The sequence below is a fragment of the Cellulomonas sp. C5510 genome (assembly GCF_019797765.1).
GTDB lineage: Bacteria > Actinomycetota > Actinomycetes > Actinomycetales > Cellulomonadaceae > Cellulomonas.
In genome coordinates this window covers 1,944,636-2,001,449 of the sequence record NZ_CP081862.1, presented here as the reverse complement: position 1 = coordinate 2,001,449, position 56,814 = coordinate 1,944,636, and the positions used below count along the sequence as shown (strand labels likewise).

General features: G+C 74.7%; 52 protein-coding genes (1 of these 52 cut by a window edge). 13 read left to right on the top strand and 39 right to left on the bottom strand.

Annotation, left to right across the window (positions count from 1 at the left end; all coding sequences use genetic code 11):
* Positions 1–14: 14 nt before the first annotated feature.
* From K5O09_RS09305 to uvrC, 9 genes are all read right to left on the bottom strand, one after another.
* On the bottom strand, positions 15–371 hold the full coding sequence (locus K5O09_RS09305) for an RNA polymerase-binding protein RbpA (RefSeq protein WP_222172456.1): 357 nt from the start codon (positions 369–371) through the stop codon (positions 15–17).
* A gap of 10 nt (positions 372–381) precedes the next feature.
* Positions 382–624, bottom strand: a complete 243-nt coding sequence (gene secG / locus K5O09_RS09300) for a preprotein translocase subunit SecG (RefSeq protein ID WP_222172455.1) — start codon at positions 622–624, stop codon at positions 382–384.
* Between the two features lie 189 nt (positions 625–813).
* Positions 814–1,602, bottom strand: a complete 789-nt coding sequence (gene tpiA / locus K5O09_RS09295) for a triose-phosphate isomerase (protein ID WP_222172454.1) — start codon at positions 1,600–1,602, stop codon at positions 814–816.
* 3 nt (positions 1,603–1,605) lie between these two features.
* On the bottom strand, positions 1,606–2,793 hold the full coding sequence (gene pgk / locus K5O09_RS09290; protein ID WP_222172453.1) for a phosphoglycerate kinase: 1,188 nt from the start codon (positions 2,791–2,793) through the stop codon (positions 1,606–1,608).
* 147 nt (positions 2,794–2,940) lie between these two features.
* Positions 2,941–3,945 carry a type I glyceraldehyde-3-phosphate dehydrogenase gene (gene gap / locus K5O09_RS09285; protein WP_222172452.1) on the bottom strand — a complete coding sequence of 335 codons (1,005 nt, stop codon included), beginning with the start codon at positions 3,943–3,945 and terminating at the stop codon, positions 2,941–2,943.
* A 247-nt stretch (positions 3,946–4,192) separates the two neighbouring features.
* Positions 4,193–5,173 (bottom strand): DNA-binding protein WhiA, encoded by a 981-nt coding sequence (gene whiA / locus K5O09_RS09280; RefSeq protein ID WP_222172451.1) that lies wholly within the window; start codon positions 5,171–5,173, stop codon positions 4,193–4,195.
* A gap of 58 nt (positions 5,174–5,231) precedes the next feature.
* Positions 5,232–6,230 carry a uridine diphosphate-N-acetylglucosamine-binding protein YvcK gene (yvcK, locus tag K5O09_RS09275; protein ID WP_222172450.1) on the bottom strand — a complete coding sequence of 333 codons (999 nt, stop codon included), beginning with the start codon at positions 6,228–6,230 and terminating at the stop codon, positions 5,232–5,234.
* A gap of 4 nt (positions 6,231–6,234) precedes the next feature.
* Positions 6,235–7,182, bottom strand: coding sequence for an RNase adapter RapZ (gene rapZ / locus K5O09_RS09270; RefSeq protein WP_222172449.1), 948 nt, complete (start codon positions 7,180–7,182; stop codon positions 6,235–6,237).
* The gene (gene uvrC, locus K5O09_RS09265; RefSeq protein WP_222172448.1) at positions 7,179–9,335 is read right to left on the bottom strand and encodes an excinuclease ABC subunit UvrC; all 2,157 of its coding nucleotides are present in this window, start codon (positions 9,333–9,335) and stop codon (positions 7,179–7,181) included. Before uvrC ends, rapZ begins: the two co-directional genes overlap by 4 nt.
* A gap of 65 nt (positions 9,336–9,400) precedes the next feature.
* Between uvrC and K5O09_RS09260 the strand changes: the two genes are divergently transcribed.
* On the top strand, positions 9,401–9,931 hold the full coding sequence (locus K5O09_RS09260; protein WP_222172447.1) for an OsmC family protein: 531 nt from the start codon (positions 9,401–9,403) through the stop codon (positions 9,929–9,931).
* Here K5O09_RS09260 and uvrA read toward each other — a convergent pair.
* The gene (uvrA, locus tag K5O09_RS09255) at positions 9,921–12,791 is read right to left on the bottom strand and encodes an excinuclease ABC subunit UvrA (protein ID WP_222172446.1); all 2,871 of its coding nucleotides are present in this window, start codon (positions 12,789–12,791) and stop codon (positions 9,921–9,923) included. The genes K5O09_RS09260 and uvrA overlap by 11 nt on opposite strands.
* Before the next feature lie 90 nt (positions 12,792–12,881).
* On the opposite strand from uvrA, the gene K5O09_RS09250 reads away from it, so the two are divergent.
* The 3 genes from K5O09_RS09250 (at position 12,882) to K5O09_RS09240 (ending at position 16,969) form a co-directional block, all read left to right on the top strand.
* A complete protein-coding gene (locus K5O09_RS09250) occupies positions 12,882–14,825 on the top strand; it encodes a glycoside hydrolase family 15 protein (RefSeq protein ID WP_255596266.1) in 1,944 nt (647 codons plus the stop codon).
* Positions 14,822–15,544 (top strand): MBL fold metallo-hydrolase, encoded by a 723-nt coding sequence (locus K5O09_RS09245; RefSeq protein WP_255596265.1) that lies wholly within the window; start codon positions 14,822–14,824, stop codon positions 15,542–15,544. Before K5O09_RS09250 ends, K5O09_RS09245 begins: the two co-directional genes overlap by 4 nt.
* Positions 15,545–15,655: 111 nt before the next feature.
* The gene (locus tag K5O09_RS09240) at positions 15,656–16,969 is read left to right on the top strand and encodes a DUF4190 domain-containing protein (protein ID WP_222172444.1); all 1,314 of its coding nucleotides are present in this window, start codon (positions 15,656–15,658) and stop codon (positions 16,967–16,969) included.
* Positions 16,970–17,033: 64 nt separating this feature from the next.
* Here K5O09_RS09240 and K5O09_RS09235 read toward each other — a convergent pair whose 3' ends face one another.
* Positions 17,034–18,191 carry an acyl-CoA dehydrogenase family protein gene (locus K5O09_RS09235; RefSeq protein ID WP_222172443.1) on the bottom strand — a complete coding sequence of 386 codons (1,158 nt, stop codon included), beginning with the start codon at positions 18,189–18,191 and terminating at the stop codon, positions 17,034–17,036.
* A gap of 139 nt (positions 18,192–18,330) precedes the next feature.
* Here K5O09_RS09235 and K5O09_RS09230 point away from each other — a divergent pair, with 139 nt between their 5' ends.
* Positions 18,331–18,627, top strand: a complete 297-nt coding sequence (locus K5O09_RS09230; RefSeq protein ID WP_222172442.1) for a YciI family protein — start codon at positions 18,331–18,333, stop codon at positions 18,625–18,627.
* A 69-nt stretch (positions 18,628–18,696) separates the two neighbouring features.
* Here K5O09_RS09230 and K5O09_RS09225 read toward each other — a convergent pair whose 3' ends face one another.
* The 16 genes from K5O09_RS09225 to K5O09_RS09150 form a co-directional block, all read right to left on the bottom strand.
* Entirely contained in the window at positions 18,697–19,701 is a 1,005-nt protein-coding gene (locus K5O09_RS09225; RefSeq protein ID WP_222172441.1) for a TerC/Alx family metal homeostasis membrane protein, read from the bottom strand.
* Positions 19,702–19,705: 4 nt separating this feature from the next.
* The gene (locus K5O09_RS09220) at positions 19,706–20,746 is read right to left on the bottom strand and encodes a TerC family protein (protein WP_222172440.1); all 1,041 of its coding nucleotides are present in this window, start codon (positions 20,744–20,746) and stop codon (positions 19,706–19,708) included.
* Positions 20,747–20,940: 194 nt separating this feature from the next.
* Positions 20,941–21,390 carry a VOC family protein gene (locus tag K5O09_RS09215; RefSeq protein ID WP_222172439.1) on the bottom strand — a complete coding sequence of 150 codons (450 nt, stop codon included), beginning with the start codon at positions 21,388–21,390 and terminating at the stop codon, positions 20,941–20,943.
* A 37-nt stretch (positions 21,391–21,427) separates the two neighbouring features.
* Entirely contained in the window at positions 21,428–23,533 is a 2,106-nt protein-coding gene (gene uvrB / locus K5O09_RS09210) for an excinuclease ABC subunit UvrB (RefSeq protein WP_222172438.1), read from the bottom strand.
* A gap of 216 nt (positions 23,534–23,749) precedes the next feature.
* Positions 23,750–24,406 (bottom strand): pyroglutamyl-peptidase I, encoded by a 657-nt coding sequence (gene pcp / locus K5O09_RS09205; protein WP_222172437.1) that lies wholly within the window; start codon positions 24,404–24,406, stop codon positions 23,750–23,752.
* The gene (gene coaE, locus K5O09_RS09200; RefSeq protein ID WP_222172436.1) at positions 24,403–25,032 is read right to left on the bottom strand and encodes a dephospho-CoA kinase; all 630 of its coding nucleotides are present in this window, start codon (positions 25,030–25,032) and stop codon (positions 24,403–24,405) included. Before coaE ends, pcp begins: the two co-directional genes overlap by 4 nt.
* 45 nt (positions 25,033–25,077) lie before the next feature.
* Positions 25,078–25,848 (bottom strand): imidazole glycerol phosphate synthase subunit HisF, encoded by a 771-nt coding sequence (gene hisF / locus K5O09_RS09195; protein ID WP_222172435.1) that lies wholly within the window; start codon positions 25,846–25,848, stop codon positions 25,078–25,080.
* A gap of 3 nt (positions 25,849–25,851) precedes the next feature.
* On the bottom strand, positions 25,852–26,745 hold the full coding sequence (locus K5O09_RS09190; RefSeq protein ID WP_222172434.1) for an FKBP-type peptidyl-prolyl cis-trans isomerase: 894 nt from the start codon (positions 26,743–26,745) through the stop codon (positions 25,852–25,854).
* 70 nt (positions 26,746–26,815) lie between these two features.
* The gene (gene pafA, locus K5O09_RS09185; RefSeq protein WP_222172433.1) at positions 26,816–28,177 is read right to left on the bottom strand and encodes a Pup--protein ligase; all 1,362 of its coding nucleotides are present in this window, start codon (positions 28,175–28,177) and stop codon (positions 26,816–26,818) included.
* Positions 28,178–28,192: 15 nt separating this feature from the next.
* A complete protein-coding gene (prcA, locus tag K5O09_RS09180) occupies positions 28,193–28,909 on the bottom strand; it encodes a proteasome subunit alpha (protein ID WP_222172432.1) in 717 nt (238 codons plus the stop codon).
* Positions 28,906–29,757 carry a proteasome subunit beta gene (gene prcB, locus K5O09_RS09175; RefSeq protein ID WP_255596264.1) on the bottom strand — a complete coding sequence of 284 codons (852 nt, stop codon included), beginning with the start codon at positions 29,755–29,757 and terminating at the stop codon, positions 28,906–28,908. The genes prcA and prcB overlap by 4 nt, the downstream gene beginning before the upstream one ends.
* A gap of 3 nt (positions 29,758–29,760) precedes the next feature.
* The gene (locus K5O09_RS09170) at positions 29,761–29,964 is read right to left on the bottom strand and encodes a ubiquitin-like protein Pup (protein WP_222172431.1); all 204 of its coding nucleotides are present in this window, start codon (positions 29,962–29,964) and stop codon (positions 29,761–29,763) included.
* Between the two features lie 134 nt (positions 29,965–30,098).
* A complete protein-coding gene (gene dop / locus K5O09_RS09165; RefSeq protein ID WP_304518611.1) occupies positions 30,099–31,703 on the bottom strand; it encodes a depupylase/deamidase Dop in 1,605 nt (534 codons plus the stop codon).
* Between the two features lie 59 nt (positions 31,704–31,762).
* Positions 31,763–33,631: a carbohydrate-binding domain-containing protein gene (locus K5O09_RS09160; RefSeq protein WP_222172430.1), complete on the bottom strand. Its 1,869-nt coding sequence runs from the start codon at positions 33,629–33,631 to the stop codon at positions 31,763–31,765.
* Positions 33,632–33,702: 71 nt separating this feature from the next.
* Positions 33,703–34,521, bottom strand: a complete 819-nt coding sequence (locus K5O09_RS09155) for a VTC domain-containing protein (RefSeq protein ID WP_222172429.1) — start codon at positions 34,519–34,521, stop codon at positions 33,703–33,705.
* Complete coding sequence (locus K5O09_RS09150) at positions 34,518–35,189, bottom strand: DUF4956 domain-containing protein (RefSeq protein ID WP_222172428.1); 672 nt, start codon at positions 35,187–35,189, stop codon at positions 34,518–34,520. Before K5O09_RS09150 ends, K5O09_RS09155 begins: the two co-directional genes overlap by 4 nt.
* A 172-nt stretch (positions 35,190–35,361) precedes the next feature.
* On the opposite strand from K5O09_RS09150, the gene K5O09_RS09145 reads away from it, so the two are divergent.
* The 4 genes from K5O09_RS09145 (at position 35,362) to K5O09_RS09130 (ending at position 38,481) form a co-directional block, all read left to right on the top strand.
* A complete protein-coding gene (locus tag K5O09_RS09145) occupies positions 35,362–35,877 on the top strand; it encodes a histidine kinase (RefSeq protein WP_222172427.1) in 516 nt (171 codons plus the stop codon).
* Positions 35,878–35,987: 110 nt separating this feature from the next.
* A complete protein-coding gene (locus K5O09_RS09140; RefSeq protein WP_222172426.1) occupies positions 35,988–36,830 on the top strand; it encodes a DUF4097 family beta strand repeat-containing protein in 843 nt (280 codons plus the stop codon).
* Positions 36,831–36,883: 53 nt separating this feature from the next.
* On the top strand, positions 36,884–37,639 hold the full coding sequence (locus K5O09_RS09135; protein WP_222172425.1) for an ABC transporter ATP-binding protein: 756 nt from the start codon (positions 36,884–36,886) through the stop codon (positions 37,637–37,639).
* Complete coding sequence (locus K5O09_RS09130) at positions 37,636–38,481, top strand: ABC transporter permease (RefSeq protein WP_222172424.1); 846 nt, start codon at positions 37,636–37,638, stop codon at positions 38,479–38,481. The genes K5O09_RS09135 and K5O09_RS09130 overlap by 4 nt, the downstream gene beginning before the upstream one ends.
* A 63-nt stretch (positions 38,482–38,544) precedes the next feature.
* Here the strand turns inward: K5O09_RS09130 and arc are convergent, their stop codons facing one another.
* From arc to K5O09_RS09115, 3 genes are all read right to left on the bottom strand, one after another.
* Positions 38,545–40,173 (bottom strand): proteasome ATPase, encoded by a 1,629-nt coding sequence (gene arc / locus K5O09_RS09125; protein ID WP_222172423.1) that lies wholly within the window; start codon positions 40,171–40,173, stop codon positions 38,545–38,547.
* 144 nt (positions 40,174–40,317) lie between these two features.
* Positions 40,318–41,382: a tRNA (adenine-N1)-methyltransferase gene (locus K5O09_RS09120; protein WP_222172422.1), complete on the bottom strand. Its 1,065-nt coding sequence runs from the start codon at positions 41,380–41,382 to the stop codon at positions 40,318–40,320.
* Between the two features lie 11 nt (positions 41,383–41,393).
* The gene (locus tag K5O09_RS09115) at positions 41,394–42,509 is read right to left on the bottom strand and encodes a site-2 protease family protein (RefSeq protein ID WP_255596263.1); all 1,116 of its coding nucleotides are present in this window, start codon (positions 42,507–42,509) and stop codon (positions 41,394–41,396) included.
* 150 nt (positions 42,510–42,659) lie between these two features.
* Between K5O09_RS09115 and K5O09_RS09110 the strand changes: the two genes are divergently transcribed.
* Entirely contained in the window at positions 42,660–43,541 is an 882-nt protein-coding gene (locus K5O09_RS09110) for a RecB family exonuclease (protein ID WP_370635575.1), read from the top strand.
* Between the two features lie 25 nt (positions 43,542–43,566).
* On the opposite strand, the gene K5O09_RS09105 is transcribed toward K5O09_RS09110, so the two are convergent.
* The gene (locus K5O09_RS09105) at positions 43,567–44,244 is read right to left on the bottom strand and encodes an HAD family phosphatase (protein ID WP_255596262.1); all 678 of its coding nucleotides are present in this window, start codon (positions 44,242–44,244) and stop codon (positions 43,567–43,569) included.
* A gap of 185 nt (positions 44,245–44,429) precedes the next feature.
* On the opposite strand from K5O09_RS09105, the gene K5O09_RS09100 reads away from it, so the two are divergent.
* Positions 44,430–45,530 (top strand): hypothetical protein, encoded by a 1,101-nt coding sequence (locus K5O09_RS09100; protein ID WP_222172421.1) that lies wholly within the window; start codon positions 44,430–44,432, stop codon positions 45,528–45,530.
* Between the two features lie 51 nt (positions 45,531–45,581).
* Complete coding sequence (locus K5O09_RS09095) at positions 45,582–45,812, top strand: hypothetical protein (RefSeq protein ID WP_222172420.1); 231 nt, start codon at positions 45,582–45,584, stop codon at positions 45,810–45,812.
* A gap of 147 nt (positions 45,813–45,959) precedes the next feature.
* Here K5O09_RS09095 and K5O09_RS09090 read toward each other — a convergent pair whose 3' ends face one another.
* The 6 genes from K5O09_RS09090 to K5O09_RS09065 all read right to left on the bottom strand — a co-directional run bounded on the left by K5O09_RS09090 (position 45,960) and on the right by K5O09_RS09065 (position 53,614).
* Entirely contained in the window at positions 45,960–47,429 is a 1,470-nt protein-coding gene (locus tag K5O09_RS09090) for an RNB domain-containing ribonuclease (protein WP_222172419.1), read from the bottom strand.
* A 134-nt stretch (positions 47,430–47,563) separates the two neighbouring features.
* Positions 47,564–48,568, bottom strand: a complete 1,005-nt coding sequence (locus tag K5O09_RS09085) for a sugar phosphate isomerase/epimerase (RefSeq protein WP_222172418.1) — start codon at positions 48,566–48,568, stop codon at positions 47,564–47,566.
* A gap of 62 nt (positions 48,569–48,630) precedes the next feature.
* Positions 48,631–49,773, bottom strand: coding sequence for a Gfo/Idh/MocA family protein (locus tag K5O09_RS09080; RefSeq protein ID WP_222172686.1), 1,143 nt, complete (start codon positions 49,771–49,773; stop codon positions 48,631–48,633).
* 103 nt (positions 49,774–49,876) lie between these two features.
* The gene (locus K5O09_RS09075) at positions 49,877–50,941 is read right to left on the bottom strand and encodes a substrate-binding domain-containing protein (protein WP_222172417.1); all 1,065 of its coding nucleotides are present in this window, start codon (positions 50,939–50,941) and stop codon (positions 49,877–49,879) included.
* Between the two features lie 91 nt (positions 50,942–51,032).
* Entirely contained in the window at positions 51,033–52,085 is a 1,053-nt protein-coding gene (locus K5O09_RS09070) for an ABC transporter permease (RefSeq protein ID WP_222172416.1), read from the bottom strand.
* Positions 52,082–53,614, bottom strand: a complete 1,533-nt coding sequence (locus K5O09_RS09065) for a sugar ABC transporter ATP-binding protein (protein ID WP_222172415.1) — start codon at positions 53,612–53,614, stop codon at positions 52,082–52,084. Before K5O09_RS09065 ends, K5O09_RS09070 begins: the two co-directional genes overlap by 4 nt.
* Positions 53,615–53,730: 116 nt before the next feature.
* Here K5O09_RS09065 and K5O09_RS09060 point away from each other — a divergent pair, with 116 nt between their 5' ends.
* A complete protein-coding gene (locus tag K5O09_RS09060; RefSeq protein ID WP_222172414.1) occupies positions 53,731–54,924 on the top strand; it encodes an ROK family transcriptional regulator in 1,194 nt (397 codons plus the stop codon).
* 18 nt (positions 54,925–54,942) lie between these two features.
* Here the strand turns inward: K5O09_RS09060 and K5O09_RS09055 are convergent, their stop codons facing one another.
* The gene (locus K5O09_RS09055; protein ID WP_370635563.1) at positions 54,943–55,854 is read right to left on the bottom strand and encodes a 3-methyladenine DNA glycosylase; all 912 of its coding nucleotides are present in this window, start codon (positions 55,852–55,854) and stop codon (positions 54,943–54,945) included.
* Positions 55,851–56,814: the 3' portion of a DMT family transporter gene (locus K5O09_RS09050; protein ID WP_222172413.1), read on the bottom strand. The gene runs 11 nt beyond the window's last position; the window shows 964 of its 975 coding nt (coding positions 12–975); the start codon falls outside the window, past its right edge — the gene reads right to left on this strand; it ends in the stop codon at positions 55,851–55,853. The genes K5O09_RS09055 and K5O09_RS09050 overlap by 4 nt, the downstream gene beginning before the upstream one ends.

The following is a 56,814-nucleotide window of genomic DNA, read 5'->3' as shown; positions in this document are numbered from 1 at the left end:
CGGTGCCGGCTGCCTCAGCGCAGCCGACCGCCGCGCCGTGCGCGCAGCGCCGCGAGGGCCTCGTCGAGGATCGCCTCGCCGTCCTCGGCGGACCGGCGCTCCTTCACGTACGCGAGGTGCGTCTTGTACGGCTCGTTCCGCACGGGCGACGGCGGGTTCGCCTGGTCCTGCCCGGCGGGGAACCCGCAGCGCGGGCAGTCCCAGGTCTCGGGGGCCTCCTCGGCGGCCTCCTCCGCGAACGACGGCCGCGTCTCGTGGCCGTTCGCGCACCAGTAGGAGATCCAGATCCGAGGCGCGGCGTCGCCGCGCTCGGCCTCGCCCATCGGGCCCGCACCGACGCGGGACCCGCGGATCGCGCTTCCGCTCGCCATGTCCGCCCCCTCAGCTCACGCGCTCGACGAGGCCGAGCAGCACGATGGCGACCGCCCAGACCAGGCTCACGCCCACGGTGATGCGGTTCAGGTTGCGCTCCGCGACGCCCGAGCTGCCGGCGCTGGAGGTGATGCCGCCGCCGAACATGTCCGACAGGCCACCGCCCTTGCCCTTGTGCAGCAGGACGAGCGGGACGAGCAGCAGGCTCGTGACCACCAGGAGGACCTGGAGGGCGATGGTGAGGGCTGTCACGACGGTGTCTGACTTCCTTGCTCGGGATGCCGGGCCGCGGGACGGCCTGGTCGGGTGTGGACCGCGGTCCAGGGTAGGCGACGCGCCGCCGGGGAATCCAGCGACGCGGTGCCGGGCCGGGGGCGTGTCCCCCGGTCGGTGGCGGGACGGCAGGGGCGGCAGCCCCGTCCGCCCCGCCACCAGGGTGGCTCAGGCGCCGGCGTGCGCCCGGAACCGGGCGATCTTCGCGAACTCCTCGGCGTCCAGCGAGGCGCCGCCCACGAGGGCGCCGTCCACGTCCGGCTTGCCGATGATCTGCGCCGCGTTGCCCGACTTCACCGAGCCGCCGTACAGCACGCGCACGGCGTCGGCGACCTCGGCGGAGTACAGCTCGGCGAGCTTGCCGCGGATGGCCTCGCAGACCTCCTGCGCGTCCTCCGGGGTGGCGACCTCGCCGGTGCCGATGGCCCACACCGGCTCGTAGGCGATGACGACCGTCTTCGCCTGCTCCTCGGTGACGCCGGCGAGCGAGCCCTCGAGCTGCGCCAGCGTGTAGGGCACGTGCTCGCCGGCCTTGCGGACGTCGAGGCCCTCGCCCACGCAGACGATCGGGACGAGGCCCGCGCCGAACGCGGCGACGGCCTTCGCGGCCACCGTGGCGTCGGACTCCGCGTGGTACTCGCGGCGCTCCGAGTGGCCGACGGCCACGTAGGTCACGCCGAGCTTCGCGAGCTGCGCGGCGGAGACCTCACCGGTGTACGCGCCGGACGCGTGCTGCGACACGTCCTGCGCGCCGTAGCGGATGCCGAGCTTGTCGGCGTCGACCAGCGTCTGCACGGAGCGGATGTTGGTGAACGACGGCAGGACCGCGACCTCCACGTCGGAGAAGTCGTGCTTCGCGTCCTTGAGGGTCCACGCGAGCTTCTGCACCAGGTGCACGGCCTCGTGGTGGTCGAGGTTGAGCTTCCAGTTGCCCGCGATCAGGGGGGTGCGTGCCATGGGTCAGTCCTCCAGGACCGCGATGCCGGGGAGGGTCTTGCCCTCCAGGAGCTCCAGCGACGCACCGCCGCCGGTCGAGATGTGGCCGAAGCCCGCCTCGTCGAAGCCGAGCAGGCGGACCGCCGCGGCCGAGTCGCCGCCGCCGACGATGGAGAAGCCGTCGGTGTCGACCAGCGCCTGCGCGACGGCCTTGGTGCCGCCGGCGTAGGCCGCGCGCTCGAACACGCCCATGGGGCCGTTCCAGGCGATGGTCTTGGCGCCGAGGATCGCGTCGCGGAACAGCTCGCCGGACTTCGGGCCGATGTCCAGGCCCATCTTGTCGGCCGGGATCGCGTCGACGGCGACGACCTCGAAGTCGTCCGAGCCGAACTCCGGGGCGACGAGGGTGTCGACGGGCAGGACGATCTCGACGCCGGCCTCCTGGGCCTGGGCGAGGTAGCCCTTGACGGTCTCGACCTGGTCCTCCTCGAGCAGCGAGGAGCCGACCTCGTGACCCTGGGCCTTGAGGAAGGTGAACATCATGCCGCCGCCGATGAGGAGCTTGTCGGCCTTGGTGATGAGGTTGCCGATGACACCGAGCTTGTCGGAGACCTTCGCGCCGCCGAGGACGACGACGTAGGGGCGCTCCGGGTCCTCGACGGCCTTCCGCAGGGCCTCGACCTCGGTGAGGACGAGCGTCCCGGCGGCGTGCGGCAGACGCAGCGCGACGTCGTAGACCGACGCCTGCTTGCGGTGCACGACGCCGAAGCCGTCGGACACGAACGCGTCGGCGAGCTGGGCCAGCTCGTCGGCGAGCTCGCCGCGGACGGCGTCGTCCTTCGAGGTCTCGCGCGCGTCGAACCGGATGTTCTCGAGCAGGGCGATCTGCCCGTCCTCGAGCGCCGCGACGGTGGCCTTGGCCGACTCGCCCACGACGTCCTCGGCGAGCGCGACGGGCCGGCCGAGCAGCTCGCCCAGGCGGGCCGCGACGGGCGCCAGCGAGTACTTCGGGTCCGGCTCGCCCTTCGGGCGGCCGAGGTGCGCGGTCACGACGACCCGGGCGCCCGCGTCGAGCAGGGTCCTCAGGGTCGGGAGCGCGGCGCGGATGCGGCCGTCGTCGGTGATGGTCGTGCCGTCGAGCGGCACGTTGAAGTCGGAGCGGACGAGCACGCGCTTGCCGCGCAGGTCGCCGAGGTCCTCGATGGTCTTCATGCTCTCCTACCTTGCTGGGGGGCCACCGCCGCGCGGCGACCGAGGGGGGCCGACAGGGTCCGGTCACAGCAGCGTCCGCGTACGCCGGGGCCGTGGGACCCGGGCGTACGCGGACGCATGACCGTTGCTACCGGTGCGTGACCGACGTCAGAGACGCGCGCCGACGTACTCGGTGAGCTTGACGAGCGACGAGCTGTAGCCCCACTCGTTGTCGTACCAGGCGATGATCTTGACCTGGTCACCGATCACCTTGGTGAGCTTCGCGTCGAAGATGCTCTGGTGGGGGTTGGTGACGATGTCCGAGGAGACGATCTCGTCCTCGGTGTACTCCAGCGTCCCCTTGAGCGGGCCCTCGGCGGCGGCCTTGACCGCGGCGTTGACCTCCTCGACAGTGACCTCGCGCGAGGCGGTGAAGGTCAGGTCGGTGGCGGAGCCGGTGATGGTCGGCACGCGGAGCGCGAAGCCGTCCAGCTTGCCCTTGAGCTCCGGCAGCACGAGCGCGACGGCCTTGGCGGCGCCGGTCGTGGTCGGGACGATGTTCTGCGCGGCGGCGCGGGCGCGACGCAGGTCGCGGTGCGGGCCGTCCTGCAGGTTCTGGTCGCCCGTGTAGGCGTGGATCGTGGTCATGAGGCCACGCTCGATGCCGATCGCGTCGTTGAGCGCCTTCGCCACCGGGGCGAGGCAGTTCGTGGTGCAGGACGCGTTCGAGATGATGTGCTGCGTCGCCGGGTCGTAGTCGGTGTGGTTCACGCCGACGACGAAGGTGCCGTCCTCGTTCTTCGCCGGGGCGGAGATGATGACCTTCTTGGCACCGGCCTCGATGTGCGCCTTGGCCTTGGTGGCGTCCGTGAAGAAGCCGGTCGACTCGATGACGATGTCGGCGCCCAGCTCGGCCCACGGGAGGTTCGCCGGCTCGCGCTCCGCGAGGGCGCGGATCTTCTTGCCGTCGACGATGAGGTTCTCGTCGTCGAAGTCGACGCTCTGCGGGAAGCGGCCCAGCACGGTGTCGTACTTGAGCAGGTGAGCCAGCGTCTTGTTGTCCGTCAGGTCGTTGACGCCGACGATCTCGATGTCGGCGCCCGACGCCACGATGGCACGGTAGAAGTTGCGCCCGATGCGGCCGAAGCCGTTGATGCCGACCTTGATGGTCACTTGCCCTCCTCGGCACGCGCCGGCAAGCGCCGGCACACACTGTTGCGGTGATGGACTGCGCACGCCGGTGTGCGCCGCCCGGAAACCCCGTGGTCACACGATCTTGACCCGCGCGAGGTCTCCGGATGGGTAAGAGCCTATACCCGCGCGCGCACGGGCGCAGGGACCTAGGTCTGCCGGTGCCGCAGCGCGCGCGTGGTTGCCGCGGGTCCCGTCCGCGGGTCCCGCGTGCCCCGGACGCCGGGCGTCAGAGATCGAGCAGGTCGGGGCTCAGGCCCGACTCGGTGTCCGGGATCCCGAGGTCCGACGCCCGCTTGTCGGCCGTGGCCAGGAGGCGGCGGATCCGGCCCGCGACGGCGTCCTTGGTCAGCACCGGGTCCGCGAGCTTGCCGAGCTCCTCCAGCGACGCCTCCTTGTGCGCCAGCCGCAGCTCGCCGGCCTCACGCAGGTGCTCCGGGACGTCGGGCCCGAGGATCTCGAAGGCCCGCTCGACGCGGGCCCCGGCGGCCACCGCCGCCCGCGCGGAGCGCCGCAGGTTCGCGTCGTCGAAGTTGGCGAGCCGGTTCGCGGTGCCCCGTACCTCGCGGCGGACCCGGCGCTCCTCCCAGACCAGCAGCGTGTCGTGCGCCCCGAGCCGGGCCAGCATCGCGGCGATCGCGTCGCCGTCCCGGATGACCACCCGGTCGATGCCCCGGACCTCCCGCGCCTTGGCCGGGATCTGCAGCCGGCGGGCCGCGCCGACGAGAGCGAGCGCCGCCTCCGGCCCGGGGCAGGTGACCTCGAGGGCGGAGGACCGGCCGGGCTCCGTGAGCGAGCCGTGCGCCAGGAACGCGCCACGCCACGCCGCCTCCGCCTCCTGCGCCCCCGCGGCGACGATCTGCGGCGGCAGGCCCCGGACGGGACGGCCGCGGTTGTCGAGCAGGCCGGTCTGGCGTGCGAGCGACTCGCCGTCCTTGACGACGCGCACCACGTAGCGGTTGCCGCGACGCAGGCCGCCGCCCTGGACGACGATCACGTCGGACGTGTGGCCGTAGACCTCCGCGATGGCCGTGCGCAGACGGCGGGCGGCCGCACCGGTGTCCAGCTCCGCCTCGATGACGATGCGCCCCGAGATGATGTGCAGCCCGCCCGCGAACCGCAGCGTCGCCGACACCTCCGCCTTCCGGCAGGACGTCTTGTCGACCTGGAGCCGCGCAAGCTCGTCCTTCACCTGTGCCGTCAGAGCCATGCGGGTCATCCTGCCATCCCGGGCGCGCCGGGACGCCCGGACGGGCAGGTGCCCTCGCTCACGCCCCGGTCGCGGGAGGCGGCGTGCGGCGGCTCCCCGCGCCGACGTCGCCCAGGAACCCCTCGACCACGTCGCTGATCGCCGCAGCGAGGCGCAGCGGGTCGTGGCGGGGCGTGCCGTCCCCGCGCCGCACCTGCCGCATCAGCAGGCGCCCGCCGGCCGCCCGGGTGCGCTCCTCCAGCTCGTCGACGTCGTCCACCGAGCCCGGGTCCGCGATGACGGCGTCCACCCGCAGGTCCGGCGCGTGCTGCCGCAGCGCGTCCAGGTGCTCGCACGGCCCCATGCCCGCGGTCTCGGCGTCCGGGCTGAGGTTCAGCACGAGGATGCGCCGCGCGGACGTGCGGTGCAGCGCCGCCGCGAGGTCGGGCACGAGCAGGTGCGGGATCACCGACGTGTACCAGGACCCGGGTCCGAGGACGACCCAGTCGGCCTCGTCGACGGCCGCCACCGCCTCCGGCAGCGCCGGGGGCTCCTCCGGCAGCAGCCGCACGTGCGTGATGCGGTCCCGCGCGGACGCGACGTGGCTCTGGCCGCGCACCACGCCCACGGACCCGTCCGGCCGCTCGACGTCGGCCTCGATCTCCAACGGGACAGCCGCCATCGGCAGCACCCGGCCGCGCGCGCCGAGCAGCCGCCCCACCCAGTCCAGCCCGTCCACCGTGTCGCCCAGCAGCTCCCACAGCGCGACGATCAGCAGGTTCCCGACCGCGTGCCGGTCCAGGTCGCCGCTGGACGTGAACCGGTGCTGCAGGACGTCACGCCACGTGCGGCCCCAGTCGGAGTCGTCGCACAGCGCCGACAGGGCCATGCGCAGGTCCCCGGGCGGGAGCACGCCGAGCTCCTCGCGCAGCCGGCCCGACGAGCCGCCGTCGTCGGCCACCGTGACCACGGCCGTGAGCCGGTCGGTGACGCGTCGCAGCGCCGACAGGGTCGCGGACAGGCCGTGGCCCCCGCCGAGCGCGACGAAGGCGGGCTGCCCGTCGCGGACGGGGCTCACCGGCTCACTCCTTGCCGAGGTCGCGCGCGGCGACGGTCACCCGCTGCCCGCGCGCGCGCAGCCGCTCCGCGATGGCCTCGCTGATCGCGACCGAGCGGTGCTTGCCGCCGGTGCAGCCGACAGCGACGGTGACGTACCGCTTCTCCTCCGCCAGGTAGCCCGCGAGGACGGGCTCGAGCGCGTCGACGTAGCGGTCCACGAACTCCCGCGCACCGGGCAGGCCCAGCACGTAGTCCCGGACGGGGGCGTCCCGGCCGGACAGGTGCCGCAACTCGGTGATCCAGTACGGGTTCGCGAGGAACCGCACGTCCACCACGTGGTCGGCGTCGAGCGGGATGCCGTACTTGAAGCCGAACGAGACCACGTTGATGCGCAGCACGTCGTCCTGCTCCCCGGACGTCACCGCGGACCGCACGATCCGGCCGAGCTCGTGGACGTTCGTCTCGGACGAGTCGATCAGCACGTCGGCCCGCTCGCGGATGTCCGACAGCAGCGTGCGCTCGGCGGCGATGCCGTCCAGGATGCGCCCGTCGCCCTGCAGCGGGTGCGGCCGGCGGACCTGCTCGTAGCGCCGGACCAGCACCTCGTCGGACGCGTCGAGGAACAGGATGCGGTAGTCCACGCCGGACTCCCGCAGCTGCGCGAGCACGGCCAGCAGGTCGGCGAAGAACTCGCGCCCCCGCACGTCGACGACCGCCGCGAGGCGCAGGTCCGCGCTCGGCGGCCCGCCGTGCGTGAGCATCCCCACGAGGTGCGTGAGCATCTGCGCGGGCAGGTTGTCGACGACGTACCAGCCCATGTCCTCGAGGACCGCGCCGGCGCGGGTGCGTCCGGCGCCGGACATGCCCGTGATGATGAGCAGGTGGGGCTGCCGGACGCGCGGCGCCTCCGCCGCTGCCTCGATGGCCGGGATGCCGCTGGGGACCGTGATCGGCGAGGTCTCGTCGCTCATGACCCCAGCATGCCAGCCGAGCCGCTCCCGGCCGCGGGGGCGGGCACGTGCGGCGCGGCGCCGGCGCCGGTCGCGGCACCGGACGCGCCCGCGGTGCCGTCGTCGGACGCGGTGCCGTCGTCGGACGCGGCGCCGGTCCCGGGCGCGGCGGCGGTCCCGGGCGCTCCGCCCCCGAGCGCGGCGACCACCGCGGCGGCCGTGCGCGCGCCCATCCCCGGCACGGACGCGATCTCCTCGGCGCTCGCGGCCCGCAGCCGCTTGAGGGACCCGAAGTGCTTGAGCAGCGCCGCCGAGCGGGCAGGCCCGAGCCCCGGCACGTCGTCGAGCGCCGACGTGGTCATGCCCTTGCTGCGCTTCTTGCGGTGGGCGTTGATGGCGAACCGGTGGGCCTCGTCGCGGACCCGCTGCAGCAGGTACAGCCCCTCGGAGGACCGCTGCAGGATGACCGGGTACTCCTCCCCCGGCAGCCACACCTCCTCGAGCCGCTTCGCCAACCCGCAGAGCGCCACGTCGTCGATGCCGAGCTCCTCGAGGGCCGCAGCCGCTGCGGCGACCTGCGGCGGGCCGCCGTCGACCACGACGAGGTTCGGCGGGTACGCGAAGCGCTGCGGCCGGCCCGTGGTCGCGTCGACCGGCCCCGAGCGGACGGGGCCGGCGTCCGTGTCGGCCAGCGCCTCCGCGACCTGGTCCTCCCCCAGCCCGAGCTCGAGGTCCCCGGCCTGCTCGCGCTCCGCCAGGTAGCGCCGGAACCGCCGGGTGATGACCTCGTGCATCGCCGCGGTGTCGTCGCGGGCCCCGTCGCCCTCCGGCCCGCGGATGCTGAACTGGCGGTACTCCGGCTTGCGCGCGAGGCCGTCCTCGAACACGACCATCGACGCCACCTGGTAGGTGCCCTGGTTGTGCGAGACGTCGTAGCACTCGATGCGCAGCGGCGCGGACTCCAGGCCCAGCGCCTCCTGGATCTCCCGCAGCGCCTGGCTCCGGGTGGTGAGGTCGCCCGCGCGGCGGGTGCGGTGCAGGGCGAGGGCGTGCTCGGCGTTCTTCCGGACGGTGCCCGCGAGCTCGTGCTTCTCCCCGCGCTGCGGCACCCGCACGTGCACTCGTGACCCGCGCAGGCCGGACAGCCAGGCCTGCACCTGGTCGGGGTCCGGCGGCAGCACCGGGACGAGCACCTCGCGCGGGACGGCGCCCGCGGTCGCGCCCGCCTCGCCGCCCGGCGCGTCGCCGTACACCTGCTGGAGCAGGTGCTCGACGAGCTCGGCCTCGGTGACGTCCTCGACCTTCTCGACCACCCAGCCGCGCTGACCGCGGATCCGCCCGTCCCGCACGTGGAACACCTGCACCGCGGCCTCGAGCTCGTCGCCGGCGAGCGCGAAGATGTCCGCGTCGGTGCCGTCCGACAGCACGACGGCGTTCTTCTCGGTCGCCCGCTCGAGCGCCGCGATGTCGTCGCGCAGGCGCGCCGCGCGCTCGAAGTCGAGGTCCGCCGCGGCCTCCTTCATCCGCGCCGTGAGCCGCCGCGTGAACCGCGCGGTGTCGCCCGCCATGAAGTCGGCGAACTCCTCCGCCAGCACGTGGTGGTCCTCCTGCGAGATCCGTCCCACGCACGGCGCCGAGCACTTCTCGATGTACCCCAGCAGGCACGGGCGGCCCTGCTGGTGCGCGCGCTTGAACACGCCCGCCGAGCAGGTCCGCACCGGGAACACGCGCAGCAGCAGGTCGACCGTCTCCCGGATGGCCCACGCGTGCGCGTACGGGCCGAAGTAGCGCGTGCCGGGGCGCTTGGCGCCGCGCATCACCTGCACACGCGGGAACTGGTCCGCGAGCGTGACCGCCAGGTACGGGTACGACTTGTCGTCGCGGTACTTGACGTTGAAGCGCGGGTCGAACTCCTTGATCCAGGAGTACTCCAGCGCGAGCGCCTCCACCTCCGTGCCGACGACGGTCCACTGCACCGACGCCGCCGTCGTCACCATCTGCTGCGTGCGGGGGTGCAGCCCGGCGACGTCCTGGAAGTAGCTGTTCAGCCGCTGCCGCAGGCTCTTGGCCTTGCCGACGTAGATGACCCGGCCGTGCTCGTCGCGGAACCGGTAGACGCCCGGCGAGTCCGGGATCTCGCCCGGGGCGGGGCGGTAGGTCGCGGGATCAGCCATATGCAGCAGCCTAGTTCGGCCCACCGACAGCACTGCTCCCGGGACGGGGGCGCCTACGCTGAGGCATGGGCCTGCTGCACACGTACGCCGCTGACGTCGTCTGGACCGGGGCCGGATCGACCGGCACCACGGGGTACGCCGCCTACGCGCGCGACCACGAGGTGCGGGTCGACGGCAAGGCGCCGATCCTCGCGTCCGCCGACCCCGCGTTCCGCGGCGACCCCGCCCGCCACAACCCCGAGGAGCTGCTGGTCGCCGCGCTCGCGCAGTGCCACATGCTGTGGTTCCTGCACCTGGCGGCGTCGGCCGGCGTCGTGGTGGTCGGCTACACGGACCGCGCCGGCGGGACGATGCGCGTCGAGGCTGCCGGTCACGGCCAGTTCACCGAGGTGGTGCTGCGGCCGCAGGTGACGATCCGGCCCGGGGGCGCCGTGCCCGCGGACGAGGACCCGTCCGGGCTGGACGCGCAGCTCGCGGACCTGCACCGACGGGCGCACGAGCACTGCTTCGTCGCGCGGTCGGTGAGCTTCCCGGTGCGCACCGACCCGGCGCCGGTGGTCCTGGAGTCCACCGGCACCGGTGACGTCACGCGCTGACGGCCTCGTGGGCGGGCTCGAGCACCTCCGCCAGGAACCGGCCGGTGTGGCTGGCCGGCACCGTCGCCACGTGCTCCGGGGTGCCCTCGGCGACGACGGTGCCGCCGCCGGACCCGCCCTCGGGGCCCATGTCGATGATCCAGTCGGCGTTCTTGATGACGTCGAGGTTGTGCTCGATGACGATCACCGAGTTGCCCTTGTCGACCAGGCCCTGCAGCACGCCGAGCAGCTTGCGGATGTCCTCGAAGTGCAGGCCCGTCGTCGGCTCGTCGAGGACGTACGCCGTGCGGCCCGTGGACCGGCGCTGGAGCTCGGTCGCGAGCTTCACGCGCTGCGCCTCGCCGCCCGACAGGGTGGGCGCCGGCTGTCCGAGGCGGACGTACCCGAGCCCGACGTCGACCAGGGTGCTCAGGTGGCGGCTGATCGCCGGCACCGCGGCGAAGAACTCCGCGGCCTCCTCGATCGGCATGTCGAGGACGTCCGCGACCGTCTTGCCCTTGAAGTGCACCTCGAGCGTCTCGCGGTTGTACCGGGCGCCGTGGCAGACCTCGCAGGGCACGTACACGTCCGGCAGGAAGTTCATCTCGATCTTCAGGGTGCCGTCGCCGGAGCACGCCTCGCAGCGGCCGCCCTTGACGTTGAACGAGAACCGCCCGGCCGTGTAGCCGCGGACCTTCGCCTCGGTGGTCTCCGCGAAGAGCTTGCGGATCCGGTCCCAGACGCCGGTGTAGGTCGCAGGGTTCGAGCGCGGCGTGCGGCCGATCGGGCCCTGGTCGACGTGCACGACCTTGTCGAGGTGCTCGAGCCCGGACACGCGCTTGTGGCGCCCGGCCACCCGACGCGCGCCGTTCAGCTCGTTCGCCATGACCGTGTAGAGGATCGAGTTGACCAGCGTCGACTTGCCGGAGCCGGACACGCCGGTCACCGCCGTGAGCGTCCCGAGCGGGAAGGTCACGTCGACGTTCTGCAGGTTGTGCTCCCGCGCGCCGTGGACCGTCACCTGGCGCTTCCTGTCCACCTTGCGGCGGGTGGAGGGCATCGGGATCGAGCGACGGCCGGACAGGTACGCGCCGGTCACCGACTCCCGCGAGGCGAGCAGGCCCTTCAGGTCTCCCGAGTGCACGACGCGGCCGCCGTGCTCCCCCGCGCCGGGGCCGACGTCGACGATCCAGTCCGCGGTGCGGATGGTGTCCTCGTCGTGCTCGACCACGATGAGGGTGTTGCCCAGGTCGCGCAGCCGGGTCAGCGTGTCGATGAGGCGGCGGTTGTCGCGCTGGTGCAGGCCGATCGAGGGCTCGTCCAGGACGTACAGCACGCCGACCAGGCCGGAGCCGATCTGGGTCGCCAGCCGGATGCGCTGCGCCTCGCCGCCGGACAGCGTGGCGGCCGCGCGCATGAGGGACAGGTAGTCGAGCCCGACGTCGAGCAGGAAGCCGAGCCGCGCCTGGATCTCCTTGAGCACCTGCTCCGCGATCTGCCGCTCGCGCACGCCGAGCTCGAGCGCGTCCAGGAACTCCTTCGCCTCCCGGATCGGCAGGGCGCAGACGTCCGCGATCGACTTGCCGCCGACCAGCACCGCCAGCACCTCGGGCTTGAGGCGCGCGCCCTCGCAGACGGGGCACGGGACCTCGCGCATGAAGGCCTCGTACTTCTCCTTGCTCCACTCGGACTCGGTCTCCTGGTGCCGCCGCTCGAGGAACGTCACGACGCCCTCGAAGCCGGTGGAGTACTGCCGCTCGCGCCCCCAGCGGTTGCGGTACTTCACGTGCACCTGGTGGTTCTCCCCGTACAGCACGGCCTTGCGGGCGCGCTCCGGCAGGGCACGCCACGGCTGGTCCATCGAGAAGCCGAGGTCGTCCGCCAGCGCGGACAGCACCCGCTCGAAGTACTCCGAGGAGATCTGGGCCCACGGGGCCACCGCGCCGTCGCGCAGCGAAAGGTCCTCGTCCGGGACGACGAGCTCCGGGTCGACCTCCAGGCGCGAGCCGATGCCGGTGCACTCCGGGCACGCGCCGTACGGGGCGTTGAACGAGAACGTCCTCGGCTCGATCTCTTCCAGCGTGAGCTGGTGGTCGTTGGGGCAGGCCCGGTTCTCGGAGAACCGCCGCTCGCGCTCCGGGTCGTCCGGGTCCAGGTCCACCATCTCCGCGACCAGGAGCCCGCCGGCCAGGCCCAGCGCCGTCTCGACCGAGTCGGTGAGCCGACGCTGCACGCCCTCGCGGGCGACGAGACGGTCGACGACGACCTCGATGTCGTGCTTGAGCTTCTTCTCGAGCGTCGGCGGGGACGCGAGCTGCACGACCTCGCCGTCGACGCGCGCCCGTGCGAAGCCCTTGGCCTGGAGCTCCTTGAACAGGTCCGCGTACTCGCCCTTGCGGCCGCGGACCACCGGCGCCAGGATCTGGTACCGCGTGCCCTCGGGCAGCTCGAGCAGCCGGTCGACGATCTGCTGCGGCGTCTGGGCGGTCACGCGCTCCCCGCACACCGGGCAGTGCTGGGTCCCGGCGCGCGCGAACAGCAGGCGCAGGTAGTCGTACACCTCCGTGATGGTGCCGACCGTGGACCGCGGGTTGCGGTTGGTCGACTTCTGGTCGATCGACACCGCGGGCGACAGCCCCTCGATGAAGTCGACGTCGGGCTTGTCCATCTGGCCCAGGAACTGCCGGGCGTACGCCGAGAGCGACTCCACGTACCGCCGCTGGCCCTCTGCGAAGATCGTGTCGAACGCCAGCGACGACTTGCCCGACCCCGACAGCCCGGTGAAGACGATGAGCCTGTCGCGCGGGAGGTCCAGGTCGACGTTGCGCAGGTTGTGCTCGCGGGCCCCCTGGACCACCAGTCGATCGTTCACGCGCGCCATGCTACGGCGGACCTCCGACAACCGCACATGTGTTCGAACGGTGCGCGCGACGTGCTCGCGCGACGCCGCAGGTCGCCGCATGATGGGCCGGTGCCCACGCAGCCCCCCGCCGTGACCGACGCCACGCCCGACCCGGCACCCCGTACGCCTCCCGAGCTCCGGCGGACGGCGGCCCGCCAGGAGCCCCGCGACCCGGCCACCCCGCTCGCGGACTACGCCGTGCTGGGCGACGGCCGCACGGCGGCGCTGGTGTCCCGCCACGGCTCGGTCGACTGGTGGTGCGCGCCGCGGTTCGACTCCCCCGCCGCCTTCGCCGCGCTGCTCGGCGGTCCGGAGCACGGGCGCTGGCTGCTCACGGCACCGGACGCGACGTCGGTGCGCCGCCGCTACCTCGGCGACTCGTTCGTCCTGGAGACGACCTTCGAGACGCCGACCGGCACGGCGGTCCTGCTCGACGCGATGCCGCTGGGCGACGGCCGCTGCGACCTGGTGCGCCACCTGAGCGTCACGCGGGGCACCGTACGGGTGCGCCACGAGTGGCTGGTCCGGTACGGGTACGGGGCGATCACGCCGTGGGTGCACCGCGTGACGGACCCCGACGGGCGCGAGGCCGTCCAGGCGGTCGCCGGCCCGGACAGCCTCCTGCTGCGTGGCGACCGGCTGCCGCGGGCGCGACGCACGGCAGGCGGGCACCGCGCCCACGTGGACGAGGTGGAGCTGTCCGAGGGGGCGAGCCTCGAGGTGTCGCTCACGTGGGCGCCGTCGTGGCTGCCGGTGCCGCGCGCGCCGCGCCTCGAGCACCGCGTCGAGGCCACCCGCCACCGGTGGGGTGCGTGGGCCCGCGCCGCCCGGTACGAGGGGCGCTACCGGCCCGCTGTCGTCCGCTCCCTGCTCGTGCTGCGCCTGCTGACCGACTCCCAGACCGGGGGCATCGTGGCCGCCGCGACGACGTCCCTGCCGGAGGACCCGGGCGGCGAACGCAACTGGGACTACCGGTACTGCTGGCTGCGCGACGCGGCGATGACGCTGGAGGCCCTGCTCGAGCACGGGTACCGCTCCGAGGCCCAGGCGTGGCGGCAGTGGCTGCTGCGGGCCGTCGCCGGCGACCCCGAGGACGTGCAGATCATGTACGGGGTGGACGGCTCGCGGGAGCTGCCGGAGCGGACGCTCGACCACCTGCCGGGCTACGAGGGGTCACGTCCGGTGCGCGTGGGCAACGCGGCCGTCGGTCAGGTGCAGAACGACGTGCTCGGGGAGGTGATGTGCGCGCTGCACCTCGCACGGGCCGCGGGGGTCGAGGAGAGCGCCGACTCGTGGTCGCTCCAGGTCCGCCTGGTCGACCACCTGTGCGGCGCGTGGCGTCAGCCCGACTCCGGGATCTGGGAGGTGCGCGGCGCACCGCGGCACTTCACGCACTCCAAGGTCATGGCGTGGGCGGCGCTCGACCGCGCGGTCCGTGCCGTCGAGGAGCACGGGCTCCCGGGGCCGGTGGAGCGCTGGCGGCGCGAGCGGGACGCGGTGCACGCCGACGTGCTGGCCCACGGGTGGCACGCCGGCCGCGGCACGTTCGTGCAGCACTACGGCGCCGAGCACACCGACGCGTCCCTGCTCCAGCTGGCCCAGGTCGGGTTCCTGCCGCCCGGCGACCCCCGTGTGCGGGCCACGGTCGCCGCCGTCCGCGACGAGCTGGAGGTCGCGCCCGGGCTCCTGCACCGCTACCGGACGGACCGCACGGACGACGGCCTGCGCGGCGGGGAGCACCCGTTCCTCGCCTGCTCCGGCTGGCTCGCCGACGCCCTCGCCCGGCAGGGGGACGTGCAGGGCGCGACCGCGGTGCTCGACGTCCTCACCTCGCTGCCCGGGGAGCTCGGGCTGCTCGCCGAGGAGTTCGACCCCGGGTCAGGCCGGATGATGGGCAACCTCCCCCAGGCGCTCTCGCACCTCGCGCTGGTCCGTGCCGCGCACAGCCTCGACGAGGCGCTCCTCCGCGGCGCGTCGGCGCAGCCGGCGGCCGGGACGGCGGACCGTCCGTGACCGGGGCGGAGTCGCCCGGCTACACGGGCGACGTCGTGACCGGCGGACCGGCGGACGTGCGGGTGCTCGACGAGGTCGTGCTGCGGAAGGTGTCCGTCGGGCCGATGGACAACGCGGCGTACACCCTGGTCTGCCGCAGGACGGGCGCACAGCTGCTCGTGGACGCGGCCGCGGAGCCCGACCAGCTGCTCGCACTCGTGGGCGACGGCTCACCGCCGGGACGGCTCGACCTCGTGGTGACCACGCACCGCCACGCCGACCACCTCGGGGCGCTCGCCGCCGTCCTGGCCGCGACCGGCGCCCCGCACGCCGCCGGGGCGGACGACGCCGCCGCTGTCGCCGCCGGGGCGGGCACCACGCTCCCTCGGGCGCTGCGGCACGGCGAGGTCCTCGCGGTCGGTGCCGTCGCGCTGGAGGTGGTGGCCCTGCGCGGGCACACGCCCGGCGGGGTGGCCCTGGCCTACCGGGAGCCGGAGCTGGTGCGCGCGGACGGCGCCGTGCCGGGGCGCGTGCACCTCCTCACCGGTGACTCGCTCTTCCCGGGCGGCCCCGGGCGCACGACGGACCCGACGGCGTTCGCGGCGCTCATGACGGACCTCGAGCAGCGGGTGTTCGGCCGCTTCGGCGACGACACGTGGGTGTACCCGGGCCACGGGCGCGACACCACGCTCGGCGCCGAGCGTCCTCACCTGGCGGCCTGGCGCGCACGCGGCTGGTGAACGCGCGACGGCCGGTTCCCGGCCGGACTCGCCAACCCCCTGCCGGGAGCGGTGACCACGGTGCACAATCGGTACGAACCCGGCGTCCCGGCCGCGTCGTGGTCTGCCATAGTGACCGACGGCATCGTCAGCAGCACCGGAGGGACACCCATGTCGAACGACGGCACCGCCACGCCCGGCCAGGAGGGCCCCGAGCCGTCCCCGTGGTCCGCACCGGGGGCGGGTGACGAGCGCCCCGCGGCGCCGGCCCCCTCCGGCTACGAGGCGCAGGCCGCCACCGGCCCGGCACCCTCCGGCTACGAGGCCCCGGCGGCGTCCTGGCCCTCCGCACCCGGCACGCCGGGCGCCGGGGGCGCCGGTGCGGCCGACCAGCCGGCAGCCCACGCCGCGGGCGGGTACGGGCAGCCCGGCTACCCGTCGGCCGGCCACCCGCAGGCCGGGTACCCGCAGCCCGGCGGGCCCGGGGGCGAGCAGCCCCCCGGAGCCCCGCAGCCCGGGTACGGCCCGCCGGCGTCCGGCCAGCCCGGGCACGACGACTACCCGCAGCCGACCGGTCCCTCGCAGCCCGCAGGCGGGTTCCCGGCCGGCGGGGCGGGCGGCTACCCGCCCCCCGGTGGCGGCTACCCGCAGGCCCCGTACGGCGGCGGGCAGTACCCCGCCCCGCAGGCCCGCGGCACGGACGGCGTCTCCATCGCGGCGCTCGTCACCGGCGTGCTCATGATGGGCGTCGTGCCGATCGTCCTCGGCATCCTCGGCCTGAACCGCGCCAAGAAGAACGGCACGCAGGGCCGCGGGCTCGCCATCGCCGGCATCGTCCTGGGCGCGCTCGAGATCCTCGGCGCCATCGCGATCGCGATCATCGTGCTCGTGGCGGTCCGCTCCTACGACGCCCGCATGGAGGAGCTGCGCACCGACTGCGCGGCGGGCGACATGGCGGCGTGCGACGACCTGTACGACGAGTCGAACCTCGGGTCGGACGAGGAGGACTTCGGCTGGACGTGCGGCGGCCGGACGCAGGGCGGCGGCGGCTGCACGGACCTCGGCGCGTTCACGTACGGCGACGACGAGGACCTCGACGCCCTGTGGGACGCCTGCGACGGCGGCGACATGGCCGCGTGCGACGAGCTGTACTTCTCGTCCGGCTCGGGCACCGACTACCAGGAGTTCGGGGACACGTGCGGCGGGGAGACCTCCGGCGGCGACCTGTGCGACACCACGGGTGGCACGGTCGACGGCGCCCTGTCGTACGGCGACGACCCGGACCTCGACGCCCTGTGGGACGCGTGCGAGGCCGGCGACGCCGGGGCGTGCGGCGACCTCTACTGGTCCTCGCCGAGCGGGTCGGAGTACGAGGACTTCGGCGGCACCTGCGGCAACCGCTCCGACTCCTACGCGATCTGCGAGGACCTGATGGCGACCTCCTGACGACGGGACGGCCGTGACCGAGGGCCCGGGGCGTCACGCCCCGGGCCCTCGTCCGTCCGGCACCTCAGCGCTCGACCGGCCCCAGCCACGCGGTGGCCACGGTCGCGTGCGCCGACTCGTCGTCGGAGGGGTGGAACATGCCGGCGAGGACGTCGCGGTAGAGCCGCCCGAGCTCGTCACCGCTGACGTACGTGCCCCCGCCGGAGACCCGCACCGCCCGGTCCACGACCTCGCGGGCCGTCTCCGTGGCCCGGACCTTGAGACCGACGACCTTGGCGAACCACAGCGAGCCGTGGTCCACCCGCTCGTCGACGTCCCGGGCGAGCGCCCACACCTGCGGCTCGATGCCGTCCTGCGCGATGGCCGCGTCGGCGACGCGCCACCGGACGTCCGGGTCCTGCGCGTAGCTGCGGCCGTCGTGCTTCATCGACGTCCGGCGGTGCGCGGCCGCGACGGCGAGCTCCAGCGCCCGCCGCCCGATGCCCGTGTACACGGCGGCCAGCAGGATCTCGAACACCGCGAAGAGCGCGAACACGTACGGGTCCGCGCTCGGCCCCGGCGGGAGCGAGCGGACGACCCGGCCGGGAGCCGCGTACGCGCCGGCGAGCACGGTGGTGCAGGACTGCGTGGCCCGCATCCCCAGGGTGTCCCAGTCGTCCCGGGTCTCGACACCGCCGTCCTCGCGCGCCACGACCGCGTGCACCAGCCGCGGGCCCTCGGGGTGGGCCTCGTCCAGCCCGAACGTGGCGAGCCGGGTCCACACCGGTGCCAGGGACGTGAAGATCTTCGTCCCGGTGAACCGGTAGCCGCCGTCGGGCTGGCGCTCCGCGCGGGTCCGCGAGCCGAACATCACCAGGTCGTTGCCCGCCTCCGAGTTCCCGAACGCGAACACCTCCCCCGCCGCGGCCTCGCGCAGCACGAACGCGAGCGAGTCGTCGCCGCGGTCGGCGAGCACCTTCGCCATGCCGGTGACCACCAGGTGCATGTTCACCGCGAGGGCCGTCGCGGGCGCTGCCGCCGCGAGACGGGTCTGCTCCCGGGCCACCTCCTCGAGGGTCAGGCCGGCGCCGCCGAGCCGCTCGGGGACGAACGCCGCGAGGTACCCGGCCGCACGGAGCTCGGCGAGGTCCTCGTGCGGGAACGTGTTGTCGCGGTCGTGGACCGGGGCGCGCCCGGCCACCCCGGCGAGCAGCGCGTCGGTCAGCAGGCTGCGCGCGACCATCACGCACCACCCGCTCGCCGGCCGGGGACGTTCAGGACGGGGAGGCACCACGTGCGGCTCATGGCCCCACTGTGGCACGGCCGCGCCGCGGCGTGGACGCCGCGCCCCCGGCCGCGGGGCGCTCGGGCAGGATGACCCCATGACCGTCTTCGCCGTCCGGTACACCTACGACTCGCGCACCGACGTCCAGGACGAGGTGCGTCCGCGGCACCGCGGCTACCTCCAGCAGGTCGCGGACCGCGGGGAGCTGCTCGGCTCCGGCCCGTTCACGGACGGTGAGCCGGGGGCGCTGCTCGTGCTCCGCGTCGCCGACCGCGCCGCGCTGGACGCCGTGCTCGCCGACGACCCGTTCGCGGCGGCCGGCGTGATCGCCGACGTGGAGGTCCGGGTGTGGAACCCGGTCATCGGGCCGTGGGCGGCCGGCCTGGCGGGCTGAGCACCTCCCGGGGCACGGGCCGTCGACCCGTGGTCGGTCCGGGGCTCCCGCCCCGGGCGGACCGCCGGGTCAGTCGGCCCGGACGGCCTCGCGCCGCTCGTCCCGCCGGGAGGCCGCGATGCTCGTCACGGCCGTGACCCCGAGCGTCACCACGATGACCGCCAGCGACACCCACGTCGGCAGCTCGGGTGCCCACGGCACCGGTTCGCCGCCGTTGACGAACGGCAGTGCGTTCTCGTGCAGCGCCTGGAGCACCAGCTTCACGCCGATGAACCCGAGCAGCACCCCCAGGCCGATGTTGAGGTACCGCAGCCGCGTGAGCAGCCCGCCGAGCAGGAAGTAGAGCTGGCGCAGCCCCATGAGGGCGAACACGTTCGCCATGAGCACCAGGTACGGCTCCTGGGTGAGGCCGAACACCGCGGGGATCGAGTCGAAGGCGAACAGCAGGTCGGTCGCGCCGATCGCCACGAGCACCAGCAGCATCGGCGTGACGTGCCGGCGCCCGTCGACCTTGGCGGTGAGCCGCACGCCGTGGTACTCGCTGCTCGTCGGGAGGACGCGCTGCACGAACCGCACGAGCGCCGGCGGCCGGTAGTCGTCCGCCTCCTCCTCGTCGCCGACGCCCTCCCGGGCGACCTTGACGGCCGTCCACACGAGGAACGCGCCGAACAGGTAGAACACCCACGAGAACGACGCGATGGCCGCCGCCCCGATGCCGATGAAGATCCCCCGGAACACCAGGGCGAGGATGATGCCGATGAGCAGCGCGGTCTGCTGGTACTGCCGCGGCACGGCGAACCGGGACATGATCAGCAGGAACACGAACAGGTTGTCGACCGACAGCGAGTACTCGGTGAGCCACCCGGCGACGAACTCCCCGGCGGGGTCGGCGCCCCACACCGCCCACACGAGGACGGCGAACGCCACCGCCAGCCCCACGTACACCCCGAGGTAGCGCAGGCACTCCGCGGTGGACGGGATGTGCGGCCGCCGGCCCACCACCGCGACGTCCACGATCAGGACGGCGGCGGCGAGGCCGAGCGACACGCACCAGACGAGCGGTGAGACGTCCAACGGGTCAGTGCTCCTTGCTGGCGGGCTCCTGCGCGGCGGTCACGGCGGCCGGCGCGGCGTCGCGGTCGCGCCGGGTCTTGGCGAGGCTCGCGATCGTGGCGACGGTGAGCGTACCGAGGATCACGAGCAGCGAGAGCCACGTGGGGATCTCCGGGGCCCACTCGATGTGCTCGCCGCCGTTGATGAAGGCCAGCTCGTTGACGTGCATCGCGTGCAGCACCAGCTTGACGCCGATGAACGCGAGGATGAACGCGAGACCCTTGTTGAGGTAGACGAGCCGCTCCAGCAGACCGCCGATGAGGAAGTACAGCTGCCGCAGGCCGAGCAGCGCGAACGCGTTGGCCGTGAACACGATGTACGGCTCCTGCGTGAGGCCGTAGATCGCGGGGATCGAGTCCAGGGCGAACAGCACGTCGGTGGCACCGATCGCGACCATGACGAGCAGCATCGGGGTGATGAGGCGCTTGCCGTCGATGCGGGTGGTCAGCCGGTCGCCGTGGTACTCCTCCGTGGTCGGCAGGACCCGCTTGAGGAGCGAGACCGCGAGGCCGTCCTTGCGCTCGCCGGCGTGGGAGAGCTCGTCGTCGTCGTGCTTCTCCCGGGCGAGCTTGATGCCGGTGTAGACCAGGAACGCGCCGAACAGGTAGAAGACCCAGGACCACTGCTCGATCGCGGCGGCGCCCACGAGGATGAACACGGTGCGCAGGACGAGCGCGATCGCGACGCCGACCAGCAGCACCTTCTGCTGGAACTCCCGGGGCACCGCGAACTTCGTCATGATGATGAGGAAGACGAAGAGGTTGTCCACCGAGAGGCTCTTCTCGGTCACGTAGCCCGCGAAGTACTCGGTGCCGTGGTCCCAGCCCCACACGATCCCGAGCCCGATGCCGAACAGGATCGCCAGCACGATGTAGACCGTCGACCACGTCGCGGCCTCACGGAACGACGGCGCGTGCGGCGTGCGGACGTGCGCGAAGAAGTCGAACACGAGCATCCCGACGATCGCGACACCCGTCGCGAGCCAGACCCACAGGTCCACGGACATGAATCACCCTCCGGTACAGACGACTGAGTACCGGAGGTCTCTCCCACCCGGTGCTGACCGGGCCGACGGCCCCGGGCCGGCTACGGAGGCGACCGTGATGACGGGGGCGTCGTGTCGGGATACTCCCCTCCACTGCGTGCGCCAGCATAGGTCATCAGTCCCACACGCACAGCACGGGACCGGGGTGCGGCGCGTCACGCCACGCAGAACTCGTTCCCCTCGGGGTCCGCCATGACGACCCAGGCGCCCTCGCGCGGGTCGTCGACCTCGCGCAGCACGGTCCCGCCGGCGACCACCAGCGCCTCCGCGTGCTGCCGCGCCGCGGCGAGCGCGGCCGCCTGGTCCTGCCGGTCGACGCCCTGCGCGTCGGACCAGCGGACGTCCAGGTGCACGCGGTTCTTGACGACCTTGTCCTCCGGCACCTTCTGGAAGAACACCCGCGGGCCGGCCCCGGTGGGATCGACGTTCGCGTAGGCGGGGTCCCGGTCGTCGTCCGGGCCGATCCCCCACGCGTCCATCGCCTCGTCCCAGCTCGCGAACGGCGGCGGGGGCGGCTCCTCGACGTAGTCGAGCGCGGTCATCCAGAACCGGCCGAGCGCGCGGGGGTGACGGCAGTCGATCACGACCTGGAGCTGCAGGGACATGGTGGCCTCCGTGGTCGAGCGGGCGGGGCGGACGAGCTCAGGCCGTCGCGGCGTGCATCTGGCGGAGCTCCTTCTTGAGCCCCGAGATCTCGTCCCGGAGCCGGGCGGCGAGCTCGAACTGCAGCTCCCCCGCAGCGGCGTGCATCTGGTCCGACAGCTCCTGGATGAGGTCCGCCAGCTCGCCCGCCGCGGCACCCACGAGCTTCGTCCGCTCGGTGGCCGGCTGCGCCTTGGAACCGAGCCCGGGGACGGGTGCCTTGCCGCGGCTGGACTGCCGGCCGTTGCCGCCGAGCAGCTCGGCGGTGTCGGCGTCCTCGCGCGCGAGCAGGTCGGTGATGTCCCCGATCCGCTTGCGCAGCGGCTGGGGGTCGATGCCGTGCGCGGTGTTGTACGCGATCTGCTTCTCGCGCCGGCGCTCGGTCTCCTCGATGGCGAGCGCCATGCCGGGGGTGATCTTGTCGGCGTACATGTGCACCTGGCCCGACACGTTGCGCGCCGCACGGCCGATGGTCTGGATCAGCGACTTGCCGGAGCGCAGGAACCCCTCCTTGTCGGCGTCGAGGATCGCGACGAGCGACACCTCGGGCAGGTCCAGGCCCTCGCGCAGCAGGTTGATGCCGACCAGCACGTCGTACTCGCCCATCCGCAGCTCGCGGAGCAGCTCGACGCGCCGCAGCGTGTCCACCTCGGAGTGCAGGTACCGCACGCGGACGCCCTTCTCCAGGAAGTAGTCCGTGAGGTCCTCGGCCATCTTCTTGGTGAGGGTCGTGACCAGCACCCGCTCGTCCTTCTCCACGCGCTGGCGGATCTCCTCGAGCAGGTCGTCGATCTGGCCCTTCGTCGGCTTGACGACGACCTCGGGGTCGACCAGCCCGGTCGGCCGGATGATCTGCTCGACCACGCCGTCGGACTGCGCGAGCTCGTAGTCACCGGGTGTCGCGGACAGGTACACGGTCTGGCCGATGCGGTCGACGAACTCCTCCCAGCGCAGCGGGCGGTTGTCCATCGCGCTCGGCAGCCGGAACCCGAAGTCGACGAGGTTCCGCTTGCGCGACATGTCGCCCTCGTACATCGCGCCGATCTGCGGGACGGTCACGTGGGACTCGTCGATGACGAGGAGGAAGTCCTCGGGGAAGTAGTCCAGGAGGGTGTTCGGCGCGGTGCCGGCGGCGCGGCCGTCGATGTGGCGCGAGTAGTTCTCGATGCCGGAGCACGACCCGATCTGGCGCATCATCTCGATGTCGTAGGTCGTGCGCATGCGCAGGCGCTGCGCCTCGAGCAGCTTGTTCTGGCGCTCGAGCTCGGCGAGCCGCTGCTCGAGCTCCAGCTCGATGCCGCTGATCGCCCGCTCCATGCGCTCGGGCCCGGCGACGTAGTGCGTCGCGGGGAAGACGTGGACCTGCCGCTCCTCGCGCACCACGTCACCGGTCAGCGGGTGGAGCGTCTGGATGGCCTCGATCTCGTCTCCGAAGAACTCGATGCGGATCGCGAGCTCCTCGTACACCGGGATGATCTCGACGGTGTCGCCCCGCACCCGGAACGTCCCGCGGGTGAAGGCCATGTCGTTGCGCGCGTACTGCATCGAGACGAACTGGCGCAGCAGCTGGTCCCGGTCCACCTGGTCCCCGACGTCGAGGGTGACCATGCGGTCGACGTACTCCTGCGGCGTGCCGAGGCCGTAGATGCACGACACCGACGCGACCACCACCACGTCGCGCCGCGTCAGCAGCGAGGACGTCGCGGAGTGCCGCAGCCGCTCGACCTCGTCGTTGATGGACGAGTCCTTCTCGATGTAGGTGTCCGTCTGCGCGATGTACGCCTCGGGCTGGTAGTAGTCGTAGTACGAGACGAAGTACTCGACCGCGTTGTTCGGCAGCAGCTCGCGGAACTCGTTGGCGAGCTGGGCGGCGAGCGTCTTGTTCGGCGCCATGACGAGCGTCGGCCGCTGGAGGCGCTCGATCAGCCAGGCCGTCGTCGCGGACTTGCCGGTACCGGTGGCGCCGAGCAGCGTGACGTCCTTCTCCCCCGCCCGGATGCGGCGCGCGAGCTCGTCGATCGCCGCCGGCTGGTCACCGGACGGGCGGAACTCGGACACCACCTCGAACGGGGCGACGGTGCGCTGCAGGTCGGTCACGGGACGCATGCGTCCACCGTACGTCCGGGGTCTGACACACGCGCCGGCCGGGGACCGGGGTTCGCCCAGGGCGTGGTCCGGGCCTCGGCGGCCGGCGAGCCCGCCACGGCGTCTCCCCGCGCCGGACCGAGCCCGACCCCGCGCGGACCCGACGGCACCCCGCCCGGCCCAGCCGCACCCCGCGCGGCACCGCCGCACCCCGCGCGACGGCGCCCAGCGCGCGCGTCAGGCCAGCGTGCCCGCCGCCAGCGGTGCGTCCCGTGTCGTCCGGAGCGCGGCCCGCACCACGGCCGCGAGGCCGGCCGCGGCCCCGTCCACGTCGAGCGACGCGCTCCCGGCGGGCACCTGCTCGGGCAGCCGCGGCACGTGCACGAAGCCGCCGCGCGCACCCGGCACGCGGCCGGCGGCCAGCTGGTCGGCCAGGGCGTACGCGACGGTGTTGCAGACGTACGTCCCCGCGGTGTTGGAGACCTCGCCCGGCACGCCCGCCTCGAGCACGGCCGCCAGGCAGGCCTTCACCGGCAGGGAGGACAGGTGCGCGACCGCCCCGCCCGCCACGACCGGCACGTCCACCGGCTGCTCCCCGTCCTCGTCCGGGATCCGCGCGTCCTGCACGTTCACCGCGACGCGCTCCAGGCCGACCGCCGACCGCCCGCCGGCCTCCCCGCCGCAGACGACCAGCGCCGGCCGGACCTCCGCGAGCAGCTCGGCGAGCCGGCGCGGGGCACGGGTGAACGACACGGGGAGCAGAGCGGTGACCAGCGCGGCGCCCTCGGCGGCCTCGTCCCAGGCGCCCGCGACGGCGCGCACCGCCGCCCACGACGCGTTGACCGGCTGCCCGTCGAACGGCTCGAACCCCGTGAGCAGCACCGTCGCGCTCACGGGCCGTCGACCTCGCGCTCGTCCCGACGCTCCGCGGCCAGCCGGTCCCACAGCGCGTCGACCTGGGCTTCCAGGTCCTCGGGCGCGCCCGACCCGTCGAGGACGACGTCCGCGACGGCCTGCCGCTCGGCGTCCGTCGCCTGGGCGGCGATCCGGCTCTCCGCCTCGGCGCGTCCCATGCCGCGGGTGCGCACCAGCCGCTCCGCACGCAGCAGCGCGGGGGCGTGCACGAGGACGACCAGGTGGAAGGAGCCCGCGTACCCGGACTCGACGAGCAGCGGGACGTCGTGCACGACGACGGCCCCGGCGTCAGCCGCGGCGGCCGCGGCCTCCCGCTCCGCCGCGAGCCGGTGCACCACCGGGTGCACGACGGCGTTGAGGCGCTCCCGCGCGTCGGGGTCGGCGAACACGACGGCCGCCAGGGCCGGCCGGTCGAGCGTGCCGTCCGGGGCGAGGACGCCGTCCCCGAACGCCTCGACGACCTCGGCGAGTCCGGGCGTGCCCGGAGCCACCGCCTCCCGGGCCAGAAGGTCGTAGTCGAGCACGACCGCCCCGCGCTGCACGAACCGCGCCGCGGCGACGGACTTGCCCGCCGCGATCCCTCCGGTCAGACCGATGCGCTGCATGACCCCATCGTGCCGTGCCCGCGGGCCGCGCCGCACCCGCGGCGGTCAGCGGACCTCGAAGCCCCGCTCCCGCAGGTGGGCCTTGACCACGCCGACCGTGAGCGTGCCGAAGTGGAAGACGCTGGCCGCGAGGACGGCGTCCGCGCCCGCCGCCGCGGCCTCCGCGAAGTGCTCGACCGTCCCCGCGCCACCGCTGGCGATGAGCGGAACCCGCACCTCGCGCCGGACGTCCCGCAGCATCTCCAGGTCGAAACCCGCGGTCGTGCCGTCGGCGTCCATGGAGTTGAGCAGGATCTCCCCGGCCCCCAGCTCAGCGGCACGGGCGGCCCACGCCACGGCGTCGATGCCGGTCCCGCGGCGGCCGCCGTGGGTCGTGACCTCGTACCCCGAGTCGGTGCGGACGTCACCGGTCACGCGCCGCGCGTCGACCGAGAGCGTGAGCACCTGGCTGCCGAACCGGTCGGCGATCTCCGCGATCAGCTCGGGACGCGCGATCGCCGCGGTGTTGACGCCCACCTTGTCGGCACCGGCCCGCAGCAGCCGGTCGACGTCCTCCGCGGACCGCACGCCGCCGCCGACGGTCAGCGGCACGAACACCTGCTCCGCGGTGCGGCGCACCACGTCGTACGTCGTCTCGCGGGCCGACGACGAGGCCGACACGTCGAGGAACGTCACCTCGTCGGCACCCTCGCGGTCGTACCGGCGGGCGAGCTCGACGGGGTCACCCGCGTCCCGCAGGTTCTCGAAGTTGACGCCCTTGACCACCCGGCCGGCGTCGACGTCCAGGCACGGCACCACCCGCAGCGCGACGGACACGGCTCACTCCCCTCCGGTCGCGTCGTCGCCGGCGTCGTCGGACGCGGGGGCGCGGGTCGCGAGCAGGTCGATGACGAAGACGATGGTCTGCCCTGCGAGCTCCTCGCTCTGCGTCGCGCGCAAGGCGTACGACGGCGGCACGACCAGCATCACCTGGCTGCCGACGGTCTGCTCGACCAGCGCCTCCGACCAGGCGGGGACGTCGTCGAGCGAGAACGTCGAGGGGCTGCCCGTCGTCCACGTCGAGTCGAACGGCTCGCCGGTCGCCCAGACGAACCCCGTGAACTGCACGGTCACGACGTCGCCCTGGGACACCTGGGGGCCGGTCCCGCGCAGCAGCGGCTGCACCACCAGGTCGGCGGTCGGCTCCGTGCCGGTCGGGGTGATCGACGGGGCGCCGTCGTCGTCGAGCGACACGGCCGGCACGCCCTCGCGTGGTTCGACCGGTTCCCCGTCGGCCCGCACCGGCAGGACGTCGAGCACGGTCACGGTCGGGTAGGACGAGGCGCCGATGTCCGACGCCGGGCTGATCTGCAGCAGCCGCGCGCCCACCCGCTGGCCGGAGAGCGTGGCGTAGAGGTCCTTGCCGAGGTCCTCCTCGGTGAGCAGACGCGGGGTGGGGCTGGAGCTGTACGACTCCTTGACCAGCGTGGCGTCGGACGCGTCCTCCAGCCAGAAGTCGAGCAGCACCGGGCGGCCGTCCTCCAGCGCGGGCCCGGTGCCCTCCCAGACCACCTCGTGCAGGGGCTCCGCCACCCGCAGCGGCGTCCGGTAGGTGACGGTCGGCGCCTGCCCGGCGTCACCGGAGACGACCACCTCCGGCGGTTCGGGCTCCTGCGAGGCGCACCCCACGAGCAGCAGAGCCGCAGCGGCGCACGCGGCCACGAGACGTCGCACGTCGTTCCTTCCCAGCGTCCTGCACGATCCGCGGCCCACTGTACGGGGCCGCGGACCGCCTCCCGGACGGTCACATCGACTCGATGAGCCTCTCGACCCGGTCGTCGACGCTGCGGAACGGGTCCTTGCACAGGACGGTGCGCTGGGCCTGGTCGTTGAGCTTCAGGTGCACCCAGTCGACCGTGTAGTCCCGCCGGGCCTCCTGCGCCGCCTGCACGAACTCGCCGCGCAGCCTCGCGCGTGTCGTCTGCGGCGGGACCGACGTCGCCTCGAACACCTCGACGTCGGTGGTGACGCGCTCGACCAGTCCACGCTGCGCGAGGAGGTTGTACAGGCCCTCCGTGCGGGAGATGTCGTGGTACGCGAGGTCCAGCCGCGCGACACGCACGTCGGACAGGTCCAGCCCGTGCCGGGCCCGGTACCGCTCGATGAGCCGGTACTTGATGACCCAGTCCAGCTCCCGGTCCACCAGCGACAGGTCCCCGGTGCGCAGCGCCCGCAGCCCGCGCTCCCACAGGTCGAGCACCTGCTTCACCTCGGGCGTCGGGTCGGACTCGGACGTCACCCAGTCCTGCACCCGGCCCAGGTACTCCTCCTGCAGGTCCACGGCGGTGACCGTCCGGCCGTTCGCGAGCGTCACGGGGTGCATGCCGGTGACGTCGTGGCTGATCTCCCGGATCGCGCGGATCGGGTTCTCCAGCGTGAGGTCCCGCATCGGCAGGCCGGCCTCGACCAGGCGCAGCACCAGGTCGGTCGACCCGACCTTGAGCATGGTGGTGGTCTCGGACATCGAGGAGTCCCCGACGATGACGTGCAGCCGGCGGTAGTGCTCGGCGTCGGCGTGCGGCTCGTCTCGCGTGTTGATGATCGGCCGGGACCGCGTCGTGGCCGACGACACGGACTCCCAGATGTGGTCCGCCCGCTGCGACAGGCAGAACACCGCGCCGCGCGGGGTCGCGAGGACCTTGCCCGCACCCGTGAGCACCTGCCGGGTGATGAGGAACGGCACGAGCACGTCGGAGAGCCGGGAGAAGTCCCCCTGCCGGCGCACCAGGTAGTTCTCGTGGCACCCGTAGGAGTTGCCCGCGGAGTCGGTGTTGTTCTTGAACAGGTGGATCCGGCCCGACAGGCCCTCGTGCTCCAGCCGCTGCTGGGCGTCGGCGACCAGGCCCTCGAGGATGCGCTCCCCCGCCCGGTCGTGCGTGACGAGCTGGCGCCAGTCGTCGCACTCCGCCGTGGCGTACTCGGGATGCGAGCCGACGTCGAGGTACAGCCGCGAGCCGTTGCGCAGGAACACGTTCGACGACCGGCCCCACGCCACGACCTTGCGGAACAGGTACCGCGCGACCTCGTCGGCGGACAGGCCACGCCCGTCGCCGGCGGCGCACGTCACGCCGTACTCGGTCTCCAGGCCGAAGATCCGTCGGTCCACGATCGCCTCCCGGCCTCAAGACCCGCCGGCGGACGCCAGCAGGTCCTCCAGCACGACGCCGGACAGGCGCCGGAACGCCCGCCGCGGCCGGGTGCGGTCGAGGACCGCGACCTCGAGCTGCGCGGCGGGGATGACGCGGCGGTCGTCCTCGTCGGACCCGTCGGCCGGGGTCCCGAGCACCCGCACCGCGAGGCCGAGCACGTCGGCGAGCGGCATGCCGGGCGCCCACGCGCCGGCCACCTCGTCCCGCAGCCGCTCGGCCTGGCCGCCCATGACCACGAACCCGCGCTCGTCGGCCACCGACCCGTCGTACGACAGCCGGTAGATCTGGTCCACGGCGGCGTCGCCGCCCACCTCCGCGACGACGAGCTCGACCTCGAGCGGCTTGGACTCGGTGGTGAAGACCGTGCCGAGCGTCTGGGCGTACGCGTTCGCGAGGCCGCGGGCGTTGACGTCCCGGCGGTCGTAGGAGTAGCCGCGCAGGTCGGCGTACCGCACGCCGGCCACGCGCAGGTTCTCGAACTCGTTGTACTTGCCGACGGCGGCGAACGCGATGCGGTCGTAGATCTCGGAGACCTTGTGCAGGGCCCGCGAGGGGTTCTCGGTCGCGAACGCGATGCCGTCCTCGTAGGCGAGGACCACGACGGACCGGCCGCGGGCGATGCCCTTGCGCGCGTAGTCCGCCCGGTCCTTCATCAGCTGCTCGGGAGAGACGTAGAACGGCATGCTCATGCGGGGTCACCCTCCTGCCGGGCCCGGGCGTGCTGCTCGGCGCGGTCGGCCAGCACCCGCGCCACCACCTCGCCGAGCGCGTCCTGCGGCACCCGCAGGTACCCCGCCGCGGTCACCGTGGCGACGACCGGCCAGATGCGGCGCGCCTGGTCCGGCCCTCCCGTCGCGGAGTCGTCGTCGGCGGCGTCCACCAGGGCCTCCACCGCCACGCGGACCGCCGCGTCGGCGTCGAGCCCCGGCTGCCAGAGCTTCTTGAGCGACCCGCGCGCGAACACCGAGCCCGAGCCCACGCTGTGGTGCTGGTGCTCCTCGTAGCGGCCGCCCGTGACGTCGTACGAGAAGATCCGCCCGCTGCCGCGGTCCAGGTCGAACCCGGCGAACAGCGGCACCACGGCCAGCCCCTGCATCGCGAGCCCGAGGTTGCCCCGGATCATCGTCGCGAGCCGGTTCGCCTTGCCGTCGAGCGAGAGCAGCGTGCCCTCGATCTTCTCGTAGTGCTCGAGCTCCAGCTGGAACAGCCGGACCAGCTCGACGGCCAGCCCGGCGGTGCCGGCGATCCCCACGGCGGAGTAGTCGTCGGCCGGGAAGACCTTCTCGATGTCCCGCGAGGCGATCTGCGAGCCCATCGTGGCGCGCCGGTCGCCCGCCATGACCACCCCGCCGTCGAACGTCAGCGCGACGATCGTGGTGGCGTGCGGGGCGGGCACCTCACCGGCCGGCAGCGCCGAGCGACGGCCGGGCAGCAGGTCCGGGGCGTGCTGGGACAGGAAGTCGACGAAGGAGGACGACCCGGGCGTCGTGAAGGCGCCGGGCAGCCGCCCCGCGGGGCTCAGCGGGTCGGTCGGCACGCGTCACTGCCCGCCCTTCTGCACGAACCCGCGCACGAACTGCTCGGCGTTGGTCTCCAGGACGTCGTCGATCTCCTCGAGGAGCGCGTCGACCTCCGCGTCGCGCTGCTGCGCCGCTGCGGTCGCCTGCTCGACGTCCGGGCCGTCGACCGGCTCGTCGTCCTCGCGGCGGTCCCGAGCGCGTTCCTGACCTGATCGGTCGGCCATCGTCCACCTCCGGCGGTAGTCCGGACGGGGCCCGGCGAGCTGGACCGGGCACCGCAGTGGCACCACCCTAGGCCCTGGTCGGCGCGGGTTCGCGTGCGCCGCCGGGCGCCGGGCCGCGCCGGGTGCCGCGCGCGTCAGGAACCGAGCGCCTCCAGCAGGCTGGCGACGTCCGGCGACCCCTCGAGCAGGCCCTCGACGTGCGCCCGGGTGCCGCGCAGCGGGTCGCGCATGGGGACGCGCCGGAGAGTCGGCGCCCCCGGGACGTCGAACACCACCGAGTCCCAGGACGCCGCCGAGACGTGGGCACCGAACCGGGCGATCGTCTCGCCGCGGAAGTACGCGCGCGTGTCCTCCGGGGGGTGCGACACGGCCGACGCCACCGCCTCGTCCGTCACGAGGCGCTCGACCGCGCCCGCCCCGACGAGCCGCTGGTACAGCCCGCGCTCGGGGCGCACGTCGGACCACTGCAGGTCGACGGCGGCCAGACGGGGGTGGTCCCAGTCCAGGTGGTCACGGCGCCGCAGCCCCTCGAGCAGGCGCATCTTGGCGAGCCACTCCACCTCCCGGGCGCACGACGCCGGGTCGGAGCCGAGCCGGTCCAGCAGCGAGCCCCAGCGGGCGACGACGTCCGCGGTCTGCGCGTCGACCTCCGCGGCGCCGCGCCCGAGAGCGGTGCGGACCGCCGTGAGGTACTCGCGCTGCACCTCGAGCGCGGTCAGCCGCCGTCCGTCCGCCAGAGGCAGGCGAGCGGTCAGCGTGAGGTCGTGGCTGACGGTGTGCACGGCTCGCACCGGGTCGGCGAGCGCCAGGCGGTCCAGCGCGGCGGCCAGGTCGGCGGCGGCGCCGGACGCGATGCGCTCGACCAGCCACAGCACCAGCGACGTCGTGCCGAGCTTCAGGTACGTCGGCACCTCGAGCAGGTTCGCGTCCCCGATGATGACGTGCAGCCGGCGCCAGCGGTCCGGGTCGGCGTGCGGCTCGTCTCGCGTGTTGACGATCGGCCGGCGCAGCGTGGTCTCCAGGCCGACCTCCGCCTCGATGTAGTCGGCCCGCTGGGAGAGCTGGAAGCCGGCCTCCTCACCGCGCTGCCCCAGCCCGACGCGGCCGGCGCCGGTGAAGACCTGGCGGGTCACCAGGAACGGCATGACGCGCGCCGCGAGGTCGGCGAACGGCACCGCGCGGTCGACGAGGAAGTTCTCGTGGGTGCCGTAGGTCGCGCCCTTGCCGTCGACGTTGTTCTTGTACAGCGCCACCTCGGGCAGCGCCGCGGTGGACGCCAGGGCGCGCACCGAGGCCAGCATGACGAGCTCGCCCGCCCGGTCCCACCGCACGGCGTCGAGCGGGTTGGTGACCTCCGGCGACGAGTACTCGGGGTGCGCGTGGTCGACGTAGAGACGGGCACCGTTGGTGAGGATGACGTTCGCCGCACCGGGGTCCTCGTACTCCTCCACCAGCGAGCGGGCGACCTCCTGCGGGCCGTCGCCCGACGGTGCGGGCCGGGCAGGGTCGTCCGTCAGCAGCGACGGGTGCGCCGCCGCGCGCTGCAGGTGGAAGCCGCGTGCGTCCTGCAGCGGGTCCTCGTCGTCGTAGTCCCACCGGGCCTTCGTGCGGCCGGCCCCGCGGGCGGCGGCGTGCACCGCGACGACGTGGCTGGACAGCAGCATCGGGTTGGCGGTGGGGCGGCCGGGCTGCAGCACGCCGTACTCGGTCTCGATCCCCATCACGCGGCGCACGGTCACGCCGGCCAGCCTACGGGCCCGGAGCCGTCGGCCCCGGGCCCGCGGGCCGGCCGGTCCCCTCAGGCGTCCGCGCCGCCGCCGGGCATCCCGCCGCCGGGCATCTCGTCGCCGCGGGTGCCGCCGTCGCCGCCGGGCCCGCCGCCCATCGCCCCACCGCCCCTGCCGGCGGTGTGCTCGCCGGCCGTGACGGTCAGCAGCTCCGTGGCGCCCGAGGCGTCGCCCTGCGCGCCGGACCCCGCGACCACGTCGCCCGAGGCCTGCGCGCCGGAGACGACCGTGTACGTCTCCCCGGCGGTGATCTCCTCGGACGAGACCACCAGGGAGCTGATGACCTTGGCGGGGGTGAAGGTCGCGACGACCGTGCCGTCCGCGTCGACGACCGCCAGCGTGGTGCCGGCCGGCTGCGCGGTGTCGAACGTCGCGGAGACCCAGCCCTGGCCGTCCGCGTCGGGGGCCTCGGCCATGGCCGACGAGCCGGCCGCCACGAGCGTGCCGCCCGTCACCGCGAGCGTGCCGTTGGAGTCCAGCGCGCCGTTGCCGTCGTCCGTGGGGCCGTTCACGACCACGACGCCGCCCGACATCGTCAGCGAGCCGTTCGAGTCGAGCCCGTCACCGCCCGCGTCGACGGCGAGCGTGCCGCCGGTGATGGTGAGGGTCGCGGCGCCCGCGGCCTCGCCCTGCGGACCGCCCGCGGCTCCCCCACCGCCCTCAGCGGTGCTGCTGCCGGCGTCCGAGGCGTTGAGCCCGTCGTCCGAGGCCGTGACGGCCAGGTCCCCGCCCGCGACCGTGATCGCCTCGGCCTCCAGGCCCTCGGACGCCGTGACGACCTCGACCGTGCCGCCGCTGACGTCGAGCGCCAGGTCGGCGTGCACGCCGTCGTCGCCGGCGGACAGGGTCAGGTCGCCGTCGGTGACCGACACGATGCCGTCGGAGTGGAGCCCGTCGTCGGAGGCGTCGACGGTGACCGCGCCTCCACCGACCACGACCGACACCGCGCCCTTGACGCCCTTGGTGGAGGTGTCGTCGGAGGCGGACCGCCCGCTGCCGCCGCCGGCGGTGACGTCCAGGGACCCCCCGGTGACCACCACGTCGGTCGCCGCGTCGAGCCCGTCCCCGCCCGCGGTGACGGTCACGTCGCCGCCCGACACCACGACGAAGCCCTCGGTCGCGTCCTCGTCCTCGTCGGACGTCAGGCCGTCGCCGCCGGACGTGACGTCCAGGGCGCCGCCCTCGACCACGAGGTAGTGCTTGCCCCTGACGCCGTCGTCGACCGCCGTGACGGTCACGTCGCCGGACTCCACCACCAGACCGTCCTTCGAGGCGATGCCGTCGTTCGCGTTCCCGGTGACCTCGAGCGCGCCGGTGCCGGTGATCGTCAGGTCGGCGACGGAGAACAGCGCCGCGTCCGGGGCGTCCTCCGACGCGGTGTCGGCGTGCACGGCGGCGTCGGTGAGCGTGCTCGTCGAGCCGTCCGCCAGCTCTACGACCACCGCGTCGGCGGCGGTGACGGCGATCGCCGCGCCCGTGGACGACGTGATGTCGACGCCGTCGAGCACCAGGGTGACGTCGGCGTCGTCCGCCGCGACCACCACCTGCCCGTCCGTGAGCGTGCCGGTGAGGGTGTAGGTGCCGCCGGCGGTGATCGTCACGGTCGAGCCCGACACCGTCACGGCGTCCGAGTCGGTCGTGGCGGAGTCCCCGTCCAGGGTGACGGTCCCCGCGCCCGGTCCCGGGTCCGCGGCCTCGTGGACGTCGGAGTCCGCCGCGAGCACCTCGTCGGCGGTGGCCCCTGCGGCGACGTCGACGGTGGTGGTGGCGGTGTCGGCCGAGGTGGTGGTCGTGCCCGCGAGCGCGTCGGCGGAGCAGCCCGCGAGCAGCAGGCTCAGCAGGGCGGCCGGGACGGCGACGGCGGGGAGTGCGCGGTGCATGGGTGCCTCCGGAGATCGGGGTCGGTGGTGCGTGGGTTCGGGGTTCGTCGGGGGGCGCGGCGCGCGCCGCGTCAGGCGCGCAGGGCGTGGCGCACGGTGCGCCGCCAGGGTCGGTCGGCGAGCGAGGGGTCGAGGACCACCAGCCCGGTCGCGTACTTGGAGATGCGGGCGGGCCGGTGCCCGAGCGACCACAGCACGCGGTCCGCTGCGGACGCGCCGCCGACGCTCTTGGTCTCGACCACGGCGTGCCCGGGGACGCCGGCGCTGCGGGTGTCCCCGTCGGCCCCGTCCGCCGGGTCGGCCCCGCCGGCGGGGCCGGTCGCGAGCCACTGCAGATCGGTGTCGACGGTCGTCCGGGCGCCGTCCGGCAGCAGCAGCGTGCGGCGCCGGTAGCGGGTGGTGAGGGTCGGGGCCAGGTCGAGGTCGTCCACGGGCAGGCCGCGGGCCCGCAGGGTGCCGAGCACGAACTCCAGGGAGTCCCCGACGTCCGCGCGGGCCGCCAGGTCGTGCTCGCGACGCTCCTTGACGGTGGTGCTGCGGGGACCGCGCGTCTTGACCTCGAGCCAGCAGCCGCCCGTGTCGCAGTAGGTCCGGGTGCGCACCTTGTAGCGCCGCCGGCGGCGGCCGGCCGCCAGGCGGAACGCCTCCAGGTCGGGGGTGTCGAAGTAGACGGACTCGTAGCCGAACGCGTCCCGGTCGTCCAGCACCAGCCGGCGCGTACCGGCCGGCAGGGCCGCCGCGAGGTCGGGCAGGGCGTCCAGCGCCAGGACGTACTTGCGGTCCACCCGCGTCTGGAGCGCCGCGACGTCCTGGAGCTCGTCCAGGCCGACGCGTGGCAGCGCGGCCAGCGCCTCGGCCCACCGCGGAGCGGCGACGGCCGGGGCGCTCACTGCCGTACCTCCTGCAGCACGGCACGGTCGGCACGGTCGGCACGGTCGGCGTGCGCAACGGCGGCGTCCGGGCGCGGGTGCCGTGCGACCTCCCGCCCGACGGCCTCCGCCGCGGGACGCGACCGGGGCGCCTCGACGTAGCGGACGTCGACGACGGTCACGTCGTCCACCAGGTCGAGCCGCTGCACGGTCACGCTGTGCACCCGGCCCCCGAGCACCTGCTCGAGGTGCGCCACGAGCGCCGCCCGGCCCGGGAACGCCCCGTCGACCACGACGACCTGCTGGCGGTGGCCCCGCAGGAGTCGCGGGTGGTCGCCGACGGCCAGGGCCAGGACCACCAGGGCCATCAGCGCCGGCGCCAGCCAGCCGAGCGAGGACCCCAGGCCGCCGATCAGGCCGAGGGCGAGCGCCGCGAAGTAGTACGCGACCTCCCGCTGGTCGATCTCGGAGGACCGCAGACGGATGATCGAGAGGACGCCGAACAGCCCGAGCCCCAGCCCGGCACCGACCGCCGACGTCGACAGCGCGCCCGCGACGGCGAGCACCCCGACGTTGACGCCGAGGAATGCGGCGACGAGGTCGCGACGGCGGTGGCGCGGGAAGTACACGACGAACGTCAGGACGCCGATGGCGACGAGGTCGGCGGCGAACAGGGCTGCGGCGGGCATGGGCACCTCACGGATCGGGGACGGGCACCCGGGGAACCGGGTCGCTCCATGACGCCGCGCCCACCTGTGGCACCTCTGTGGCGCCGCGCTGCGCAGGGTGTGCACCATGCCGACACCACTGACGACACCATCGACACTTGCATGACACCATTCATGGTGTCATGCTGACGTCATGCACCTCGACCCGTACGTCCAGGACCTCCGGGGCCGTCTCGCCACCGCCGCCGGGACCGCCGGCGACGACGCGCGCCGGCTCGCCGAGCAGCTGACCGCACCGCTCGACGCCGCGGTGCGGCTGGTGCTGCTCGACGCGCTGTCGACCGCCGCCGGGGAGATCTCCGCCGAGCTGGCGCCCGGGTCGGTGGACGTGCGGCTGCGCGGCGGCGACCCGGAGTTCGTCGTGGACGCTCCCGCCGCGCCGGCACCGGCCGCGCCTGCACCCGCGACAGCCCCCGCCGCCCCGGCTCCGGCCGAGGGCGACGAGGGCACCACCACCCGCACCACGCTGCGCCTGCCCGACCACCTCAAGGCGCAGGTCGAGGTCGCCGCCGCCCGCGACGGCCTCTCCGTCAACTCCTGGCTCGTGCGGGCGGTCGCCGCCGCTCTCGAGCCGCAGCCCGACCGACCCTCCCTGCGACCCCGGTCCGACCCGGCAGGCAGCACCCGCCTGACCGGCTGGGTGCGCTGACCCGCGGACCCCCGCCGCCCACCCGCTCCCTCGCCTCACCGCGAGGCCGGCCCCACCGGGCCCGGCCGTCGCGCTCGTCGTCCTCCCCGCACACCGTCCCTGGAGCCGTCATGCCCACGTTCCCCGCACCCGCCCCGGTCGTCCTCGCCGTCGACGTCCCGGTCGCCGCCCTGCACGTCGTCGCCGGCGAGCGCGACGACGTCGTCGTGACCGTCCTGCCCGCCGACCCGTCGTCCTCCGGCAGCCGCCGCGCGGCCGCGGAGGTGCGCGTCCAGCACGACGACGGCACCGTCACGGTCGACTGGCCCGGCGCCTGGAAGCAGTACCTGCTGCCGTTCAGCGCGGGCACCGCGTCCGTCACGGTCGAGCTCCCCGAGGGCTCCGACGTGCGCGGCAAGGCCGGCAGCGTCCTGACCGAGGGCCGCCTCGGCGCCGTGGAGCTGGTGCTCAGCGCCGGCGACGCGCGCGTCGACGAGGCGCACCGGGTCGACCTGCGCGCCGCCGCCGGGACCGTCGTCGTGCGCCGGGTGACCGGCCCGGTCGCCGTCCGCGCGAGCGCCGGCTCGGTCCGCCTGGCCGACGTCGCCGGCGAGGGCACCGTGCGGGCGAGCAACGGCACCACCACCGTCGACGCCGTGACCGGCACGCTGCAGGTCGTCGGCGCCCACGGCGACATCGCGGTCGGCCGCGTCACCGGCACGCTCACCGCCCGCTCCGCCCACGCCGGCATCCGCGTCGAGCGCGTGGAGTCCGGCACCGTCGACCTGAGCACGTCGTACGGCTCGATCGAGGTCGGGGTTCCCCACGGGACGGCCGCCTGGCTCGACGTCGCGTCCCAGCACGGCGCCGTCCGCAACCAGCTGACCCCCGCAGCCGGCCCCGTCGAGGACGAGGCCACCGCCGAGGTCCACGCGTCCACCGGCTACGGCGACGTCGTCGTCCGCCGCCCGTGACGGGCGCTGCCCGCCGCCGCTCACCGCACCACCCGACCCGGAAGGAGACCGCCGTGCACACCGACCTCGCCGTGGACGTCCGCGGCCTGCGCAAGTCCTACGGCGACCACGTCGTCCTGGACGGCGTGGACCTGGCCGTCACTGCCGGCACCGTGACCGCCCTGCTCGGGCCCAACGGCGCCGGCAAGACCACCACCGTCGGCGTCCTTGCGACGCTGCTCGCGCCGGACGCCGGCACCGTCCGCGTCGCCGGCCACGACGTCGTCGCCGAGCCGCAGGCCGTCCGGGCCGCCATCGGCGTGACGGGGCAGGTCTCCGCCGTCGACGACCTGCTGACCGGTACCGAGAACCTGCGGCTGATGACGGCCCTGCACCACCTCGGGCGCCGGGAGGGCCGGGAGCGCGCCGAGACGCTGCTCGCCCGGTTCGGGCTGACGGACGCGGCCCGCAAGCCCGTGTCCACCTGGTCGGGCGGCATGCGCCGCAAGCTCGACCTGGCGATGACCCTCGTCGGCGAGCCCGCCGTGGTGTTCCTCGACGAGCCGACCACCGGCCTCGACCCACGCAGCCGGAGGGCGCTCTGGGACGAGGTCCGTGCCCTCGTCGCGGGCGGCACGACGATCCTGCTGACGACGCAGTACCTCGAGGAGGCCGACCTGCTCGCCGACCGTGTCGCCGTCCTCGACGGTGGGCGCGTCGTCGCCGAGGGCACGCCGGGCGAGCTCAAGTCCGCCCACGACGCCGGCTCGCTCGACGACGTGTTCCTGCGGCTGACCGAGCCGTCCGCCGCGACGGAGGTGGCGTCATGACCGCCGCGACCGCCGCGCCCCGAGCGCCCCGCCCGTCCGCCGCTCCCACCACCCGGCCCGTGGCCGACACCGTGACGATGCTGCGCCGCAACCTGCTCCGCGCGGTGCGCTACCCGGGCCTGACGGGGTTCACCGTCGCCATCCCCGTCGCCCTGCTCCTGCTGTTCGTCTACGTCTTCGGCGGGGCGTTCGGCGCGGGCGTCGTCCCGGGCGCGGCACCGGGAGCCGACGGGCGGGCGGCGTACCTCGGCTACATCACCCCGGCGATCCTGCTGTTCGCCGTCGTCGGGGCCGCCCAGAGCGTCGCCATCACCTCCGCCATGGACGCGACCAGCGGCATCATGGCGCGCTTCAAGACGATGGTGGTGTCCCCCGGCGCGGTGCTCGGCGGGCCGGTGCTCGGCACCGTCGTCCAGGGCCTGCTCGCCGTCGCGCTCGTGCTCGGCATCGCGGTCGCGATCGGCTACCGCCCGCACGCCGGGCCGCTCGGCTGGGTCGCGCTGGGCGGCCTGGTGACCGTGGCGACCGCAGCCTTCACGTGGCTGTGCGTGGCGCTCGGCCTGTCCGCCCGCTCGGTCGAGACCGCGTCCAACACGCCCTTGCTGCTGACGGTGCTCCCGTTCTTCGGCAGCGGGTTCGTCCCGGTCGACACCATGCCGGCGGCCGTCCGCTGGTTCGCGGAGTACCAGCCGTTCACCCCCGTCATCGAGACCACCCGCGGCCTGCTCACCGGCGCTGCGCTCGACACCCCCACGACGCTGCTGGCCCTCGGCTGGTGCGTCGTCGTCGGCGGGGCCGGGTACGCCTGGTCGCGCGCGCTGTACCGGCGCGAACGGGCCTGACGCGCGGGACGGCGCCGGTCGAGGACCCCTCGACCGGCGCCGTCCGGCGTCCCGCGCGAGCCGCTACAGGTACTGCCCCGTGCTCGTCACGTTCTCGATGCGGCGCGACGCCTCCTCGCCCTTCTTGTCCTGGACGATCGTGCGGATGAACACGATGCGCTCCCCCTTCTTGCCGGAGATGCGCGCCCAGTCGTCGGGGTTGGTGGTGTTCGGCAGGTCCTCGTTCTCCTTGAACTCGTCCACGCACGCCGTCAGCAGGTGCTCGACGCGCAGGCCGCGCTGACCGGTGGCGAGCAGGTCCTTGATCGCGGACTTCTTGGCGCGGTCCACGACGTTCTGGATCATCGCGCCGGAGTTGAAGTCCTTGAAGTACAGGATCTCCTTGTCGCCGCTGGCGTAGGTGACCTCGAGGAACCGGTTCTCCTCGTTCTCGGAGTACATGCGCTCGACGGCCCGCGAGATCATCGCCTCGACGGCGTCCGTGGCGGAGCCGTGGTGCTCGCGCAGGTCGTCCGCGTGGATCGGCAGGTCGGGGGTCAGGTACTTCGCGAAGATCTCCCGGGCGCCCTCGGCGTCGGGACGCTCGATCTTGATCTTCACGTCGAGCCGGCCGGGCCGCAGGATCGCGGGGTCGATCATGTCCTCACGGTTGGAGGCGCCGATCACGATGACGTTCTCCAGGCGCTCCACGCCGTCGATCTCCGCGAGGAGCTGCGGCACGATCGTGGTCTCCACGTCGCTGGAGACGCCGGTGCCGCGGGTGCGGAACAGCGACTCCATCTCGTCGAAGAACACGACGACCGGGTGCCCCTGCGACGCCTTCTCGCGCGCCCGGGAGAAGATCAGCCGGATGTGCCGCTCGGTCTCGCCGACGTACTTGTTGAGCAGCTCGGGGCCCTTGACGTTGAGGAAGTACGACTTGGGCTCCGTGACCTCCTCACCGCGCGCCACCGCCGCCGTCGCCGCCAGCGAGTGCGCGACCGCCTTGGCGATGAGCGTCTTGCCGCACCCGGGCGGCCCGTACAGCAGCACGCCCTTCGGCGGCTTGAGCCCGTGCTCGCGGAACAGCTCCGGGTGCAGGAACGGCAGCTCGACGGCGTCGCGGATCTGCTCGATCTGCGGTCCGAGGCCCCCGATGTCGGCGTAGTCGATGTCCGGGACCTCCTCGAGCACGAGGTCCTCGACCTCCGCCCGCGGCACCCGCTCGAACACGAACCCGCTGCGCGCCTCGACGGTCAGCGCGTCGCCGACCCGCACCGTGCCGTCCATGACCTGGCCCGCGAGCCGGACGACCCGCTCCTCGTCGCCCCGCCCGACGACCAGGGCGCGGTCCCTGCCGAGCAGTTCCTTGACGGTCACGAGCTCGCCGACCTGCTCGTAGCCGCCGGCCTCGACGACCGTGAGCGCCTCGTTGAGCATGACCTCCTGGCCCGGCCGCAGCGAGCGGACGTCCAGCGCCGGGCTGACGCCGACGTGCATCTTGCGGCCCGCGGACACGACGTCGACCGCGCCGTCCCCGCGGGCGGCCAGGAACGTCGCGAACGTCCCCGGGGGCTTCGCGAGGTCGTCGATCTGGCGCTTGAGCTCGATGATCTGGTCGCGCGCGGCGACGAGCGCGTCGGACAGCCGCTCGTTCTTCGCGGCCAGCAGGGCGAGCTCGCGCTGCAGGTCGCGCGCTGTCGGTTCGGTCATCGCGGTGCCTCCGATCCGTGTCGACCCCACGGCGCTGTGCGGCATTCGTGGACCGACCCTAACCACCCGTGTCAATCGCTGGGCGGACGCCTCGCCGGGGCCGGCCGGGGCCGGCCGGTCGCACCGGTCGCGCCCGGATGCGGGTCAGTCCGCCCCGGGAGCCTGCCCCACGTCACGGCGGACCCGGCGCACCTTCTTGTCGGACACCGCACGCTCGCCCAGCGCCTCCGGCGTCCACTCCGCGTCGGGGACGTCCTGGAAGGACCGGCTGCTCACGACGTCGCCGACCTCGTCGACCAGGGCGGCCTCGCCGGGCTGCGACCCCTTGGCGGGGCGGCGCTTGCGCAGCGGCGGCTCGACGCCGTCCGCGAGCCGGCGCGTGGTCAGCAGGAACCCGGTGTGGCCGATCATCCGGTGCTGCGGCCGCACGGCCAGGCCCTCGAGGTGCCAGCCCCGCACCATCGACTCCCACGCCTGCGGCTCGGTGTACCGGCCGTCCGCCCGCACGTCCTCCGCGAGGCGCGAGAGCTGCGTGGCCGTCGCGACGTAGGCGATGAGCACGCCGCCGGGCGCCAGGGCGGTGGCGACGGCGTCGAGGTTCTCCCAGGGGGCCAGCATGTCGAGCACGACGCGGTCGACCTCGCCCGGCCCCTCCGCCGTCGGGAGCACGTCGACCAGGTCACCGACGGACAGCCGCCACGCCGGGTGGGGGCCGCCGAAGAACGCCTCGACGTTGCCGCGCGCGATGGCCGCGAAGTCCTCGCGCCGCTCGATGGAGTGCAGCCGCCCGCCGTCGCCGACAGCCCGCAGCAGCGACATGGTCAGGGCGCCCGACCCGACGCCCGCCTCCACCACCCGGGCGCCCGGGTAGATGTCCGCCATCTGCACGATCTGCCCGGCGTCCTTCGGGTAGACGACGGCCGCACCGCGCGGCATCGACAGCACGTAGTCGGACAGCAGCGGCCGCAGCGCCAGGTACTCGACGCCGCCGCTGCTGGTCACGACGGTGCCCTCCGGCGCGCCGATGAGCTCCTCGTGGCGGAAGTAGCCCTTGTGGGTGTGGAACGTCGCGCCCGGCGCGAGCGTGATGGTGTGCAGCCGCCCGCGCGGGTCGGTGAGCTGGACGCGCTCCCCCACCCGGAGCAGGCCGCGGCGCTGGTCGGCGCCCGTCGGCTGGGGAGCGGTCGCGGGGGCGGTGTCGTCGGTCACGGGGGTCGAGTCTAGGAGCGCAGCGCGGCCGCGACGTCCGTGCTGCGCAGCAGGGCCACCACGCGTCCCTCGCTGACGGCCACCATCACGGGCGCGAACCGCGACACCGCGGCGACGGCCTGCACCAGCGCCGGACCGTGCAGCCCGGCGTCGACGACGGCGCCGGCAGGCAGCGTCACCGCCACCGCGGTCAACGGCACCCCCGCCCGCTCGGCGGCGGGGACCGCGTTCGCGGCCTCGGGGTCGACGTAGGCGGCCGGCCGGCCGTCCGGTGCCAGCAGCACCACCGCGCGGGCGCCCGTGCGCCCTCGCTCCGCGTCGGCCTCCGCCAGCACCGCCGTCGCCGGCAGCGCGACGGCGGGCACCCCGACCGAGCCGACGTGCAGCGCGTCGACCGCCCGGCCCCGCCGCGCGCCGCGGATCGCCTCGGAGGCACCCGACCACAGGAACGCGCCGATGAGCGCCCCCCACGCCACGGACCAGAGGTCCGGGGTCGCGCCCCGCGTCAGCGGGAGCGCCACCACCACCACCGCGAAGCCGACGGCGACGACGCGACCCGACCAGCCGGCGACCAGCGCGCCCCGGCGGCGGTCGCCGCCCGCGCCCCAGACGGCGGCCTCCAGGACCATGCCGCCGTCGAGCGGCAGTCCGGGCACGAGGTTGAACAGACCGACGAAGGCGTTGGAGTACGCGGCCGCGTAGAGCACGAGCGCGGCGAGGCCCCGCGGGTCCGCGAGCCCGCCGGCGAGCCAGAACAGCCCCGCGAGCAGCAGGTTCGCGAGCGGACCGACCACCGCGACGAGCGCCTGCGTGCCCGGGGTGATCCGGCCGCCGAAGGCGGTGTGGCCGCCGATCAGCGTCAGGGCGTACTCGCGCACCTGGAGCCCGCGGGCGCGTGCCGTGAGGCCGTGGGCGAGCTCGTGCACCAGCACCGACAGCAGCAGGAGCAGGCCGACCACGAGCGCGACCACATAGGTCGACCCCGTGCCGAGCCCGGGCGCCCGCACCCGCACCGACGGGGCGAACACCAGCGCGATCACCGCCACGACCAGCAGGCTGCTCGGGCTCAGGACCACCGGAGAACCGGCGACCCGCCCGACGACCCAGCCCCGCGTTCTGTCTGCCACGGGCGACAGGCTACGTGGCCGCGCCGCGCCGGCGCGGCGGCCGGCGCGCGCCGGGGTGCGCGGCGGGACCGCGGTCCGGCGCGGACGGGTGTGTCGGTGGTCGGCCGTAGTCTCGTCGACGTGACGACCGACCCGCAGCTGCTCGCGCCCGTGTCCGTCGACGGCTCCGACGCCGGCGACGTCGAGGCCGCGCCCGAGCCCCGTGTGCCGGGGTTGTCACCGTCGCGGGCCAACGACTTCCAGCAGTGCCCGCTGCTGTTCCGGTTCCGGGTCGTGGACAAGCGGCCCGAGCCGCCGAGCGCGGCCGCGGCCCGGGGCACGCTGGTGCACGCCGTCCTGGAGCGGCTGTACGACCTGCCGCTCGGCGAGCGCACACCCGCGGCGGCGCACGCCCTGGTCCCGGAGGCGTGGGACCGGCTGGTCGAGCGTTCCCCGGAGGTCGTCACGCTGTTCGCGGACGAGCAGGAGCGGGAGTCGTGGCTCGGCAGCGCGCGTCTGCTGCTCGACACGTACTTCACGCTCGAGGACCCGAACCGGTTGCAGCCCGGCGACCGCGAGCTCGCCGTGACGACGCTGCTGGAGGACGGCCCCCGGCTCCGCGGCATCGTCGACCGGCTGGACGTCGCCGCCGACGGCGCGCTGCGGGTCGTCGACTACAAGACGGGCAAGTCGCCGAACCCGGGCTTCGAGGGCTCCGCGCTGTTCCAGATGCGGTTCTACGCCTACGTCCTCTGGCGTGAGCGGGGCGTGCTGCCGTCGCTCCTGCAGCTCGTCTACCTCGGCGACGGGCAGATCCTGCGGCACGCGCCCTCCGAGGCGGAGATGCGCACGCTCGAGCAGCGGCTGCGCGCCCTCTGGGCGCAGATCGAGGAGGCAGCGCGTACCGGCGAGTGGCGGCCCCGCACGTCCCGGCTGTGCGACTGGTGCACCCACCAGGCCGTGTGCCCGGCCTTCGGCGGCACCCCGCCGGAGATCCCGGAGGGCGCCGTCGAACGCGCCATCGGCATCACCCCCGTCGCGCGCGCCTCCTGAGCGCGGGCTCCGCGGGGCCGTCCGGTCAGCGCAGCAGGTCGAGCACGCTGCCCTGCGCGATCCGCACCAGGTCCGCCACGGCCACGTCCGCCAGCGACGACGTCGTGCTGAGTCCCGGCAGGTCCGGCAGCTCCCGGAGCACCTCGACAGCCAGTACCCGGGCGCCGGACGCGACGCCCGACGTGATGCCCGCCGGGGAGTCCTCCACGACGACGCAGTCCGTGACCGCCAGGCCCAGCCGCTCGGCGGCCAGCAGGTACGGCTCCGGGTCCGGCTTCGGCCGCTGCACCTCGTCGCCGGCCACGACCGCCGCGAACACGCCCGCCACCTGCGCGAACGGCTCGGCGAGCTCGCGGTAGGACGACGTCACGAGCGCCTGCGGCACACCGGCCTCGGCGAGCGCGGCCAGCAGCTCACGGGCCCCGGGCTGCCACGGAGTGCTCTCCGCGACCGCAGCGGCGACCCGCTTGTTGAGGAAGTCCACGATCTCGTCGACCGGCAGGCCCACGCCGCGGCCCTGGAGGATCTCCGCGGAGACCTTCATGGGGTTGCCGACCAGGGTGAGCCCGTCCTCGTGCGTCCACGTGCCGCCCCACGACTGCACGAGCTCGGTCTCGGCGGCCATCCACAGCGGCTCGGTGTTCACGAGCGTGCCGTCCATGTCCCAGAGGACGGCGGCCGGGAGGTCGGTGTGGCGGGTCACGAGGTGCTCCTGTCGTCGAGGTGCCGGGCGGCAGTCCCCCGAGGCTAACCGGCCCGGGAGGCCGGGCGGTGAACGGCGGTCGTCCGGGGGGGGCGGCCGGCCCGTCACGGCGCCGGCCCGCGGGGCGGCCCCGGCGCGTGCCGTCCCGGTCGCGCCGGCCACCGCGGTGGGCCATGGTGAGGGTGATGCCTCCTGCCCCGGGCCCCGTCGGTGGTGCGCTGCGCCGGGCGCGCCACGGCCTCCTCGCGGCACTCGCCGGCCGGCCCTGGATCGGGCACGCACTGCGGACCACCGCAGCGGCCGTACTCGCGTGGCTCGCGGCCCGACTCGCCCCGGGCTCGTGGAGCGAGTACCCGTACTACGCACCGCTCGGTGCGGTGGTCGCGACGTCGCTGACAGTGCGTGCGTCGACACGCCGTGCGGGGCAGGCCGCCCTCGCGATCGCGCTGGGGGCCGCGATCGCGAGGGTCGTCGACCTGACGCCGCTGCCCGGCCTGCCCGCGCTCGCCGTGGTGGTGCTGGCCGGGGTGCTCGTGGCGCACTGGCGGCTGCTCGGCGACATGGGGTCGTGGGTGCCGACCTCTGCGCTGTTCGTCCTGGTCATCGGCGGTTCGGACCCGCTGGACTACGTGTCGGCGTACGTGGGCCTCACCCTCCTCGGGGCCTCGATCGGGGTGGGCGTCAACGCGCTGCTCCCGCCGCTGCCGCTCACCCCGGGCGAGCGTGCCCTCGCCGCCCTGGCGGAGGCAGCTGCCTCGCACCTGGACGAGCTGGCGGAGGCCGTCACCGCGGACGACCGGCCGCTGCCCGACCCCGCCGCGTTGTGGGCGGCCCGCGCCCGCGCGGACGCCGCCGTGCGGGAGACGCGCGAGGCGGCGCGCGCCAACTGGACCGCCGCACGCTACCGGCAGTGGCGCGAGCGTCAGGCGGCTGCCGCGGCGCGGATCGACACGGCGGCGGGGATCGCCGTCGACGTGGGGCGGGCGGTGCACGTCGCCCGGGCGGTGCAGTCCTCCCGCGGCGACCCGGTGACGTCGGGGGTGCACGTCCCGGTCGCCGCGACGCTCGACGCCGACGCCCGGCAGCACGTCGCCGACGCGCTCCGTGCCGCTGCCGCGCTCGTCCGCGAGCTCCCCGGCGAGGGTCCGGCTCCGGAGACGACGCAGTGCTTCGCTGATGCGCTCGACGTCCTGCGGGCGAGCCTGGCGACCGGACGCACCGCGGACACGCCCACGCGCGCGGCGGACGCGGTCGTCGTCGCGCTCGCACCGCTGCTGACCGGGTGACGCCGGCGGGGACCCGCCACCGCCCGCGTGCTGGCGCGCTACGGTCGGGCGATGGGTTCGATGACCGCGTTCGTGCTGCTCGTGTACGTGCTGGTGCCGGCCGTGCTCGCCTTCATCCTGTACCTGGTGGTTCGGCGCGCCGTCCGCGACGGGTTCCTCGACGCCCGCGAGGTGGACCGCCGGGAGGCGGCGCTCCGCCAGGCGGCCACGTCCGCCCCGCCCGCGCCCACCACCGCGCCGGTCCCCTCCGGCGGGGCGCGGCCCCCGTCCGACCCGGCCTGACCACCTCCGCCGCGTGCGGATCCGCACGCGCCTGACGCGCCGGGCGCGCCCGCACGAACGGATCCGAACGAGCTGGCACGGGCCGGGCGCACGACCCGGCGCCCCGGTGTCGTGGCCCGCGCCCCGCGTCCGCCGCCCGCCCGGCCGTCAGCCCCCGCCGTCGAGCGTGAACCGGACCGTGCGCCGCTCGACCGACGCCTCGGACAGCCGCACCCGCACGTCCGTGCCCAGCGGCAGCGACTCCCCCTCGACGCGCCCCCGCGCCGGCGGCTCCCGCAGCTGCACGACGCCCGAGGTCCCGTCGTCGCGCACGTCGACGACCACCCCGCCGAACTCCTCACCGACCCGGCCGCTCAGCAGGGCCGCCTCGACGAGGTCCACGCAGCCGCGGTCGTACGCGGCAGCCCGCCGGTCGCCGCCCGCCATGACGTCCGGCAGCGACGGCAGCGCCTCGCGCACCCACGCCGGCAGGTCGGCCCCCGCGCACAGCGCGACGCACGTCTCTCCCACGAACCGGTCGACCAGCCGGCGCAGCGGTGCCGTGGCGTGGGCGTACGGCGCGGCGATCGCGGCGTGCTGCGGCTGCTCGGGTGCCTCGCCGTCGAACGCCACGTACGCCGCGCCGCGCAGCAGGGTGGTCGCCTCGGTGAGCAGCGCCGCCTGCGCCGGCACCGAGGCGTCGAGCCCGCGCACGACCTCGGCGTGCCCGGCGCCGTCGGGCCACGGGACCCCGAGGGCGCGCGCCGTCCGCCGCAGCCGCTCGACGTCCCGGGGGTCGGCGGGCGGCAGGGTGCGGAGCACGCCGGTGCCGCCGTCGAGCATGAGCCGGGCGGCCGCCATGCCGGTCAGGAGCGACACCTGGGCGTTCCAGTCCTCGACGGGCAGGGTCGCCCGGCTGGTCAGCGTCCACCGGTCCGCCCCGTCGACCGCGACCTCCTGGTCCGGCGTCGGCAGCGTCAGCCCCCCGCGGGCGACCTCGGCCGCGACCCGCAGCCGCCCGACCTCCCGGAGCAGCTCCGGCGTGCCGTCCGCCGTGCCGGCGTCGAGGGCGCGCTGCACGCCGGCGTAGTCGAGCTGCGCCCTGCTGCGGACGACCGCGCGGTGCACCCGGACACGCGTGGGCTCGGCGTCGGCGTCCAGGTCGAGGTCCCACAGCAGCGCGGGGGCGTCCTGGTCCGGCAGCAGGCTCGCCGCCCCCTCGGACAGCCGCGGGGGGTGCAGCGGCACGCGGCCGTCGGGCGCGTAGAGCGTGACGACGCGGCGCCGGGCCTCCGCGTCGACCGCACCGCCGGGCCGCACCCACGCGCCGACGTCCGCGATGGCGTAGCGCAGGCGGTACCCGGAGCCGCGCCGCTCGAGGTGCAGCGCCTGGTCGAGGTCGCGCGAGCCGGCCGGGTCGATCGTCACGAACGGCACGTCCCGCGCGTCCTCCCGCGCGGCGCCGTCGTCCGACGGCCCGGCGGCCAGCACCTCGTCCACCTCGGCGAGCACGTCGGTGCCGAAGTCCCCCGGCACGTCGAGCTCGTCCCGCAGCGCGATGAGCCCCGCCCGGACGGCGGCGTCGACCCGCTGCGCACGGGCGTCCCCACCGGCGGGGCGGAGACGGACGTGGCGCACGCGGCGAGCCTAGGCCGACCGCGCGCTCTCCGCCCGAGGTCGGGCCCCGCGACGCGCGGGCGCTCGGCCGCGCCTGGTCGGGACCCACGTGCTCGGCGCCGCCCCCTCACGCCCCGCCCGCTCGGCCCCGGTCCTCAGCCGCGCTGCGAGAACGCCGCGTCGAACGCCGCGTCGGGCGCGTCGAACGCGAGGCGCCGCACGAACGCCAGCGCCTCGGGCGCACCGAGCAGCCGGTCCATGCCGGCGTCCTCCCACTCCACGGAGATCGGCCCGTCGTACCCGATGCTGTTGAGCACCCGGAACGCGTCCTCCCACGGCACGTCTCCGTGCCCGGTGGAGATGAAGTCCCAGCCGCGGCGCGGGTCCGCCCACGCGAGGTGCGACCCGAGCCGGCCGTTGCGGCCGTTGGACATCCGCTTCTTCGTGTCCTTGCAGTCCACGTGGTAGATCCGGTCGCGGAAGTCCCACAGGAACGCCACCGGGTCGAGGTCCTGCCAGACCATGTGGCTGGGGTCCCAGTTGAGGCCGAACGCCTCGCGGTGCCCGATGGCCTCCAGCGTCCGGACGGTGGTCCAGTAGTCGTAGGCGATCTCCGACGGGTGCACCTCGTGCGCGAACCGGACGCCGACCTCGTCGAAGACGTCGAGGATCGGGTTCCAGCGGTCGGCGAAGTCCTGGTACCCGGCGTCGACGGCCGCCTGGGAGACGGGCGGGAACATCGCGACGTACTTCCAGATGGACGACCCGGTGAAGCCCACGACGGTCTTCACCCCGAGGCGGGCGGCCATCCGGGCGGTGTGCTGCATCTCCGTCGCGGCGCGCTGCCGGACGCCCTCGGGGTCGCCGTCGCCCCAGACGACGTCCGGCAGGATGTCGCGGTGGCGCTGGTCGATCGGGTCGTCGCAGACCGCCTGCCCCTTCAGGTGGTTCGAGATCGCCCAGACCTGCAGGCCGTACCGCTCGAGGACGTCGAGCCGGCTCTGGACGTAGGCGTCGTCGTCCCAGCGCCACGGGTCCAGGTGGTCGCCCCAGCAGGCGATCTCGAGGCCGTCGTAGCCCCACTCGGAGGCGAGGCGGGCGACCTCCTCGAAGGGCAGGTCGGCCCACTGGCCGGTGAACAGCGTGACGGGTCGTGCCATGGTGCGCGCTCCTTCTCGGGTGGGCGGGTCGCGGCGGGGCGACCGGGGTCGTCGTGCGGGTGTCAGGCCAGCGGCACCCACCGGCTGTCGTCGGCGGCGCTGCGCTCCACGGCCTCGAGCACGCGCTGCACCTCGAGCCCGTCCGCGAACGACGGGCGGGGGTCGCGGCCGGCGGCGATGTCGCCGACGAGGTCGACCACCTGGTGCGTGAACGCGTGCTCGTAGCCGAGGCCGTGGCCCGCGGGCCACCAGTGCGCGATGTAGGCGTGCTGCGGCTCGGTCACCACCACGCGGCGGAACCCCGCGACGGCGGCGTCCTCGGTGGCGTCGTGGACGTGCAGGACGTTCATGTCCTCGAAGTCGAACGCGAGGGACCCGCGCTCGCCGTTGACCTCCAGCCGCAGGGCGTTCTTGCGGCCCGTCGCGAACCGGGTGGCCTCGAAGACGCCGAGCCCGCCACCGGAGAGCCGGGCCAGGAACACGGCGGCGTCGTCGACGGTCACCGGCCCCCGCCCGGTGCCCGCCGTGCCGTGCAGACCGGCGAAGTCCGCGGCGACCGGGCGCTCCCGCACGAACGTCTCGAGCAGGGCGGAGACGCCGGTCAGGCGCTCACCCGTCACGTACTGCGCGAGGTCCACCGCGTGCGACGCGATGTCGCCGAGCGCCCCGGACCCGGCTGCCTCCTTGTCGAGCCGCCACGACAGCGGCGCCTCGGGGTCGGTCAGCCAGTCCTGCAGGTACTGCACCCGCACGTGGCGGATCGTCCCGATGCGACCCTGCTCGACGAGCGTGCGGGCGAGCTGCACCGCCGGGACGCGCCGGTAGGTGTAGCCGACCATCGAGCGCACGCCCCGGGCGGCGGCGGCCTCCGCGGCGGCGACCATGACCTCCGCCTCCGCGACGGTGTTCGCGAGCGGCTTCTCGCACAGCACGTGCTTGCCGGCCTCCAGGGCGGCCACCGCGATCTCGGCGTGCGTGCTGCCGGGGGTGCAGATGTCGACCAGGTCGACGTCGTCGCGGTCCACCAGCTCCCGCCAGGACGTCACCGACTCCTGCCAGCCGAGCCGGTCCGCGGCCGCCTTGACCGCCCCCGCGTCGCGGCCGCCCAGCACCCGCATCACCGGCGTCCGCGGCAGGTCGAAGAACCGCGGCGCCGTGCGCCACGCCTGCGAGTGCGCCGCGCCCATGAACGCGTACCCGACCATCCCGACGCGCAGCGGCGCCGTCGTCGTCCCGTCCGTCACGAGACCCTCCTCTGCTGGGGGCGGCGGGGCCGGCCGGCGCGCGCCCGGCCCCGCCGCCCGCCGGTCAGGACTCGAACGCCGAGTCGATGTACTGGTCGACGTTGTCCGCGGTCACCACGGGTGCGTAGAGCTGCACCGTGCGCGGCACCCCGGAGGACGCGAGGTCGCTCAGCGACTTCTCGTGCGCCACCAGCCGGGCCAGCCGGATGCCGTCCGCCGCCTGGGTGGACGGGTAGACGACGGTGGCCTGCAGGACGGAGTCGCCGGACTGGATCTCCCGCATGACGTTCGCGGAGCCCGCGCCCCCGACCATGAAGAACTCGTCGCGGCCGGCGTTCTCGATGGCGGCCAGGACGCCGACCCCCTGGTCGTCGTCGTGGTTCCAGATGGCGTCGATCTCGGGCGCCGCCTGCAGCAGGTTCGCCGCCGCCTGCTCCCCGCCCTGGACGGTGAAGTCCGCGGCGACGCGGTTGCTGACCTCCAGGCCGCAGCCGTCGAGCGCGTCGGCGAAGCCCTGGCTGCGGTCCTGCGTCAGGGGCAGCGAGTCGATGCCGGCGATCTCGGCCACCACCGCGTCCGGGTCGTCGCCGAGCTGCTCGCAGATGTACGTGCCGGCGGACACGCCCATGCCGCAGTTGTCGCCCAGCACGGTGGCCCGGGAGGCGAACGGGCTGGAGAACTCGCGGTCGACGTTGATGACCGGGATGCCGGCCTCCATCGCCTTCGTCGCCACGTCGGTGAGCGCCGCACCGTCGAACGGCAGCAGCACGATCGCGTCGACGCCGTCGTTGATGAACTGCTCGATCTGGCTGATCTGCAGGTTGACGTCGTTGGTGCCCTCGGCGACGCGGAGCTCGACGTCGGAGTACGTCTCGGCCTCCTCCTGGGCGGCCGTCGTGATCGCGCCCATCCAGCCGTGGTCGGCCGCCGGGGCGGAGAAGCCGATGACGACCTCCTCGCCGGCCTCGTCGTTGTCGGACACGGCCTGCTGGGAGGTGGTGCCGCGGTCGGCGTCGCCGTCGTCCTCCTCGGCCGGGGTGTTGGAGGTGCAGGCGGCCAGGAAGGCCACGGACAGGACCGCGACGGACGCCAGCGTGCGGCGGCGGCGCAGGGTCGGGCGAGCGGACATGGGATCTCCTTCGACGATGTCCAGCGGGCGGGTGGGTGTCGTGCGGTGGGCCTCCGAGCGGGCGCGACGCGGTGCGCCGGACCGCCGGCGGCTAGGTCGTGCGGGGTGCCGAGCGCGTCGTGAAGCGCTGCTGCAGCAGGACGGCGGCGATGATGATCGCGCCCTTGGCGACGGCCTGGACCGAGGAGTCCAGGTTGTTCTGGACGAAGATGTTCGTGAGCGTCGCGAAGATCAGGACGCCCAGGACGGTGCCGACGATGGTGCCGCGGCCGCCGGCGAGCAGCGTGCCGCCGACGACCACCGCGGCGATCGCGTCCAGCTCGTAGAGCTGGCCGTTGGTGGAGGACCCCGCACCGGTGCGGGCCAGCATCATGACCCCGGCGATCCCGGCGGCGAGGCCGGACAGCGCGTACAGCAGCATGGTGTGCCGCCGGACCGCGATGCCGGCGAGCCGGGCGGCCTCCGGGTTGCCGCCGACGGCGACCGTGCGGCGGCCGAAGGTGGTGCGGTTCAGCAGGAACCAGCCCGCGACCGCGACGGCGGCGAAGATCCAGACGATCTTCGGCACGCCGAGCAGGTCGCCCTTGAACGTGGACGAGAACGACGACACGGTCACGAGCTGGGTGCGCCGCTGCGCGATGAGCTCGGCGAGCCCCCGGGCGGCGACGAGCATGGCGAGCGTCGCGATGAACGCGACCACCCGCCCGTAGGCGACGAGCACGCCGTTCACGAGGCCGGCCGCCACGCCGACGAGCAGCGCGCAGCCGACCATCACGATCCAGCCGTACTGCTCGGCCATGGTCTGGGTCGCGAGCGTGGTCGCCCACACCGACGCCAGCCCGAGCACCGACCCGACGGACAGGTCGATGCCGCCGGCCGTGATGACGAACGTCATGCCGATGCTGATCACCCCGATGATCGAGGCGGTCGACAGGATGACGAGGAGGTTGTCGACGCTGGCGAACCTGCTGCCGGCGGTGACGTAGCCGACCACGCCGATCGCGGCGAGCGCGATGACGAGGCCGAGCGTGCGGGCGGCGCCGCCGGAGGCCGGGCCGCGCCGGGTGCGCACAGGCGGAGGGGCCGCCCGCTCGGTCCGGGCCGGCTCGTCCGCCGTCGGCGTCGAGACCTGGTGCTCGCTCACGCGGCACTCCCTTCCATGACGAGGTCGAGCACGGCGTGCTCGTCGATGGCGGCGGCGGGGCCCTCGTGGACGACCCGTCCCTCGGAGACGACGAGCACCCGGTCCGCCAGGCCGAGCACCTCCGGGATCTCGCTGGAGACGACCACGACGGCCGCGCCCTCGTCGGCGAGCCGGCGCACGAGGGCGTAGATCTCGGCGCGCGCGCCGACGTCCACCCCGCGGGTCGGCTCGTCGAGCAGCAGCACGCGGCAGCCGTGGACCAGCCAGCGCGCGAGCATCGCCTTCTGCTGGTTGCCGCCGGACAGGGTGCGCATGGCGCGGTCGACGCCCGCGGGGCGCAGGTCGAGCGCCTCGGCCTGCTCCCGGGCCGCGGCCCGCTCGGCGCGCTCGTCGAGCAGCCCGCCGCGCGCGAAGCGGCCGAACGTCGAGAGCGTGATGTTCCGGTAGACGGGCTCGTCCAGCAGCAGGCCCTGGGCCTTGCGCTCCTCGGGGGCCAGGCCGACACCGGCGGCCACCGCGGCCGGGACCGTCCCGGGGCGCAGTCGCCGGCCGGCGACCTGGACGCTCCCGGCCGTCGCCCGGCGTGCGCCGTAGACGGTCTCCAGGATCTCCGACCGGCCCGACCCCACCAGGCCCGCGAGCCCGAGGATCTCCCCGGCGCGGACCTGGAAGGTCACGTCCTCGAACGCGCCCCGCAGCGCGAGCCCCTGCACGTCGAGCACGACGGGTGCGTCGGGCGCGACCCCGGGCGCGGGCGGGAACGCGTACTCGACCGCCCGGCCGGTCATGAGCCGGATGAGGTCCCGGGTGGGCGTCTCGCGAGCCGGCAGGTCGCGGGCGACCGTCCGGCCGTCCTTGAGCACCGTGATGCGGTCGCCGACCGCGCGGATCTCCTCCATGCGGTGCGAGATGTAGACGATGGCCACGCCGGACGCCGTGAGCTCGCGCACCACCCGGAACAGGTTCTGCACCTCGTCGGCGTCGAGCACCGCGGACGGCTCGTCCATCACGATGACGCGGGCGTCGTGCGACAGGGCGCGCGCCATGGAGACGACCTGCTGGGCGGCGGCGGGCAGCGAGCCGACCTCCTGCCCGGGCGAGATCTCCGGGTGGCCGAGGCGGGCGAGCAGCTCGCGGGTGCGGCGGCGTGCGTCGCCCCGCCGGGAGACTCCGGCGGTGGCGAGCTCGTGGCCGAGGAACACGTTCTCGGCGACGGTGAGGCCGCCGACCACGTCGAGCTCCTGGTACATCGTCGCGATGCCGAGCCGCAGGGCGGCCACCGGGTGCGGGATCGTGACGACCTGGCCGTCGACGAGGACCTCGCCCTCGGTGGGCTGGTGGGCGCCGGCCAGCACCTTGATGAGCGTCGACTTCCCGGCACCGTTCTGCCCGAGCAGGCAGTGCACCTCCCCCGGCAGCACGTCGAGGTCGACGCCGTCCAGCGCCCGCGCCCCGGGGAACTGCTTGACGATGCCGCGCATCCGCAGCAGCGGCTGCGGGTCCTCCCGCGGAGGGTCCTCGTTGACCATGGGAGCGAACGTAGGCGTACTTCTGTCGTCCGTCAATCATAAGTTCGATGTCGTCCGTCAGAGTTACCCAACCGTGACGCGCAGAAGCGGCGCCGGTTCGTGGTTCACTAAGCGCCATGCAGGACGTGGTGAGGCTCCCCCAGCGGCACACGGGCGCCGGCGACTTGTTCCAGCTGCTGCGCGACGGCGCGCCGCGCACCCGCGCCGACCTCGCCGCCGCCACCGGCCAGGCACGCTCCACCGTCACCGCCCGGGTCGACCAGCTCCTCGCCGCCGGGCTGATCGCGCCGGCCGGCGAGGCGTCCTCCACCGGCGGCCGCCCCCCGACCACCTTCGCGTTCCGGCCCGGCGCCCGGGTGGTGCTCGCCGTCGACCTCGGCGCCACCCACGCCCGCATGGCCGTCACCGACCTGGCCTCGACCGTGCTGGCCGAGGCGGAGGCACCGCTGCCCATCGCCGACGGGCCGGACGTCGTGCTCGGCTGGGTGGTCGAGCACGGGCGGGCGCTGCTGGCCCAGGCCGGGCGCCGGCCCGAGGACCTCGTCTCCGTCGGCGTCGGCCTGCCGGGACCCGTCGAGCACTCCACGGGCCGGCCCATCAACCCGCCGATCATGCCCGCGTGGGACGACGTCGACGTGCCCGGCATCCTCGCGGCGCAGCTCGGGGCGCAGGTGCTGGTCGACAACGACGTGAACCTCATGGCCCTCGGCGAGCACCGCTCCGCGTGGCCGGACGTCGACGACATGCTCTTCGTCAAGGTCGCCACAGGCATCGGCTCGGGGATCATCTCAGACGGCCGGCTGCGTCGGGGCGCCCAGGGCGCGGCGGGCGACATCGGCCACATCGCGGTGCCCGACGCGGCGGACGTGCCGTGCCGGTGCGGGAACCTCGGCTGCCTCGAGGCGGTCGCCAGCGGGCGGGCGCTCGCCGAGCAGCTCGCCGCCGCCGGGCTGCCCGCGCGCGACGGCGCCGACGTCGTCGCCCTGGTCCGGGCCGGCGACCTCGCCGCGGGCCGCGCCGTGCGGCAGGCCGGGCGGGAGATCGGCTCGGTGCTCGCGGCGTGCGTCAGCCTGCTCAACCCGTCGCTGGTCGTCATCGGCGGCGTCGTCGCCGAGGCCGGCGAGCACCTCATCGCCGGCATCCGCGAGGTCGTCTACCAGCGCTCCCTGCCGCTCGCGACGCAGCACCTGCGCATCGTCACGTCGCAGGCGCGGTCGCAGGTCGGCATCCTCGGCGCGTCCGCGATGGCGGTCGACCACGTGCTCGCGCCCGAGGCGGTCGACGCGCTGGTCGAGTCGCGCATCGCCTGACGCGCGCGGCCGGCCGGATCAGCCGACGGCCGCCCCCGCGACGGCGGCCAGCGCCGTCCGGAGCCCCGCCGCCCGCTCGGCGAAGCCGCGCTGCCGCCGCACGTACTCCGCCTTGCCGTCGGGCGTCTCGATCGCCACCGGCTCCAGCCCGTACGCCGTCACGTCGTACGGCGAGGCCTGCATGTCCGTGCGGCGGATCTCCGCGGCCAGCTCGAACGCGTCGAGCAGCAGGGCGCCCGGCACCAGCGGCCCGAGCTTCAGGGCCCACTTGTACAGGTCCATGTTCGCGTGCAGGCACCCGGGCTGCTCGTCGCGCACCTGGGACTCCCGGGTCGGCTGCGTGGCGTTGCGGGGGCGCGCCTCCGGCGTGAAGAACCGGAACGCGTCGAGGTGGGTGCACCGGATGCGGTGCGACTCGACGACCGCGTCCGTCCCGGCCGGCCCGAGGCGCAGCGGGAGCGCGTGCCGCCGGTCCGCGCCGTCCTGGCGGTAGACCATCGCCCACTCGTGCAGCCCGAAGCAGCCCGTCGCGGCGGGGCGGGCCGCCGTCGCGGAGAGCAGCGCGTGCACGTACCGGACCGTGTCGCCGCGGTCGGCCAGGAACGCGTCGAGGTCCAGCGCGACGACGCCGTCGCCGCCGGTCCGGTACCAGCGCCAGCCCGCGTGCGGCGCGGGGCCGTCGGCGCCGGGGGCCAGCGCGACGCCGCCCCCGGGGTGCCAGCGACGGAGCTGCGCGGGCTTCGCCGGGTAGTACTCGAACAGGAAGTCCTCGACCGCGTGCCGCTCCCCGCGCGCCCGGCGGTCGCGGTGGGCCGCCGTGAGCGCGTCGGCGCGTGCCGCGTGGCCGTCCGCGGCGGCACGCCACGCGACGGCGTCCAGGACCTGCGGCGCGGTCGGCGGCGCGGGGTCGGGCAGGGCGGTGGCGGTCACGTCGTCCAGGGTAGGAGGCCCCGCTGCCTCAGGCGCCGCGCGGCGCCCGCGGCGACCGGCCGGCCCGGCACCGTCAGCACCGCGAGGCAGGCCACGACCAGGGCGACGCCGGCCCACCCCGCGGCGGGCAGCCGCTCGCCGACCACGACGACCGCGAGCACTGCCGCGACGGCGGGCTCGAGCAGGCTCAGCGTGGTGGCCGTGCTGGCAGGCACGTGCGCGAGCCCCCACCCGAACAGCACGTACCCCGTGAACATCGGCACCAGCGCCATGTAGACCCCGACGGCCGCGTTCGGCCACGACGCCACCAGCGGCGCGCCGGTCAGCAGCAGCACCGGCAGCAGCAGGACGCCGCCCACGCCGAACACGGCACCCATCGACGCCCGCGACGGCACCCCGGCGCGCATCAGCCGGTGCGCGACCCAGGAGTAGAGGGCGTACGTCGCGCCGGCGACCAGGCCGAGCCCCACGCCGGCGGCCGACGCCCCTGCGCCCGGAGCCCCGGCCGACGCCTCACCGGCCGCCACGGCCTCGGCGGCGCAGAGCAGCACGACGCCCGTGAGGCCCACCGCCGCGGCCAGCAACCAGCGCCGCGTGAGCCGCCGCCCGTCGACCACACGCTCCACGAGGGCCGACGCCAGCGGCGCCGACCCGAGCGACACCACGGTGCCGACCGCGACGCCGGCCAGCCGCATCGAGGAGTAGAACGCCAGCGGGTACACGGCCACCGCCAGCCCGCCCAGCAGCACCAGGCCGCGTCGCGCCAGCAGGGCGCCGGCGTGCCCGCGCAGCAGCCGCCCCGCCAGCGCGGCCTGCAGCAGCCCGCCGACGCCCATCGCCGCGGCGCCGATCGCCAGCGGGCCGACCTGCGGCGCGAACGTCGCGGCCGTCCCGGTCGTCCCCCACAGCACGGAGGCCGCCAGCACGGCGAGGGACCCGAGCCCCGTGCGCGCGGCGACC

Excerpts from the sequence above, each read along its gene's own strand:
- K5O09_RS09305 (WP_222172456.1), bottom strand. The coding sequence starts at position 371 with ATGGCGAGCGGAAGCGCGATCCGCGGGTCCCGCGTCGGTGCGGGCCCG.
- tpiA (WP_222172454.1), bottom strand. The coding sequence starts at position 1,602 with ATGGCACGCACCCCCCTGATCGCGGGCAACTGGAAGCTCAACCTCGAC.
- pgk (WP_222172453.1), bottom strand. The coding sequence starts at position 2,793 with ATGAAGACCATCGAGGACCTCGGCGACCTGCGCGGCAAGCGCGTGCTC.
- whiA (WP_222172451.1), bottom strand. The coding sequence starts at position 5,173 with ATGGCTCTGACGGCACAGGTGAAGGACGAGCTTGCGCGGCTCCAGGTC.
- rapZ (WP_222172449.1), bottom strand. The coding sequence starts at position 7,182 with ATGAGCGACGAGACCTCGCCGATCACGGTCCCCAGCGGCATCCCGGCC.
- uvrC (WP_222172448.1), bottom strand. The coding sequence starts at position 9,335 with ATGGCTGATCCCGCGACCTACCGCCCCGCCCCGGGCGAGATCCCGGAC.
- K5O09_RS09260 (WP_222172447.1), top strand. The coding sequence starts at position 9,401 with ATGGGCCTGCTGCACACGTACGCCGCTGACGTCGTCTGGACCGGGGCC.
- uvrA (WP_222172446.1), bottom strand. The coding sequence starts at position 12,791 with ATGGCGCGCGTGAACGATCGACTGGTGGTCCAGGGGGCCCGCGAGCAC.
- K5O09_RS09235 (WP_222172443.1), bottom strand. The coding sequence starts at position 18,191 with ATGGTCGCGCGCAGCCTGCTGACCGACGCGCTGCTCGCCGGGGTGGCC.
- K5O09_RS09230 (WP_222172442.1), top strand. The coding sequence starts at position 18,331 with ATGACCGTCTTCGCCGTCCGGTACACCTACGACTCGCGCACCGACGTC.
- K5O09_RS09220 (WP_222172440.1), bottom strand. The coding sequence starts at position 20,746 with ATGTCCGTGGACCTGTGGGTCTGGCTCGCGACGGGTGTCGCGATCGTC.
- K5O09_RS09215 (WP_222172439.1), bottom strand. The coding sequence starts at position 21,390 with ATGTCCCTGCAGCTCCAGGTCGTGATCGACTGCCGTCACCCCCGCGCG.
- uvrB (WP_222172438.1), bottom strand. The coding sequence starts at position 23,533 with ATGCGTCCCGTGACCGACCTGCAGCGCACCGTCGCCCCGTTCGAGGTG.
- coaE (WP_222172436.1), bottom strand. The coding sequence starts at position 25,032 with ATGCAGCGCATCGGTCTGACCGGAGGGATCGCGGCGGGCAAGTCCGTC.
- prcA (WP_222172432.1), bottom strand. The coding sequence starts at position 28,909 with ATGAGCATGCCGTTCTACGTCTCTCCCGAGCAGCTGATGAAGGACCGG.
- K5O09_RS09170 (WP_222172431.1), bottom strand. The coding sequence starts at position 29,964 with ATGGCCGACCGATCAGGTCAGGAACGCGCTCGGGACCGCCGCGAGGAC.
- K5O09_RS09160 (WP_222172430.1), bottom strand. The coding sequence starts at position 33,631 with ATGCACCGCGCACTCCCCGCCGTCGCCGTCCCGGCCGCCCTGCTGAGC.
- K5O09_RS09150 (WP_222172428.1), bottom strand. The coding sequence starts at position 35,189 with ATGCCCGCCGCAGCCCTGTTCGCCGCCGACCTCGTCGCCATCGGCGTC.
- K5O09_RS09145 (WP_222172427.1), top strand. The coding sequence starts at position 35,362 with ATGCACCTCGACCCGTACGTCCAGGACCTCCGGGGCCGTCTCGCCACC.
- K5O09_RS09140 (WP_222172426.1), top strand. The coding sequence starts at position 35,988 with ATGCCCACGTTCCCCGCACCCGCCCCGGTCGTCCTCGCCGTCGACGTC.
- K5O09_RS09130 (WP_222172424.1), top strand. The coding sequence starts at position 37,636 with ATGACCGCCGCGACCGCCGCGCCCCGAGCGCCCCGCCCGTCCGCCGCT.
- arc (WP_222172423.1), bottom strand. The coding sequence starts at position 40,173 with ATGACCGAACCGACAGCGCGCGACCTGCAGCGCGAGCTCGCCCTGCTG.
- K5O09_RS09100 (WP_222172421.1), top strand. The coding sequence starts at position 44,430 with ATGCCTCCTGCCCCGGGCCCCGTCGGTGGTGCGCTGCGCCGGGCGCGC.
- K5O09_RS09095 (WP_222172420.1), top strand. The coding sequence starts at position 45,582 with ATGGGTTCGATGACCGCGTTCGTGCTGCTCGTGTACGTGCTGGTGCCG.
- K5O09_RS09085 (WP_222172418.1), bottom strand. The coding sequence starts at position 48,568 with ATGGCACGACCCGTCACGCTGTTCACCGGCCAGTGGGCCGACCTGCCC.
- K5O09_RS09080 (WP_222172686.1), bottom strand. The coding sequence starts at position 49,773 with ATGGTCGGGTACGCGTTCATGGGCGCGGCGCACTCGCAGGCGTGGCGC.
- K5O09_RS09075 (WP_222172417.1), bottom strand. The coding sequence starts at position 50,941 with ATGTCCGCTCGCCCGACCCTGCGCCGCCGCCGCACGCTGGCGTCCGTC.
- K5O09_RS09065 (WP_222172415.1), bottom strand. The coding sequence starts at position 53,614 with ATGGTCAACGAGGACCCTCCGCGGGAGGACCCGCAGCCGCTGCTGCGG.
- K5O09_RS09060 (WP_222172414.1), top strand. The coding sequence starts at position 53,731 with ATGCAGGACGTGGTGAGGCTCCCCCAGCGGCACACGGGCGCCGGCGAC.